The 57005-nt window shown below is 68.0% G+C and carries 50 protein-coding genes and 3 tRNA genes (1 of these 53 running past the window's edge); 19 read left to right on the top strand and 34 right to left on the bottom strand.

Features of this window, described 5'->3' with window-relative positions:
* Nucleotides 1-38: 38 nt before the first annotated feature.
* Complete coding sequence (locus tag H4281_RS08130; protein ID WP_182890285.1) at nt 39-1799, bottom strand: hypothetical protein; 1761 nt, start codon at nt 1797-1799, stop codon at nt 39-41.
* A gap of 58 nt (nt 1800-1857) precedes the next feature.
* Nucleotides 1858-3720 (bottom strand): selenium-binding family protein, encoded by a 1863-nt coding sequence (locus H4281_RS08135; RefSeq protein WP_237597952.1) that lies wholly within the window; start codon nt 3718-3720, stop codon nt 1858-1860.
* 620 nt (nt 3721-4340) lie between these two features.
* Here H4281_RS08135 and H4281_RS08140 point away from each other — a divergent pair.
* From H4281_RS08140 to H4281_RS08160, 5 genes are all read left to right on the top strand, one after another.
* Nucleotides 4341-5888: a hypothetical protein gene (locus H4281_RS08140; protein ID WP_182890286.1), complete on the top strand. Its 1548-nt coding sequence runs from the start codon at nt 4341-4343 to the stop codon at nt 5886-5888.
* Between the two features lie 80 nt (nt 5889-5968).
* The gene (locus tag H4281_RS08145) at nt 5969-6550 is read left to right on the top strand and encodes a YbaB/EbfC family nucleoid-associated protein (RefSeq protein ID WP_182890287.1); all 582 of its coding nucleotides are present in this window, start codon (nt 5969-5971) and stop codon (nt 6548-6550) included.
* Entirely contained in the window at nt 6547-6867 is a 321-nt protein-coding gene (locus tag H4281_RS08150) for a hypothetical protein (protein WP_182890288.1), read from the top strand. Before H4281_RS08145 ends, H4281_RS08150 begins: the two co-directional genes overlap by 4 nt.
* Before the next feature lie 16 nt (nt 6868-6883).
* Nucleotides 6884-8038, top strand: a complete 1155-nt coding sequence (locus H4281_RS08155) for a hypothetical protein (RefSeq protein WP_182890289.1) — start codon at nt 6884-6886, stop codon at nt 8036-8038.
* 9 nt (nt 8039-8047) lie between these two features.
* A complete protein-coding gene (locus H4281_RS08160; RefSeq protein ID WP_182890290.1) occupies nt 8048-9550 on the top strand; it encodes a hypothetical protein in 1503 nt (500 codons plus the stop codon).
* A gap of 2 nt (nt 9551-9552) precedes the next feature.
* On the opposite strand, the gene H4281_RS08165 is transcribed toward H4281_RS08160, so the two are convergent.
* The gene (locus tag H4281_RS08165; RefSeq protein WP_237597945.1) at nt 9553-10191 is read right to left on the bottom strand and encodes a zinc ribbon domain-containing protein; all 639 of its coding nucleotides are present in this window, start codon (nt 10189-10191) and stop codon (nt 9553-9555) included.
* Nucleotides 10192-10380: 189 nt separating this feature from the next.
* On the opposite strand from H4281_RS08165, the gene H4281_RS08170 reads away from it, so the two are divergent.
* Genes H4281_RS08170 through H4281_RS08185 form a run of 4 tightly spaced genes read left to right on the top strand, consistent with a single transcriptional unit; the run spans nt 10381 to nt 13180 of the window.
* Nucleotides 10381-10962: a YbaB/EbfC family nucleoid-associated protein gene (locus H4281_RS08170; RefSeq protein ID WP_182890291.1), complete on the top strand. Its 582-nt coding sequence runs from the start codon at nt 10381-10383 to the stop codon at nt 10960-10962.
* Nucleotides 10962-11297 carry a hypothetical protein gene (locus tag H4281_RS08175; protein ID WP_182890292.1) on the top strand — a complete coding sequence of 112 codons (336 nt, stop codon included), beginning with the start codon at nt 10962-10964 and terminating at the stop codon, nt 11295-11297. The genes H4281_RS08170 and H4281_RS08175 overlap by 1 nt, the downstream gene beginning before the upstream one ends.
* Nucleotides 11298-11305: 8 nt before the next feature.
* The gene (locus tag H4281_RS08180; RefSeq protein WP_182890293.1) at nt 11306-12367 is read left to right on the top strand and encodes a WXG100 family type VII secretion target; all 1062 of its coding nucleotides are present in this window, start codon (nt 11306-11308) and stop codon (nt 12365-12367) included.
* A 3-nt stretch (nt 12368-12370) separates the two neighbouring features.
* Nucleotides 12371-13180 carry a hypothetical protein gene (locus H4281_RS08185; protein ID WP_182890294.1) on the top strand — a complete coding sequence of 270 codons (810 nt, stop codon included), beginning with the start codon at nt 12371-12373 and terminating at the stop codon, nt 13178-13180.
* A 61-nt stretch (nt 13181-13241) separates the two neighbouring features.
* On the opposite strand, the gene H4281_RS08190 is transcribed toward H4281_RS08185, so the two are convergent.
* Nucleotides 13242-17153 (bottom strand): DNA-directed RNA polymerase subunit beta', encoded by a 3912-nt coding sequence (locus H4281_RS08190; RefSeq protein ID WP_182890295.1) that lies wholly within the window; start codon nt 17151-17153, stop codon nt 13242-13244.
* 90 nt (nt 17154-17243) lie between these two features.
* Nucleotides 17244-20747 carry a DNA-directed RNA polymerase subunit beta gene (rpoB, locus tag H4281_RS08195; protein WP_037816287.1) on the bottom strand — a complete coding sequence of 1168 codons (3504 nt, stop codon included), beginning with the start codon at nt 20745-20747 and terminating at the stop codon, nt 17244-17246.
* A gap of 721 nt (nt 20748-21468) precedes the next feature.
* On the opposite strand from rpoB, the gene aroQ reads away from it, so the two are divergent.
* Nucleotides 21469-21915 carry a gamma subclass chorismate mutase AroQ gene (aroQ, locus tag H4281_RS08200; RefSeq protein WP_182890296.1) on the top strand — a complete coding sequence of 149 codons (447 nt, stop codon included), beginning with the start codon at nt 21469-21471 and terminating at the stop codon, nt 21913-21915.
* Between the two features lie 113 nt (nt 21916-22028).
* Here the strand turns inward: aroQ and H4281_RS08205 are convergent, their stop codons facing one another.
* From H4281_RS08205 to rplJ, 13 genes are all read right to left on the bottom strand, one after another.
* Nucleotides 22029-23084, bottom strand: coding sequence for a hypothetical protein (locus H4281_RS08205; protein WP_312872081.1), 1056 nt, complete (start codon nt 23082-23084; stop codon nt 22029-22031).
* Between the two features lie 26 nt (nt 23085-23110).
* A complete protein-coding gene (locus H4281_RS08210; RefSeq protein ID WP_182890297.1) occupies nt 23111-23719 on the bottom strand; it encodes an Rv1363c family protein in 609 nt (202 codons plus the stop codon).
* Between the two features lie 36 nt (nt 23720-23755).
* The gene (locus H4281_RS08215) at nt 23756-25018 is read right to left on the bottom strand and encodes an MCE family protein (RefSeq protein ID WP_182890298.1); all 1263 of its coding nucleotides are present in this window, start codon (nt 25016-25018) and stop codon (nt 23756-23758) included.
* Nucleotides 25018-26250: an MCE family protein gene (locus H4281_RS08220; protein ID WP_182890299.1), complete on the bottom strand. Its 1233-nt coding sequence runs from the start codon at nt 26248-26250 to the stop codon at nt 25018-25020. The genes H4281_RS08215 and H4281_RS08220 overlap by 1 nt, the downstream gene beginning before the upstream one ends.
* 1 nt (nt 26251) lies before the next feature.
* Nucleotides 26252-27433, bottom strand: coding sequence for an MCE family protein (locus tag H4281_RS08225; RefSeq protein WP_182890300.1), 1182 nt, complete (start codon nt 27431-27433; stop codon nt 26252-26254).
* Nucleotides 27430-28416, bottom strand: a complete 987-nt coding sequence (locus H4281_RS08230; protein WP_182890301.1) for an MCE family protein — start codon at nt 28414-28416, stop codon at nt 27430-27432. Before H4281_RS08230 ends, H4281_RS08225 begins: the two co-directional genes overlap by 4 nt.
* Complete coding sequence (locus H4281_RS08235) at nt 28413-29441, bottom strand: MCE family protein (protein ID WP_182890302.1); 1029 nt, start codon at nt 29439-29441, stop codon at nt 28413-28415. Before H4281_RS08235 ends, H4281_RS08230 begins: the two co-directional genes overlap by 4 nt.
* Nucleotides 29438-30769, bottom strand: coding sequence for an MCE family protein (locus tag H4281_RS08240; RefSeq protein WP_182890303.1), 1332 nt, complete (start codon nt 30767-30769; stop codon nt 29438-29440). Before H4281_RS08240 ends, H4281_RS08235 begins: the two co-directional genes overlap by 4 nt.
* Complete coding sequence (locus tag H4281_RS08245; RefSeq protein ID WP_037360186.1) at nt 30766-31602, bottom strand: MlaE family ABC transporter permease; 837 nt, start codon at nt 31600-31602, stop codon at nt 30766-30768. The genes H4281_RS08240 and H4281_RS08245 overlap by 4 nt, the downstream gene beginning before the upstream one ends.
* A 2-nt stretch (nt 31603-31604) precedes the next feature.
* Complete coding sequence (locus H4281_RS08250) at nt 31605-32357, bottom strand: MlaE family ABC transporter permease (RefSeq protein ID WP_051165981.1); 753 nt, start codon at nt 32355-32357, stop codon at nt 31605-31607.
* Nucleotides 32358-32389: 32 nt separating this feature from the next.
* Entirely contained in the window at nt 32390-33568 is a 1179-nt protein-coding gene (locus tag H4281_RS08255) for an ABC transporter ATP-binding protein (protein WP_182890304.1), read from the bottom strand.
* Between the two features lie 458 nt (nt 33569-34026).
* Nucleotides 34027-34419 (bottom strand): 50S ribosomal protein L7/L12, encoded by a 393-nt coding sequence (gene rplL, locus H4281_RS08260; RefSeq protein WP_009072216.1) that lies wholly within the window; start codon nt 34417-34419, stop codon nt 34027-34029.
* Between the two features lie 49 nt (nt 34420-34468).
* Nucleotides 34469-35023, bottom strand: a complete 555-nt coding sequence (gene rplJ / locus H4281_RS08265) for a 50S ribosomal protein L10 (RefSeq protein ID WP_037816297.1) — start codon at nt 35021-35023, stop codon at nt 34469-34471.
* A 319-nt stretch (nt 35024-35342) separates the two neighbouring features.
* Here rplJ and H4281_RS08270 point away from each other — a divergent pair, with 319 nt between their 5' ends.
* A complete protein-coding gene (locus tag H4281_RS08270) occupies nt 35343-36347 on the top strand; it encodes a hypothetical protein (RefSeq protein ID WP_182890305.1) in 1005 nt (334 codons plus the stop codon).
* Between the two features lie 3 nt (nt 36348-36350).
* On the opposite strand, the gene H4281_RS08275 is transcribed toward H4281_RS08270, so the two are convergent.
* From H4281_RS08275 to H4281_RS08300, 6 genes are all read right to left on the bottom strand, one after another.
* Complete coding sequence (locus H4281_RS08275) at nt 36351-37160, bottom strand: alpha/beta fold hydrolase (protein WP_182890306.1); 810 nt, start codon at nt 37158-37160, stop codon at nt 36351-36353.
* Between the two features lie 69 nt (nt 37161-37229).
* Nucleotides 37230-37949 carry a 50S ribosomal protein L1 gene (gene rplA, locus H4281_RS08280; RefSeq protein WP_009072208.1) on the bottom strand — a complete coding sequence of 240 codons (720 nt, stop codon included), beginning with the start codon at nt 37947-37949 and terminating at the stop codon, nt 37230-37232.
* Between the two features lie 90 nt (nt 37950-38039).
* Complete coding sequence (gene rplK / locus H4281_RS08285) at nt 38040-38471, bottom strand: 50S ribosomal protein L11 (RefSeq protein ID WP_037360170.1); 432 nt, start codon at nt 38469-38471, stop codon at nt 38040-38042.
* Between the two features lie 82 nt (nt 38472-38553).
* Nucleotides 38554-39396: a transcription termination/antitermination protein NusG gene (nusG, locus tag H4281_RS08290; protein WP_182890307.1), complete on the bottom strand. Its 843-nt coding sequence runs from the start codon at nt 39394-39396 to the stop codon at nt 38554-38556.
* Nucleotides 39397-39472: 76 nt separating this feature from the next.
* Nucleotides 39473-39907: a preprotein translocase subunit SecE gene (gene secE / locus H4281_RS46545; protein ID WP_182890308.1), complete on the bottom strand. Its 435-nt coding sequence runs from the start codon at nt 39905-39907 to the stop codon at nt 39473-39475.
* Between the two features lie 32 nt (nt 39908-39939).
* Nucleotides 39940-40012, bottom strand: a tRNA-Trp gene (locus tag H4281_RS08300).
* A gap of 435 nt (nt 40013-40447) precedes the next feature.
* Between H4281_RS08300 and H4281_RS08305 the strand changes: the two genes are divergently transcribed.
* Both H4281_RS08305 and H4281_RS08310 read left to right on the top strand, forming a co-directional pair.
* On the top strand, nt 40448-41350 hold the full coding sequence (locus H4281_RS08305; RefSeq protein WP_182890309.1) for a TIGR03619 family F420-dependent LLM class oxidoreductase: 903 nt from the start codon (nt 40448-40450) through the stop codon (nt 41348-41350).
* Nucleotides 41351-41400: 50 nt separating this feature from the next.
* Nucleotides 41401-42309 (top strand): SGNH/GDSL hydrolase family protein, encoded by a 909-nt coding sequence (locus tag H4281_RS08310; RefSeq protein ID WP_182890310.1) that lies wholly within the window; start codon nt 41401-41403, stop codon nt 42307-42309.
* 167 nt (nt 42310-42476) lie between these two features.
* Here H4281_RS08310 and H4281_RS08315 read toward each other — a convergent pair whose 3' ends face one another.
* The 6 genes from H4281_RS08315 to H4281_RS08340 form a co-directional block, all read right to left on the bottom strand.
* Entirely contained in the window at nt 42477-42875 is a 399-nt protein-coding gene (locus H4281_RS08315) for a MaoC family dehydratase (protein ID WP_182890311.1), read from the bottom strand.
* On the bottom strand, nt 42872-43321 hold the full coding sequence (locus H4281_RS08320) for a MaoC family dehydratase N-terminal domain-containing protein (RefSeq protein WP_182890312.1): 450 nt from the start codon (nt 43319-43321) through the stop codon (nt 42872-42874). The genes H4281_RS08315 and H4281_RS08320 overlap by 4 nt, the downstream gene beginning before the upstream one ends.
* A 126-nt stretch (nt 43322-43447) precedes the next feature.
* The gene (rpmG, locus tag H4281_RS08325; RefSeq protein WP_005152047.1) at nt 43448-43612 is read right to left on the bottom strand and encodes a 50S ribosomal protein L33; all 165 of its coding nucleotides are present in this window, start codon (nt 43610-43612) and stop codon (nt 43448-43450) included.
* Between the two features lie 49 nt (nt 43613-43661).
* Nucleotides 43662-43734 (bottom strand) — tRNA-Met (locus H4281_RS08330).
* A gap of 168 nt (nt 43735-43902) precedes the next feature.
* Nucleotides 43903-43975, bottom strand: a tRNA-Thr gene (locus H4281_RS08335).
* 79 nt (nt 43976-44054) lie between these two features.
* Nucleotides 44055-46676 (bottom strand): putative bifunctional diguanylate cyclase/phosphodiesterase, encoded by a 2622-nt coding sequence (locus H4281_RS08340; RefSeq protein WP_182890313.1) that lies wholly within the window; start codon nt 46674-46676, stop codon nt 44055-44057.
* Nucleotides 46677-46925: 249 nt separating this feature from the next.
* On the opposite strand from H4281_RS08340, the gene H4281_RS08345 reads away from it, so the two are divergent.
* From H4281_RS08345 to lon, 4 genes are all read left to right on the top strand, one after another.
* On the top strand, nt 46926-47867 hold the full coding sequence (locus H4281_RS08345; protein WP_182890314.1) for a GNAT family N-acetyltransferase: 942 nt from the start codon (nt 46926-46928) through the stop codon (nt 47865-47867).
* Between the two features lie 35 nt (nt 47868-47902).
* The gene (locus H4281_RS08350; protein ID WP_182890315.1) at nt 47903-48751 is read left to right on the top strand and encodes an SAM-dependent methyltransferase; all 849 of its coding nucleotides are present in this window, start codon (nt 47903-47905) and stop codon (nt 48749-48751) included.
* Nucleotides 48748-49572, top strand: coding sequence for an SAM-dependent methyltransferase (locus tag H4281_RS08355; RefSeq protein ID WP_182890316.1), 825 nt, complete (start codon nt 48748-48750; stop codon nt 49570-49572). Before H4281_RS08350 ends, H4281_RS08355 begins: the two co-directional genes overlap by 4 nt.
* 86 nt (nt 49573-49658) lie before the next feature.
* Nucleotides 49659-52061: an endopeptidase La gene (lon, locus tag H4281_RS08360; protein ID WP_182890317.1), complete on the top strand. Its 2403-nt coding sequence runs from the start codon at nt 49659-49661 to the stop codon at nt 52059-52061.
* A gap of 63 nt (nt 52062-52124) precedes the next feature.
* On the opposite strand, the gene H4281_RS08365 is transcribed toward lon, so the two are convergent.
* From H4281_RS08365 to H4281_RS08375, 3 genes are all read right to left on the bottom strand, one after another.
* Nucleotides 52125-52760 carry a hypothetical protein gene (locus tag H4281_RS08365; protein WP_182890318.1) on the bottom strand — a complete coding sequence of 212 codons (636 nt, stop codon included), beginning with the start codon at nt 52758-52760 and terminating at the stop codon, nt 52125-52127.
* A 19-nt stretch (nt 52761-52779) separates the two neighbouring features.
* Entirely contained in the window at nt 52780-53661 is an 882-nt protein-coding gene (rfbA, locus tag H4281_RS08370) for a glucose-1-phosphate thymidylyltransferase RfbA (protein WP_182890319.1), read from the bottom strand.
* A gap of 74 nt (nt 53662-53735) precedes the next feature.
* Complete coding sequence (locus H4281_RS08375) at nt 53736-54884, bottom strand: exo-alpha-sialidase (protein ID WP_182890320.1); 1149 nt, start codon at nt 54882-54884, stop codon at nt 53736-53738.
* Nucleotides 54885-55082: 198 nt separating this feature from the next.
* Between H4281_RS08375 and H4281_RS08380 the strand changes: the two genes are divergently transcribed.
* Nucleotides 55083-55775: a hypothetical protein gene (locus tag H4281_RS08380; protein WP_182890321.1), complete on the top strand. Its 693-nt coding sequence runs from the start codon at nt 55083-55085 to the stop codon at nt 55773-55775.
* Nucleotides 55776-56018: 243 nt separating this feature from the next.
* Nucleotides 56019-56549, top strand: coding sequence for a hypothetical protein (locus H4281_RS08385; protein WP_182890322.1), 531 nt, complete (start codon nt 56019-56021; stop codon nt 56547-56549).
* Nucleotides 56550-56609: 60 nt separating this feature from the next.
* Here the strand turns inward: H4281_RS08385 and H4281_RS08390 are convergent, their stop codons facing one another.
* Nucleotides 56610-57005: the 3' portion of a YajQ family cyclic di-GMP-binding protein gene (locus H4281_RS08390; protein WP_009072171.1), read on the bottom strand. The gene runs 96 nt beyond the window's last position; only the last 396 of its 492 coding nucleotides appear in the window; its start codon lies off the right edge, out of view; its stop codon occupies nt 56610-56612.

Here is a 57005-nt window from a genome sequence, read left to right on the forward strand (position 1 = left end):
GGGTTTTCCTTTCTTCGGGGTTCTTCGGGAAACGGGGGTCAGCGGAGCGCGCCGCTGATCGGGACGATGGTTCCGTCGGGGATCCACTGCCCGGCGTAGTCGCGTGCGGCCTGCATGCCGGGCGCGTGCGGTTCGTTCGGGTACATCGGCATCGCGTTGACCTGCGCGGCCGCAAACAGCTGCACCTCGCCGTTCACCGCTGTCCACTGTGGACCGAGCCAGGTCCGGAAACCGCCGAGCGACGGGCTTTCGCCGCCGAAGCTGTTGCCGACCGCCACCGCGTAGCTGACCGCTAGCTGATCGCGCGGGTCGAAGCGCAGCGGCATGGCCGCGCTGGCCACGGTGTTGACGATGGGTCCGTTGAGCAGCCACGGCGCGAGGTACAGGCCGAACTGGTGGGTCGGCTTGAGCCGCTGCGATTCGGCGGCGCGGCTCATCGCGAGGTACCCGTCGCTCCAGCCGGAGACGACCACCAGCGCGGTGTCCGCGGCCGCGTCCGGACGCACCGGCAGCCCGACGCGCGCAGCGGTCTCGCGGACCAGTTGCGCGGCTTGCCCCCCACGCGGCGACTTGTCTTCGACCAACGTGATCGCCGACGGTTTTCGCGACGCGAGGAATTCGACCAGCTTCACCAGCGAACCGCGGTCCTCCGGCGACAACGCGTCCGAGGGACAACTGGTGAGCACGTCGCGTTTTTCCGCCACCAGACCGCCGAGCGCGGCTTCCGCGCATTCCGGCGCGTCGGCGTCCGACACCGCCGGGCCCGCCTCGGTGCCCGCGTCGACGTCGACCGTGGTGGTCGCGTCGCCCTTGTGCACCACGAGAGTGCTGCGCCCGGGCGGAAGTTCGACCTCGGCCCAGCTGCCTTCCGCACCGGCACGCGCCGCCGCGGTGGTCACGATCCCGCCCTCGACGCCAGCCGACAGGTCCGTGCCCGCGCTCGCCGGGAAGTGCACGAGGTTGCGCCCGGGCCGCTGCGGGCTGACCAGCACCGGCACGGTCGCGCCGCCGACGGTCGCGTCCGCCAGCAGCGGCACTCCGGGCACCGGCAAAGGCGCTGGCTGTGGCACCGCGGCGAGCGCACTCCACGCGACGAAACCGAGTGCGACGCCGGCGACGCCGTAGCGGTAACCACGAGTGGAAGCGTTGCGGGACAACAAGATTGCTGACACCACGGTGACCGCTGCGGGCAGCAGGACCACCACGATCAGCGAGATGCCGAACAGCGTTTCGTACAGTCGTCGGTCGAAGGCGACTCCGGAGACGCCGAGTTGCACGACGCCCGCGAGCGTCAACAGGCCGGCGAGGCTGACCGACAGCGGACCGACGCGCAACGGCGTCGACCGCCACTCCTCTACCGGCACCCACGCCGACAGCAGTGTCACGCCGAACCACAGTGCTGCCGAAGCGACGTACACAGTGTCGATGGCGAAGGAGATGCCCGTACCGTCGACAGAGGTCTCCAGCACCACGAGCACGACCAGCGCCAGCGAAGCCCAACGGCCTGCCGAGGGCCACCGAAGCAGCACCGGCACCGCGAGCGCGAGGACGATGTGCACGATCAGCGCGACGAGGTTGACGTCGACCGTCGCCGCCGATACCGCGGCCAGCACCGCCGAGCCGACCCCCAGTGCGCCAGTGGTGACCCACAGCTTGCGCGGCAGCGGACCGACGAGCGGACGCAGAATCCCGGTGCCGGCGAGGAACGCCGTTGCCAGCAGCAGTATCAGCCGCAGCACCAGCGCGGCACTGTCCACACCGGACGATCCGGTGGCGGCCGGAGTGACGTGGTGATCCATGGAGACCTTCCGGGGAGAATCCCGGCGCGCGGACGGGCGTCCGCGCGCCGGGAACGAGTTACTTCACGTTCTGGTCGGCGACCACGAACAGCTCGGAGTGCGGCTTGGCGTTGCCGAAGTCCCCGTGCGGCCACGACTTCCGGTTGAAGTTGATGCCCACCTGGCCGGTGAACTCGTCGCGGAAGTTCTGATCGACCGCGATCTTCCCGTCCGGAGCCAGGTTCAGCAGGTTGACCTTGTGGTCACCGTCCAAACCGGACCGGGCGACGAAGTAGTTCGACACCGCGATGTGCTGCGGCTGCTCGGTTTCGTGGTAGAGACCGTCCTGGCCGAGCGCGAGGTTGTCGTACGCGCCCCAGTGCGGGCCCGCCCCGGGAACGCCCGGGTTGATCGGCGCGGAGCCGACGACCGTCGGCAGGTCTCCCCCGCCGCCCTGCTGTGCCTTCTCCTTGGTGTCGACGCGGCCCTTGATGTCCTCGACCTTGTCGCCCGCCGCGACCAGCTTCTGGATGTCGAGCACGTACACGCCGCCGGTGGTGCCGGGGTCGTCCGGGCCGAGCGCGCCCTTCTGCCTGCCCTGCACCGCGTGGTACAGGAACCGGTCGTCCGGACTGGTCTGCAGCCAGCCGCCGTTGGAGCTGGCGCCGTTGGAGTCGTTCTGCGAGTAGATCGGCTTGCCCGCGGTGCCGTCGTCGAACACCTCGATCCAGTGCGGGTCCTTCGCCGTGATGTCCGGCGTGTAGAAGATCGCGCCGCCCTGCATCGTCTCGGCGAACGCGCCCTTGTGCCCGGGCTTGTTCGTCACCGTGGTCTCCATGACCGCGCGGCTTTCCGAGTGCAGCGGGTCCGCCGGATTCGCCCGGGGGCCGTCTTGCAGGTAGGACACCGCCTTCAGCTTCGGGTGATTGCGGTCGGAGATGTCCCAGGTGCGGATCGTCGGTCGGCGCAGATACGGCGACGGCTGCTTCACCGGGTCGAGAATGATGTTGCGCGGTTCGGCGTAGTCACTGGTGACGAGGGTGTTGAGATCCTCGCGCGCCTGGACGCCGTGCGGGTTCGCGCAGGACGGTTTGCCCAGCTGTGGCAGGTTGTCGCACAGCTTCGCGTTGTCGCCCTGCGGGGTCGCTGCCGGATTCTGCGACAGCACCTGCGCGTTCTGGTCGAAGTGCACGACCTCGCCCGGGCTGCCGGCGAAACCGTTGCCGATCTGCGTGGAGCCGTCCTGGTACGCGTACGGACCGGGCACGACCGGACCGCCCATGTACGTGCCGTACGCGGTGCCGTCCTTCAGCACCCAGTACGCGTCGGGCACGGAACCGCCGAGCGTCTGCGTCGGCAGGCTGATGCCCTTGAGCTTCAGCTGCGGCAAGGCACTGACGTCGAACGCGTACGTCGCCGCGGCGAACAACGCACCGGCGTAGATCGTGTCGCCCTTGTGCCACACGTACTGCATGTGGTGCGGCTCGTTCTCGACCAGCGGCCCGACGGTCGCAGTGTTCACCACCTTGCCGTACGTCGGCGAGCCCTGCGTCGCGTCGATCACCGCGAGGAAATCGGGACCGGGCAGGGCATTCTTGATTTTGCCGAGACCGCCGCCGAGCGAACCCGGCAGGTTCTTGACGTCCTTCACCGCGGTGTCGGCGATGTTCTCGTCGCCGGCCCAGACCAGCAGCCACTTCTTCGGCGTGCCGTCCGCGGAACGCGCTTGCGCCGCGAGGTCTTTGCTCACCAGGTGGTTCTGCACCCAGTACTGCTTGCCGTCGGACGCGGTTTTGGCGTCGGTGACCACCTGGACGTCGGCGTAGGCGCTGGTGCTGGACCCGGTGTAGGTCACCGCGCCGATCGCGAGCGCGACCGCGCCGGCGACGGTCAGCGCTTTCCGCCATCGGGGCGGGGCGCCCGAGGAGGAGCTGAATCGCATTGTGTCTCCCTGTTTGTGTTCCCGTGAAGCGCCCGCGAAGGCACTTCTTTCCCCGTTCTGCGGGCAGCACGGAACCCGCCCGGAACGCGGAAAGCGTTTATCCCCTCGGGCAGCCAAAACCCGTTGCGGGGCAAGAGAAATCAGCCAGCCGAACGCGGCCGGGAGAAAAGTCAGGAATTCCTACACAGCGCGCTGGCCTGCTGCCGCAGATCAACGTGCAGGCGCCACACCAGGGCAACCGGAAAGGACATGCGCGAAATACTCTGGCGAACCGCACGCACTGTCAATGCGGTGATCAATCGTGAGAACATCGACCGAAGGGGTGAATATCCCACGAACTGGGCCGACTTGCCCGCCTCTCGCGCCGCACCCGCCGCGAGCAGCGGCGCTGACCTGCGATGCTCCGTTCGGCCCACAGTATGTTCGGCGCTTCGGCGTCCGGGACGGGTCCGTTCGCCCGATATGTTCGTTAGCTTTTCGTGACCAAATCCCGGGAACTCTCGCTCCTTCGCCGCCGACCGGGCCGCGGCCCGAAGGCGCGAACCGACACGAAACGGCATAATCCGCTCCGGGGCCGAGGCCCCGAAGAAACCCGCGACAACCTCGACTTGGGCGAATAGATGGCGGAACCGCTTCCCTGGTACATCGTTCTCGGCTACCTGACCGCGTTCGTCCTGCTCTGGATCGCAGGCCGGGCCGAGGGCGGCGGCACGGCCACCTCGGCGATCAGCAACATCGCCTGCGGCCTCGTTTTCCTCGGCACGACGCTGACCTGGTTCACCGTGAGCATGGAAGTCCGCGCGCCGCTGGCGGTGTGGATCGCGCTGCCGGTGGCGTTCGTCGCCTTCGTGCTCTGGCAATCCTGGCGGCAACGAGATTCGCTCCGCCGCCTCGGCGCCACGAACGAAGCGACCTTCGGGGTGCTGCCGAAGCGCGGCCGCACCGTGCCGTTCGACCAGCAGGACAGCCTGTCGCTGCGGCGAGTCCTCGAACTCGAGCACCAGGGCCACCGGCTGCTCGGCGTCGAATACCCGCTCACCGAGCCGGATTCGGCCACCAGCCGGGTCACCGACCGCATCGGCGGCCTCTACTCGATGATCGAACTGCGGATCCCCGCCAGCCCGACGCTGCTGATCACGCCGAAGGTCGGCGCGTTCGAACCGGACTACACCACCCCGTTCGAGGACGCCCGGATCACCCGCATTCAGGTCGGCACCCCGAAACCGTCGTCGAAGCCGTCCGAGCAACCGCGGGAGTTCCTGGCCGAGGAGCTGCGCAAGGTCGCGGTGGACCCGGAATTCGACCGGCGTTTCGAGGTCGCTACCGAGGATCCGGAGTTCGCCGCCAAGGTGCTCACCCCGGAAGTGCGCGAGATGATCCTCAACGACCTGTGGTTCCGGGTCCACGAGGTCGTGTTCGACCACGACGCGCTCTGGACCGCGGAAGCCGACGGGCTGAACGAAGACCGGCTGCTCGGCAACGCCCGCCATCTCGCGATCTTCGCCGCGGCGGTGACGTCGAACCTCTGGCCCGGCACCGAGTTCTCCCGAGTGGCCGCCCGCGCCGAAACCGGCTACGACCTGTGGTTCGGCCAGCGCCGCGGATTCGTGCGGAACCGCGTGAACCGCTACCGCGAGTCGATGGACCGGCAACCGCTCTCGCCGACGACGGTGCTGACGCGCTCGCTGCTCGCCGCGGCCATGGTGGTGGGCGGTCTGCTGCCGATCGCCAATGGCGTTGCCGCGGCCGCCGGTCTCGCCGGCGAAGTCCAGCTCACCGTCGTCGATTCCACCGCGGGCGATCGCGGCCGCTCCTGCGGCGGGCTCAACCGCACCCAGATCTGCGACAGCCAGTCCCCCGCGGTTCGCGGCACCTACCAGGACGGCGGCCAGACCCACGAGGTCGTCACCACCTGGCATCTCGGCAGGTTGCCCGAACGCGGCGACGTCATCCCGGTGCGGATCGGGCCGATCTGGTGGAACACGGTCTTCCAGAACAACGACGCCGTCGCTTCGACCATTCTCTTCGCGTTGGTCCCGGTCGCAGCGGGTCTGCTGTTCTTCAAGATGATCTTCCGCCCGAGGGAGCCCCGGCGGGTGCGGATCCTGCGCGGGACCAGGGAATCCCAGCAGGGCGGTCTCGGCCAGCCCTCGGCTCGACCACACTGATCGGTCGGATTCACAGCATCAACCAGACCTAACCGGCATAATCCGCACATCAGGTGAAACGCAGGGAAGAGGTGACTGCCGTGTCGGCAGGGATGGAGCAGCTCCTCGCGGAGTTCGAGAAGTTCCAGACGAGGATCAAGCAAGCCGAAGCGCAGTTCGCGAAGGTCGGCGACATGCAGGAAGAGCTCGAGGCCCTCGAAGCCTCGGTGACGTCGGCGGACCGCTCAGTCACCGTTGTGGCGGGTCCGAGCGGTTCGGTCAAGGACCTCCGGCTCACCCCGGACGCGCTCCGGCAGCAGCCTGACGCGCTGGCCGCCTCGATCCTGACGACCCTGCACCAGGCCGTCGCCGAATCGGCGCGCAAGCAGGCGGGCATCGTGGACGAGCACGTGGGCACCTCCTTCGGCCTGAATGTGTCCGAACAGGTCCTCGAAGCCCAAGCGGCCGGTTTGGGAACCACCGTCGAGGAACTGGAGTCCAACCTGCCGGAGGAGCAGTCGCAGCAGGCAGCGCCAGTCAGGGACGACGAGGACTTCGCGAATAACGACCTGCTTCGCGACGAGCCCCGGGCGCCTCAGCCGCCTCAGCCGGCACCGCCGTCGGCGTCGGCGGGCGACCAGTTCCTCAAGAACTTGTTCAACGACGAGGAGGACCACCGGTGACCCACAGCGTCGTAACGACCGCGATCACGAAGTATTCGACCGGGCTCGATCACTACAAGAGCGAGGCAGGCAAGTTCGGCAACCTCGTGAGCCAGGCTGACGTGGGCGACAAGTCGTGGGGCCTGATCGGGTTGATCGCCAAGCAGACCTACACGGGCAAGCTCGACGAGTTGAAGCAGCTGCTCGAAGCCATGAAGAGCGGCGTCGAGGCGTTCCAGGGAAAGCTCGACAAAGCTGCGGAGATCTACGACGGACACGAGAAGGACGCCGTCATGACCTTCGGCAAGTTCGACGCGAAGATCGACGGACCGCTCTGAGCGGCAGGGGGAACTCATGGGACAGGACAGCGTCGCCGACAAGGTAAAGGTCGAGCACGAAGACGGGTTGGGTCACAACGTCGAAGAGGCGTTCAAAAAGACACCGTTCGTCGGCAAGGGCTACAGCACTATCTCGGGTGCCGCTAAGAACTTCGGCACAGCAGAGGACGTCGGCGACGTCGCCGCGGCCAGCGGACAGCTGTTGCAAGAGGGCGCGGGTTTCGTCGCCGGAGCGGCCGCGGACGCGGTGAGCTTCGCGCTCGACCCGGTCGGCTGGCTGGTCAGCAACGGGCTGAACATGCTGATCGAACTGATTCAGCCATTGCAGGATGCTCTGCACTTCGTGACCGGCGACGGCCCCGCGCTCAAGGAGGCCTCCGGCAACTTCAACGAGATCGGCAAGGGCTTCGTGACTTTGGCCGACGATTTCGTCAAGAATGGCGACGAAGCGCTCAAGGACTGGCAGGGCGAGGGCGGCGAGGCCGCGAAGAAGGCGCTTGCCCAGTTCTCCGAAGGCATCAAGGGCATCGGCTCCAGCGCCGGCGCGGTCGCCGAGACCTTGCAGATGTGGTCGATGGTGATGACCGTCATCGAAGAGGTCGTCAAGGCGATCATCTCCGAACTTGTCAGCTGGCTGATCTACCTGTGGCTGCCCGCGCTCGCCGCCTCCATCGTCAGCCTCGGCTCGTCGGTCGCGGCCGCGATGACCGCGTCCGTCGCCAAGGTCGCCAGCGTGATCGGCAAGGTCACCAAGCACCTCGGCAAGCTTGGCAAACTGCTCGACAAGTTCATCGCGTTCCTCGGCAAATGGACCGATGACATGATCAAGCAGGGCTCGAAGCTCAGCGCGGGCGGAACGATGATCAAGCCGGGCGAGCAGAAGGCGATCACGGGGATCCTCGGCAAGTCCGAGAGCCTCGGCACCAGGCTGAAGGCGACCGGCGAGGAGGCCCTCGGCGTGCTCAAGAACGCGCCGGGCGAGGCGTTCAAACAGACGTTCGGCGCGAACCCGGCCGACTTCAAAAAGGGCTCCGCTTACGTGGGCAAGGGCATCTACGACATCGCCGACAAGACAATCAGTAATTCCCGCGACTTCCACAAGTCAGGAGAAGCCCTCGGCAAAGCAGGACCGCACTCCGAGGACGACACTCGCGAAAATCTCGACATGTAAGGTCGCCGCATGGCGGTCGAGCTGATTGTCCCCGGGTATTTGTTCGGCGGCAGCGCGCTGGCCCTCGTTCTGCTCTGGATCGCCGCCTGGGCCGAGCGTCGCAGCGCGGTCCTCGCAGCGGTGTTCCATACCCTCTGCGGGATCACGGTTTCCTTCATGGCGCTGTATTGGTTCTCCGCCAGCGCAGCTGTGCCGGCGCTGGCTTGGTACGGCGTACCGGCGGTCGTCGCAGCGCTGTTTGCCTGGCGAGGCTGGCACCAGCAGCGCTGGGTCAAGCGCGTCGATTCGGCCAGTGAGCCCAGTTTCGGCTTCCTTGCCCGCCACGGACTTGCCGTCCCGCGGGATCATCCCGATCCCTGGCCGAGCCGGGCCACGGTCGAGTTCACCCACCACGGGCACCGGCTGCTCGGCATCGAGTATTCGACCGAATCCCCATACCGGGACGAGAACTTCCGCCGGAAGTCGAAGCTGGCCGAAGCGCTCAGTTCGATCTACTCAGTCGTGGAGCTGCGGATCCCGAACGTGCCCGCGCTGACCATCGCGCCGAAGACCAAAGCCTTCGCCCCGGACCACTTCACTCCGCTCGAAGACATGCGGATCACCCGCAACCAGTTCGGCTGGCTGCGTCCGGACACCACGCTGCACGAATTCGAAACCGACCCCGGATTCGACCGCCGGTTCTCCGTCTACACCTCGGATCCGGAGTTCGCCCGGGAGATGCTGACCGGCGAGGTCCGCGAGCTGCTCCTGAACGACCGGTTCTTCCGCGTGCACCAGGTCGCCTTCAGGGAGGACGCGATCTGGACCACCGACACCGGCGGGTTGACCGAAGACCGGATGTTCGACAACTCCCGCAAACTCGCGATGCTCGCCGCCGCCGTCCCCTCGGCGATCTGGGAGAAGTGGGCGAACGACCGGCAATTCCGTTCAGTCGCGACCAGCGCGGACACCGGGTACGACGCCTGGATCGGCAAGCGCGGCGGGTTCATCCGCACGCCGCTGAACCGCAGGCGCGACGCCCGCGACCGGCAGCCGGTCACCTCGATCTCGCTGACCGCGCGGACGCTCATCGCGCTCGCCATGATCACCATCGGCGTGGCACCGGCAGGCAACTCGCTGGCCGTGCTGACGAGGCTGGCTCCGCAAGTGCAAGCGACGGTCTCCCGGGTCAGCGAAGGCGGCACCCGGCATTGCGTGACCACCTCCGGCGGCATGTCGTGCACTGAGGACCGGGCCGAGATCGACGGAACCTACGAGCAAGACGGCAGCATCCACGAAATCACCGCCGACTGGACCAAGAATGAGCTTCCCGCACCGGGCACCGTCGTCGAGGTCGCGGTCGGTCCGTTCTGGGGCCATCCTGGCTACCAAATCGGCTCGGTGTTCGCGGCCGTCGATCTCCTCGGCGCGCTGATCTGGCTTTTTCCGGGTCTCCTGCTGCTCAAACGGACCTACTTACCCAGCGTCCCCCGCCGAGTGAAGAAGCGGCGCGAAGCCCTCGCCGAGGTCTGACCTCAGAGCCGGTGCCCGCAATCCGCGCAGAACACCGCGCCCGCCTTGGACTCCTTGCCGCATTCTCCACAGTGGACCGTCGGAGCCAGTGAACTTCCGCATCCGGTGCAGAACTTCCCGCCGTCCACCTTCAGGCCGCAGTCCGGGCAGGTGAGCTTTGCTCGGGTGCCCAGGTCCAGGTCCTTGGTCCAGTTCTTCTCGCGAGCCTTGTCCCAGATCTGGTCCCGCTGCGCCGCCGCCTGCGCGCGCGAGATCTCCTCCGCCACGATCGGCGAACAGCGCAGGCACTGGCCGATTTCCTCGTTCCAGCACTGATCCGCGCACATCCAGTCGCTGCAGCCGCGGCACTGGCGGAAGCGCGGGGTGATCTCCTCGACGGCTCCGGTCAGCGCGCGGTCCTTCGCTGACGAGTTCGTCGCGCGGTCGTACTTCCACTGGTCCGCGGAGCTGCTCAGCTGTTGCAACGTCCCGCCGAAGAACGAGCCCACCGCGCGCAACATGCTGCGTCCGGTCTCCATCGCGTCCCGCTGGAACGCCGAGCGGTACCCGTTTCCGCAGCGCTCGCAACGGAACTCGAACTGGTATCCCTGTGCGTTGGAGAGATCCGAGAAGTTGTCCGTGAACGGCACGACATCAGCCACGCGCGCGAAGGTATGCCAGCCGGAGATCGGCCCGCGACCGTACAAGTACCGTCTCCGAACCCGCTACGCACCGCGACCGAGGCCGCGCGACCGGCCTTTTTCGCGGTTTTGCCGTGTTTGGTCGGATACCGTCCGTAAAATGCCGGATTGGGCCATATCTGCAAGCAACCGAGCGCAGGGGGAGACGACATGTCCGATGAGTTCGACCGGCTGGTCGCGGAGTTCGACCGGTTCCAATCGAGGCTGCGGCGGGTGGACGACCAGTTCGCCGGCATCGCCCAGATGCAGGAGGAACTGAGCGCGCTCGAAGCGATCGCGACGTCGCCCGACCGGTCGGTCACCGTGGTCGCCGGTCCGGGCGGGTCGATCAAGGACATCCAGGTCACCGATGCCGCGCTGCGCCGCGGCGGGGCGGAGTTGTCCGGGATCCTGATGGCGACCCTGCACCAGGCGGTCGCCGAGTCCGCACGGCAGCAGGCCGTGCTGGTGGACCAGCACACAGGCAACTCGATGCAGCTCACCGAGCAGGTGCTGGAAACCCAGGCCGAATTGCTGGGCACCGACGTCGAGGAATTGCGTGCCGCGATGGAGCGGGGCGCGCCCGCGCCGCAGCGGAGCGTCGAGGAAGAACAGCACGAGGACTATTCCGAGCGCGAACTGCTGGCCGACCCCGCGGAGAAGACCCCTCCCCCGCCGCCACCGCCGTCCTCGGCCGGGTCCGCCGGGGACGACTTCCTGAAGAACCTGTTCGACGACGAGGACCACCGCTGATGGCCGGCTACCAGGTGCAGACGGCGAAGCTCTACGACTATTCCCGCCAGCTGGCGGGCAACAAGACCGCGGTCGCCGGGGTCAAGGGCAAGGTGTCCCAGGCCGACGTCGGCGACGAGTCCTGGGGCGTCGTCGGCATCTTCGTCAAGCACAAGTACACGAGCATGGTCGACGACCTGAAAGACCTGCTGACCGCGATGGAAACCGGCCTGCAGTCCGCCTCCGACAAGATCAACCGTGCCGGCCAGTTCTACGACCAGACCGAAGAGGATCACTGCCGCAGCTGGAAAGACGTCATGGGCAAGATCGACAACCTCGGCAGCGGACGGAAGTAGGGGGCGGGATGTCTGATCCGTTGGGCAAGATCGAGATCAAGCCGGAGGACGGCACCGGCAAGAAGATCGTCAACGCGCTGCCGGTGGTGGGCGGCGCGGTGAAGATCTACGACGCGGGCACCAGCGACGCGATCAAGGCAGGCGACACCGCGACCGGGCTGAGCGGGGTGGTTTCCGAGACGACCAACTTCGTCCAGTCGTGCGCGGAAACCGCGATGAGCATCAGCTCCGACCCGATCGGCTGGCTGGTCGGCCAGGGACTGAACTTCCTGCTGGCCGTCTGCGACCCGCTCCAGGACGCGATCCATTTCGTCAGCGGCGACGGCCCGGCACTGTCCAAGGCGGCCGAGAACTTCACGGCGATCGGGCGCGGGCTGGAGCAGTTCGCGCACCAGTTCAGCAAGCAGGCGAAGAGCTCGCTCTCGCAGTGGGAAGGCGGCGCGGCCGAAACCGCGGCGGAGAAGCTGGCCAAGTTCTCGACCGGGATCACCGGCACCGCCGACCAGGCCGGCGACATCGCGACGATGCTGCAGGTGTGCAGCATGGCGATGACCGTCATCGAGGACTTCATCAAGGCATTGCTGACGGAGCTGATCACCTGGCTGATCATGATCTGGATCCCGGCATTGGCCGCCGCGGTCCCGTCGTTCGGAGCATCCACCGCGGCGGCGGGCACGGCGACCGGGGTGCGCGCGGCGTCTACCGCGGGCAAGGCGACCAAGCAGGTCAGCAAGCTGCAGAAGCTGCTCGACATGATCAAGGACTTGATCGCCCGGTTCCAGACGTTCTTCAAGGCGGCCAAGGACGAGGTGGCCAAGATGGCCGAGGAAGGCGGCAAGACCACCGCCAAGCGGGCCAAGGACGGTTTCGGGAAAACCGTCGGCGGGAAGCTGCTGGACGAGGCACGGTCGCAGGTCGGGCTCCGAAGCCACGACAAGAACGAAACCGACCTTCCGGTCAAGCCAGGGAAACCGTTGGGACACCTGGAGAACGCGCGCAAGGCCGTCGAGTACGCGGCGACCGGGGACGGAACTTCGAAAGACGAGACCAAAAAAGACCTGGAGTTCTGAGCCGTGGCTCGCGCACTGGCCGACACTTGGGTGTGGCTCGGACCGATCGTCGGAATCCTGGTCATGGTCGTGCTCCCGAGTTATCTCGGCTTCCGCTGGCATCTGAAGAAGAAACGAGCGAAGCGAGCCTGGCTGGCCGCATTGCACGCGGTGCCCGAGGAACTGGGCGGATCCATGGTCGCCGATCTGAAATACGGGCGGCCCCGGTCCGCGCAGCGCCGGAAGCCTCTTGGCGAGCTGTACCGGCCGAAGACCATCTCGGAGGGCATGACCTTCCCCAGCAGTCCTCCGACCGTCGAGTTCGCGGCTGACCTGCCGCGGCGGGACCGGCAGTTCCGGGTCAGCGCGTACTGGTGCTCGCTCCGGGTCGGGGCCAACAGCAGCAGAAGGATCTACGAGTACACCATCGAAACCAAGGTCGGGCCGACGCCGAGCATGAAGATCGCCAAGGCGTACCCGACCGAACCGGTGCGGATGTTCGGGCGGACCATGGCGTATCTCAACTACCAGCAAAGGCTGTTCGAAGCGGAGGCGCGAACCTCGCCCTCGGCCGCCCGCTGGGAGCAATTCACGCCGTCCGAGAACGAGTTCACCGGATACGCCAGCGATCAGGACCTCTCGGCCCAGGTCATCGCCCCGGAGACGATGGACTGGCTGCGCGGCAACCATGAACTGCTTCCGGACCTCATCGGCCTCGAGCACGGGTGGTGCTACGCGGTGTACCGGGACGAGATCGACCCGGCGACCCTGGTCGCCAGAATCGACCTGATCGCCGACTTCCTCGACCGGATCAACGTGCCCGCCGCAGTCTGACCCCTCGTACAGCGAAACGCCCCCGGCCGAAGCCGGGGGCGTTTCGTTCAAGCGGAGCGGATCAGCGGAAGTCGCGACCGAAGTCGTAGTCGTCCAGCGGAACCGCGGCGCCGGTGCCCGAACCGAACACGTCCGGGGTGTAGTAACCGTCGTCGTAGGACGGGATCGCGTACGCCGCGACCCGCGCCTCCTCGGTCGGCTGCACCTGGATGTTCCGGTACTTGTTGATGCCCGTACCGGCCGGGATGAGCTTACCGATGATGACGTTCTCCTTGAGGCCCACGAGCTTGTCCGAACGGCCGTTGATCGCCGCGTCGGTCAGGACTCGCGTGGTCTCCTGGAACGAGGCCGCCGACAGCCACGAGTCCGTGGTCAGCGACGCCTTCGTGATGCCCATCAGCACCGGACGCCCCGAGGCCGGCTCGCCGCCCTCGGCGACCGCGGCCCGGTTCGTCGCCTCGAACTTCGTCCGCTCGGGCAGTTCGCCCGGCAGGAAGTCCGTGGCACCGGAGTCGATGATCGTCACGCGGCGCAGCATCTGCCGCACGATGACCTCGATGTGCTTGTCGTGGATCGACACACCCTGCGCCCGGTACACCTTCTGGACCTCGTCCGTGAGGTGCATCTGCGCTTCGCGCGGGCCCATGACGCGCAGGACCTCGTGCGGGTCCGGCGTGCCCTCGAGCAGCTGCTGCCCGACGTTGACGTGGTCGCCGTCGCCCAGCGGGCCGTTCGGGGTGTTCGCGAGCCGCTGCCGCTTGGACAGCTTGTCGAAGACGATCTCCTCCGACCCGTCGTCCGGGATCAGGGTGATCTTCCAGAACCGCTCGCTCTCCTCGATCCGCACGCGGCCGTCGACGTCCGCGATCGGAGCCTTGCCCTTCGGCACGCGAGCCTCGAAAAGCTCGGTGACCCGGGGCAGACCGGTCGTGATGTCGTCACCGGCGACACCACCCTGGTGGAACGTACGCATCGTCAGCTGCGTGCCCGGCTCACCGATCGACTGGGCGGCGACGATGCCGACCGCCTCGCCGACGTCGACGAGCTGGCCCGTCGCCATCGAACGGCCGTAGCAGGTCGCGCAGACACCGACCGCCGACTCGCAGGTCAGCACCGAGCGGACCTTGACCTTCGAGATGCCGCTGGAGAGCAGCTTCTCGATGGCCGGGTCGCCGATGTCGTCGCCCGCGTTCAGCACGACGTTGCCCTTGGCGTCCACCGCGTCCGTCGCGAGGTTCCGCGCGTACACGGAGGTCTCGACGTGCTGGTCGCGCACGACCTTGCCGTCGCCGAGGTCCTCGCCGATCGGCATCATGATGCCGCGCGTGGTGCCGCAGTCGATCTCGCGGACGATGACGTCCTGCGAAACGTCCACCAGACGACGGGTCAGGTAACCCGAGTCCGCGGTACGAAGCGCCGTGTCCGCCAGACCCTTCCGGGCACCGTGCGTGGCGATGAAGTACTCCGCCACCGACAGGCCTTCGCGGAAGTTCGCCTTGATCGGACGCGGGATGTACTCACCCTTCGGGTTCGACACCAGACCACGCATACCGGCCAGCGAACGGACCTGCGTCATGTTGCCGGCGGCGCCCGACTTCACGATCATGGCGATCGGGTTGTCGTCCGGCAGCGCCGTCTCCATGATCTTGTGGACCTCTTCGGTCGCCTGCGTCCACACCTTGACGAGCTCGTTGTTGCGCTCGGCGTGGGACAGCTGACCGCGCTGGTACCGCTTCTCGACCTGGTCGGCCTTGCCCTCGTACTCGTCGAGAATGGCCTTCTTGCCGACCGGGGTCAGCACGTCCGAGATCGCGACCGTGACGCCCGAGCGGGTCGCCCAGTAGAAACCGGCGTCCTTGAGCTTGTCCAGCGTCTGCGCGACCTGCGTCATCGAGTACCGCTCGGCGAGGTCGTTCACGATGGCCGCCTGCCGCTTCTTCGGCATCGGCTCGTTGATGAACGGGTAGTCCGCCGGCAGCAGGTCGTTGAACAGCACGCGGCCAAGGGTCGTCTCGGCCAGCCACGGCTTGCCCGGCTCCCAGCCGGCCTCGGCCAGCCGCGCCTCGTCGGCCTTCGCCGGCTGACGGTCGGTGACGCGGATCTTGACCGGGGCGTGCAGGCTCAGCGCCTTGCGGTCGAACGCCATGATCGCCTCGGCGGGCGAGGAGTACGCGTTGCCCGCGCCCTCGGCGTTCTCGTTCAGCCGGGTCAGGTGGAACAGACCGGTGACCATGTCCAGACGCGGCATGGCGAGCGGACGGCCCGACGCCGGCGACAGGATGTTGTTCGCCGACAGCATCAGGATCCGGGCCTCGGCCTGCGCCTCGGCCGACAGCGGCAGGTGCACCGCCATCTGGTCACCGTCGAAGTCCGCGTTGAACGCTTCGCAGACCAGCGGGTGCAGCTGGATGGCCTTGCCCTCGACCAGTTGCGGCTCGAAGGCCTGGATGCCCAGCCGGTGCAGGGTCGGCGCACGGTTCAGCATCACCGGGTGGCCGGTGATGACCTCTTCGAGCACGTCCCACACCTGCGGCCGCGACCGCTCCACCATCCGCTTGGCGGACTTGATGTTCTGCGCGTGGTTCAGGTCGACCAGCCGCTTCATGACGAACGGCTTGAACAGCTCGAGCGCCATGTCCTTCGGCAGACCGCACTGGTGCAGCTTCAGCTGCGGACCGACGATGATGACCGAACGGCCCGAGTAGTCGACGCGCTTGCCCAGCAGGTTCTGGCGGAACCGGCCCTGCTTGCCCTTCAGCAGGTCGGACAGCGACTTCAGCGGCCGGTTGCCCGGTCCGGTGACCGGACGCCCGCGGCGGCCGTTGTCGAACAGCGCGTCGACGGCCTCCTGCAGCATCCGCTTCTCGTTGTTGACGATGATCTCGGGCGCGCCGAGGTCGATCAGCCGCTTGAGCCGGTTGTTCCGGTTGATCACGCGGCGGTACAGGTCGTTCAGGTCCGACGTGGCGAAGCGGCCACCGTCGAGCTGCACCATCGGGCGCAGGTCCGGCGGGATGACCGGGACGGCGTCGAGCACCATGCCGCGCGGGTCGTTGCCGGTCGCCTGGAACGCGGCGACGACCTTGAGCCGCTTCAGCGCGCGGAGCTTCTTCTGCCCCTTGCCGTTGCGGATGGTGTCGCGCAGGCTGTCCGCCTCCGCGGCGACGTCGAACTCGGTCGCCAGCTTCTGGATCGCCTCCGCGCCCATGCCGCCGGTGAAGTACTCGCCGTACCGGTCGATCAGCTCGCGGTAGAGCAGCTCGTCGGCGATCAGCTGACGCGGCTCGAGCTTCGTGAAGGTCGTCCAGACCTCCTCGAGACGGTCCAGCTCGCGGCCGGCGCGGTCGCGCAGCTGGCGCATCTCGCGCTCGCCGCCCTCCTTGACCTTGCGGCGCACGTCGGACTTCGCGCCCTCCGCCTCCAGCTCGGCCAGGTCGGCTTCCAGCTTCTGCGCCCGGGCCTCGATGTCGGCGTCGCGCTTCGTCTCGAGGTTCTTGCGCTCGACGCCGATCTCGTTCTCCAGCGTCGGCAGGTCGTTGTGCCGCAGCTCGGTGTTCACGCCGGTGATGACGTAAGCCGCGAAGTAGATGATCTTCTCGAGGTCCTTGGGCGCCAGGTCCAGCAGGTAGCCCAAGCGCGACGGAACGCCCTTGAAGTACCAGATGTGGGTGACCGGCGCGGCCAGCTCGATGTGGCCCATCCGCTCACGGCGCACCTTGGCGCGAGTGACCTCGACGCCGCAGCGCTCGCAGATGATGCCCTTGAACCGGACGCGCTTGTACTTGCCGCAGTAGCACTCCCAGTCCCGGGTCGGACCGAAGATCTTCTCGCAGAAGAGCCCGTCCTTCTCCGGCTTGAGGGTCCGGTAGTTGATGGTCTCCGGCTTCTTGACCTCGCCGAAGGACCACTGACGGATGTCGTCGGCGGTGGCGAGGCCAATCCGGAGCTCATCGAAGAAGTTGACGTCCAGCACGTCTAGATCCCCTTGGGGTTGTTTCGGCTAGAGGAGGGGTCGGCGGTGGAGCGGGAACCCGCGGGAGGCAGGTTCCCGCTCGACACCGGATCAGTGCACGACGTCGTCCACCGAGGGCGACTCGTTGCGGGACAGGTTGATGCCGAGGTTCGCCGCTGCGCGCTCGAGGTCCTCGTCGTCGGAGTCGCGCATCTCGATCGCCGCGCCGTCGCTGGAGAGCACCTCGACGTTGAGGCACAGCGACTGGAGCTCCTTGAGGAGCACCTTGAACGACTCCGGGATGCCCGGCTCGGGGATGTTCTCCCCCTTCACGATCGCCTCGTACACCTTGACGCGGCCGACCACGTCGTCCGACTTGATCGTGAGCAGTTCCTGCAGCGTGTAAGCCGCGCCGTAGGCCTGCATCGCCCAGCACTCCATCTCGCCGAAGCGCTGGCCGCCGAACTGCGCCTTACCGCCCAGCGGCTGCTGGGTGATCATCGAGTACGGGCCGGTGGAGCGGGCGTGGATCTTGTCGTCGACCAGGTGGTGCAGCTTCAGGATGTACATGTAGCCGACCGACACCGGGTACGGGTACGGCTCGCCGGAGCGGCCGTCGAACAGCGTGGCCTTGCCGTTCTCCTTGACCATCCGCTCGCCGTCGCGGTTCGGCTTGGTCGCCCCGAGCAGCCCGGTGAGCTCCTCCTCCTTCGCGCCGTCGAACACCGGGGTCGCGGTGTTCGTGTTCGGCGCGACGTCGTAGAGCTCCTCGGACAGGTTCTTCGCCCAGTCCGGGTTGCCCTCGATCGTCCAGCCTTGGGAGGCCAGCCAGCCGAGGTGCAGTTCGAGGATCTGGCCGATGTTCATCCGTCGCGGAACACCGTGGGTGTTCAGGATGATGTCGACCGGGGTGCCGTCCTCCATGAACGGCATGTCCTCGACCGGCAGGATCTTGCCGATGACACCCTTGTTGCCGTGCCGGCCGGCGAGCTTGTCGCCCGGCTGGATCTTGCGCTTCTGGGCCACGTAGACGCGGACCAGCTCGTTGACGCCCGGGGGCAGCTCGTCGTCGTCCTCGCGGGAGAACACCCGGATGCCGATGACCTTGCCGGTCTCGCCGTGCGGCACCTTCAGCGAGGTGTCGCGGACCTCGCGCGCCTTCTCGCCGAAGATCGCGCGGAGCAGGCGCTCCTCCGGGGTCAGCTCGGTCTCGCCCTTCGGCGTGACCTTGCCGACCAGGATGTCGCCGTCGCGGACCTCGGCGCCGATGCGGATGATGCCGCGCTCGTCGAGGTCGGCCAGGACCTCCTCGGAGACGTTCGGGATGTCCCGGGTGATCTCCTCGGCGCCCAGCTTGGTGTCGCGGGCGTCGATCTCGTGCTCCTCGATGTGGATCGACGTCAGCACGTCGTCCTGCACCAGGCGCTCGGAGAGGATGATCGCGTCCTCGTAGTTGTGGCCCTCCCACGGCATGACCGCGACGAGGAGGTTCTTGCCGAGCGCCATCTCACCGTTCTCGGTGGACGGGCCGTCGGCGATGACCTGGCCCTGCTCGACCCGGTCGCCCTCGTTGACGATCGGCCGGTGGTTGAAGCACGTGCCGTGGTTGGAGCGGCGGAACTTGTACAGTCCGTAGCTCTTCCGCGTGCCGTCGTCGTGCATGATCGTGATGATGTCCGCGGACAGCTCCTCGACCACGCCCGCCTGCTCGGCGACCAGGACGTCCCCGGCGTCGACCGCGGCGCGCAGCTCCACGCCGGTGCCCACGTACGGAGCCTGGTTGCGCAGCAGCGGAACGGCCTGACGCTGCATGTTCGCGCCCATCAGCGCGCGGTTCGCGTCGTCGTGCTCCAGGAACGGGATCATCGCGGTGGCGACGGAGACCATCTGCCGCGGCGACACGTCCATGTAGTCGATCTCGAGCGGGTCGATCAGCTCGACCTCGCCGCCCTTGCGGCGGCCGAGGACCTTGGACTCGACGAAGTGCCCGTCGTCGGTCAGCGGCGCGTTGGCCTGCGCCTTGACGTAACGGTCTTCCTCGTCCGCGGTCAGGTAGTCGACCTGGTCGGTGACCTGGCCCTCGACGACCTTGCGGTACGGCGTCTCGATGAAGCCGAACGGGTTGACCCGCGCGTACGAGCACAGCGAGCCGATCAGGCCGATGTTCGGGCCTTCCGGCGTCTCGATCGGGCACATCCGGCCGTAGTGCGACGGGTGGACGTCGCGGACCTCCATGCCGGCGCGCTCACGGGACAGACCACCCGGGCCGAGGGCCGAAAGACGACGCTTGTGCGTCAGGCCCGACAGCGGGTTGTTCTGGTCCATGAACTGCGACAGCTGCGAGGTGCCGAAGAACTCCTTGATCGCCGCGCCGATCGGGCGGATGTTGATCAGGGTCTGCGGCGTGATCGCCTCGACGTCCTGGGTGGTCATGCGCTCGCGCACGACGCGCTCGGTGCGGGAGAGGCCGACCCGGATCTGGTTCTGGATCAGCTCGCCGACGGTGCGCAGGCGACGGTTGCCGAAGTGGTCGATGTCGTCGGTCTCGACCGGCACCTCGACGCCGGCGGAGCTGGTCATCTTGTCCTCGCCGGCGTGCAGCCGGACCAGGTACTCGATGGCCGAGACGATGTCCTCTTCGGTCAGCGTGCCGGTCTCGTACGGGGTGTCGAGGCCCAGCTTCTTGTTGACCTTGTAGCGGCCGACCTTGGCCAGGTCGTAGCGCTTCGGCTTGAAGAACAGGTTCTCCAGCAGCGTCTGCGCGCTCTCCTTCGTGGGCGGCTCGCCCGGGCGCAGCTTGCGGTAGATGTCGAGCAGCGCCTCGTCGGTGCCGGCGGTGTGGTCCTTCTCGAGGGTGGCCAGCAGCGTCTCGGAGAACGAGAAGCGCTCGCGGATCGCCTCGGTGGACCAGCCCAGCGCCTTCAGCAGCACGGTGACCGGCTGGCGGCGCTTGCGGTCGATGCGGACGCCGACGGTGTCGCGCTTGTCCACGTCGAACTCGAGCCACGCGCCGCGGCTCGGGATCACGCGCACGCTGAAGACGTCCTTGTCGGTCGTCTTGTCGACACTGCTGTCGAAGTACACACCCGGAGAACGCACCAGCTGGGACACGACGACCCGCTCGGTCCCGTTGATGATGAAGGTGCCCTTGTCGGTCATCACCGGGAAGTCGCCCAGGAAGACCGTCTGGCTCTTGATCTCGCCAGTGTTGTTGTTGACGAACTCGGCGGTGACGAACAGCGGGGCCGCGTACGTCATGTCCTTGTCCTTGCACTCCTCGATCGAGGCCTTGACCTCGTCGAAGCGCGGAGCGGAGAAGGACAGGGACATCGAGCCCGAGAAGTCCTCGATCGGAGAGATCTCGTTGAGGACCTCTTCCAGACCGCCGACCGGGTTCTCTTCGCCTTCGTTGACGCGGCGCTCGAACCACGCCTCGTTGCCGGTGAACCACTGGAACGACTGGATCTGGACGTCAAGCAGGTTCGGGGTGGAGAGTGGCTCGCGGATCTTCGCGAAGGAGACCCGCTTGGGCGCTCCGGGGATTCCCGTGGCCTGCGCGCGGGATTCAGCCGAGGTGGTCGCAGCAGTGGCCTGGTTCGCGGGAGAGACTGCCAAGATGCGTCCTTCCGGGGACAATGAGCGGTGAGCAGCCGCGATGGCAACAGCTGTCGCGGACTGTCAGGGGTGCCGTGTGCCCACTATCCTAACTACCGGCTCCGGGCAGCCTGAAAGAGGGCAGCGCAAAGAGGCAGTCTAGCCCGGATGACGCGGTCTGTCCAGGGGGCACTCCCGACGGGGCCCAGCCTGCATCGCGTCACCTTCGGGCAGTGCGTCTCCCTGAGCCTCACTGCGTCCTCTGGCTCCCGGTTTCGCACCGGGTTTTCGCGCCCCTCCCGCAAGGTTCGCGTTCCCCGGCCGTGACCGTTGGCAGTAAGCGTGAACCCACGCGGCTTTGGAGTCAAGATGCCGCGCGGCTCTCCCGCCGGTTGGCGCAGCGTCGAAGCGGGACAGCGCAGGGTGACCGATCCGGCTCACGTTCTGGTTACCGCCGGGTACCCGGGGATCGCCGCGCAGGTCGGCCCGGCCGCGGTGCAGGTGGGCGGCCTGGACGCGGGTCCGGCGGCGGTTTCCGCGTCGGCGCGGCGCGCGCGGGATGGATCACATTCCGCGAGCGGCCGGGCACGGGGCGCGGTAGCCGGAACAGGGGAACTTCGGGCAGCTCGAACCCGGATTCCGGGTCCCCCGGACAGGGGTTGCGCGCGCTGGGACCGGCGGTTGGCAACGGGTGCGTCCCGGTGATCAACTGGGCGGGGCCGAACTCCCGGAGGTGCGCACGATGGCGGAACCCGACGCCTCGCTTCCCGAACTGGTCCTGCGCAGGCTGGCGATCAGCGAGCAGGTCGCCGCGGCGAAGTTCGGGGCCGGACGGCCCGTCGACGATCCAGTCCGCGAGCAGCGGGAGCTCGCCCGTGTCCGGACACTGGCCCGTGAGGTCGGCCTCGATCCGGACCTCGCCGCTGGGTTCCTCGCCGACCAGATCGCGGCGAGCAAGCAGGTCCAGCGCCGTCTCTTCGCGCACTGGACCGAGCATCCCGGCGACCGGCCCGCGGGCGGGCCCGACCTGTCCGTGCTGCGCGCCGAGCTGGACGGCCTCACAGTCGCTCTGCTGGACCGGCTGGCCGAGACTGGCCCCGAACCCCTAGTGCCGCCGGAAACGCCGGACGCGCTGAACCAGGACCCGCTCCGGACGGCTTACCGGACGCTGGGCCAGCGTCGCTCGTGAGTGTCTATGCCGGTTCTAACCGGCACCGGCACTCACGAGCTCCGCTCCCCTGGCACGACGACGGCCCGCCCCCGGAGCTTCCGGGAACGGGCCGCGACGTCTGCTGAGGACGCTTACTTCGACGGCGGAGCCGAGGCGGGCGCGGACGGCGCGGGCGCACCCGCGGCCGGTGCTGCGGCCTTGTACGTGTCCATGTCGGTGATCTTCCACGTGTTGCCCTGCAGCTGGGCGTCCACGTGCATCTGCGCCGTGCCCGCGGCGGTCTGCTTCGTGTCCGCGCGCGTCGACGTCTGGTCGATGAACAGCATCACCCTGGCGAGGTCGCCGTTCAGCCGGATCACCGCGCTGCGGGTGACCTTGCAGGTCACGACCACCTTCTGCTCCGGCGCGAGCTTCTTGACCTGGCCCATCAGCGCGTTGTAGCTCGTCTTGACCTGGTCGGTCGCGAGCAGCTGGTTGGCCGCGTCCTCGGTCTTCTTGATGTTGTTGAAGTCGTAGGAGAACAGCGTCTCGATCGCCTTCGAGACCTGGTCCTTGACCTGCGCGGTCTTCGCCACGTCGAGCACCGCGCGGTTGCTCGTCGAATCGGCCGCGTCCGAACCCTTGACCTGGAAGATCACCGCCGCGGCGACCAGCGCGAGCCCGACCACCAGCAGCAGTGCGACCCGCACGGTGTTGCGGCTGACCACGGACCGCTGAGCCGGTACCGCGGCTTCCTCGTCCGCCCGGGCCTTGGTCTCGGCCTCCTCGACGTCCGAGGGCTTCTCCGAGCCGGTGTCCCGCTTCTTGCGCCGCGGGCTCGGCCTGGCCGGTTTCTCGTCCTCGACGGCCTCGCCGGTGAGCGCGTCGACCTCTTCGGCCGGGGCTTCCTTGGTTACCCCGGAGACCTCGGCCTCGGGTTCGGCGGCGGTGTCTTCCTCGACCGCGGTCTCGGCAGGCTTGGTCTCGGCAGGCTCAGGGTCAGCCGGACGCACCAGGCCGCCGCGGGGGATCCGCAGCTCCTGGGTCACCTCGGCCGGGTCCGCGTCGGGGAGCGGCCGCGGCCGGGGGCGCGGCTTGGGCGAGGCCGCCTGCACCGCCGGGTCCGACGGCTTGCGCAGCCCGGCGACCTTCGGCTTGCGGGCCGGTGGCGTGCTGCTGCGCGGTGGCTGGCGACGGGAGGGGGGCACTGCGGAACTCCGATCTGCGGGTGAAGCTACTTGCCGGCGGCGACGAGCGGCACTTGGTCGATCCCGGACAGCTTCCACGTGCCGTCAACCCGGGTCATCTGGACCTCGAGCCGCAGCGCCTTGGTGGCGTTCTTCCCGCCCGCCGAGGTGTCCGTGCTGATCGCGGCCAGGAAGCTGGCCTTGCCGTCGTGGTCGTTGAGCTCCTCGACCGCGATGTCCTGGATCGTGGTGGTGACCTTGACCTTCTGGTCGGTCAGCGCCTTCGAGTAGTTCGGCTGGGCCTGCTGGATCTGCTTGGCCATGTCGTCGCTGGAGACGTCCTTCTGCTTCTGGAAGTACGCGTCCAGGTTCTGGTAGTCGACCTGGGTGTAGGCCAGCACCGCGGCGGTGCCGTCCTTGAGCACGTCGTCGCGCGCCGAAGCCAGATCCCGGTCGCCGTCCATCTCCGCGACCAGCCACATGATCCCGAACACGATCGCCACCACCAGCGCGGCGAGAGCGAACGCCCCGGACCCGAACAGCCAGACGCGCGGCGATCCGGGAAGCGTCCACTTGTCCTTCGCCGCCACCGCCGTTGCCGGTTCGGGCGTGTCGGCGGTCGCCTCGTCCTCGGCGACCGCGTGCTCGGCACTCATAACACTCCAGAGTAGGTAACAGTCATCAAATCCCTGTCAGCCGAGTCCCAGCAGCGAGCCCATGCTGTTCAGGGACACCCCGGGGCTGCCGACGACGCCCGGCACCTGAGCGTCGCGCATCTCCTGCAGCTCCTGCGCGGGCCGGTTCTGGTTGGCCGCGATGTCCTGCTGCGACGGCTGCACCGGCACGCCGTTGTAGGGCGCGTTCTGGGAACCCCGGACGTTGATCGGGCTGCCCTTCGGCTCGGCGCAGTAGACCTTGTCGTCCGCAGGCCGGACCGAGGTGTCCGAACCAGGACGGTACTGGCTGTAGGGCAGATAGCCCTTCGTGCACGACGGCGGGTTGAACAGGTTCAGCACCAAGCCGAGGTGCGCGGTCCCGTCGCCGGGGGCCACCGACGGCGCGGCGGCCGCCAGCGCCGGATAGGTGACCAGGCCCTGTTCGAGGCCGTCCAGCCGGGTCACGGTCAGATTGGCCGTCGTCAGCAGGTTCGCGGTCAGCGCGCCGAGGCCGGGCCCGGTCTCCTTGAGCACCTGGCTGATCTGGGTCGCCACCTGTGGGGTGACGCCGATCAGCTTGCGCAGGTCGCCATCGGAGTTCTTGAGCGTCCCGCTGAGCTGGTTGAGGCTCTTGGAGAAGGACGCGAAGTTCGACGCCTCGTCGTTCTGCGTGTCCAGCACCTTGCCGCCGGCCTGCAGCAGCTGCACGGTCTGCGGCAGGTACTGCTGCGCGGTGGTGGTGAAGCTGCGCGCGGTGTCGAGCAGCTTCTGCAGGTCGCCGCCGGTGCCGCGGAACGCGTCGTAGGACTCGTCGACGACCTTCCGCAGCGCGTCGGTCGGCACCGAGGCCGACAGCGAGTCGAGGTCGCCGAGCAGCCGGTCGGTGCTGACCGGCGTGGTCGTGCGCGCGGCCGGGATCACCGAACCGCCCGCGAGGTACGGGCCCTGGTCGTTCTTCGGCCGCAGGTCCACGTACTGCTCGCCGACCGCGGACCGGTTGGCGATGACCGCGTCCAGATCGGAGGGCACGCGCGGGGCCGACGGGTCGATGTTCAGGTCGGCCTCGAGCCCGGTCTGGGTCAGCCGCAGCTGCCCGACGCGGCCGACGTTGAAGCCGCGGTAGGTGACCTCGGCGTTGGTGAAGATTCCGCCGGATTCGTTGAGCTGCAGCTTCACCGTGTACCCGCTGCTGCCGAACACCGTGCCGAGGCCGGCGAACCGGATCAGCGCGTACACGATCGCCACGACCGAGATGATCGCGAAGACCACCAGCTGGATTTTCGTCCTGCGCAGCAACATCAGCCAGCACCTCCGGAAAGCACCCCGAACAGGCCGGACAACCCGCCCTGCGACGGCTGCCCGCCGCCCTGGCCGCCGGTCGCGGACGGAGCCTGCTGCTGTTGCTGCGCGGGCTGGCTGCCCGGGAACGACAGCGGCGGCGGCTGGTTCGACGGCGTGCCCTCGACGCCGCCGGTCAACCCGGGCGCGGGGATGAGCCCGTTCAGCCCGTTCTGCCTGCTGCGGCCGAGGTTGTCGATGACGTCCTTGAGGTTCAGGTCGACCTTGGCGAACAGGTTGAAGTAGTCGCCCTTGACGTCGTTGTAGGCCTGGTCGGTGAACGGATAGGTCAGCAGGATCTCCAGCGCCTTCGGCAGGTCGCTGCCCGCCTCGCCGAGCTTCTGCAGCGTCGGCGTGAGCGCCTTGAGGTCGGCGACCAGGTCCGCCTTGCTCTTGTTGACCGTGTCGGTCGCGACGCCGGAGAGGTTGTTGAGCGCGTTCAGCATGGTGACCAGCTGACCGCGCTGCTGCTCCAGCACCCCGAGGCCGGGCCCGAGGTTGTCGACCGCGCCGACCAGCTTGTCCTTCTGGTCCCGCAGCGTCATGGACAGCCGGTTGAGGCCGTCGAGCGCGCGGGTGATGTTGGCCGACTGGTTGTCGAGGTTGGTGACCAGCTCGTTCGCGTTGTTCAGCAGCGCCTTGATGTCCGGCTCACGGCCGGCGGTGGCGTTGTTGAGTTCCTTGGTGATCGTGTTGAGCTGCTCCACGCCGCCGCCGTTGAGCAGCAGGGACAGCGCGCCGAGCACCTCCTCGACCTGGACGTCGCGGCCGGTGCGCGCGAGCGGGATGGTCGCCCCGTTCGCCAGCTCCCCGGTCGCTTCGGTGCCGCCCGGCGAGGCCAGTTCGACGTACTTCTCGCCGAGCAGGCTCGACTGCTTCACGTTGGCCATCGCGTTGGCCGGCAGCTTGACGTCGCCGTTGACCTCGACGGTCACCTCGGCGTGCCAGCCGTCCGGCGTCAGCCCGATCGACTTGACCTGCCCGACCGGCACCTCGTTGACCTTCACCCCGGACTGCGGGACGAGGTCGAGCACGTCCTTGAACTGGATCTTCAGCGTGTACGGATGGCTGCCGAGGTCGGCCCCGCCGGGAAGCGGGACGTCGTAGACGCCGTTGAACGCGCAGCCGCTCAGCACGAGCGCGGTCACCGTGGTGAGCGCCCCGCCCGCGGCGAACTTCGTCAGTCGCTTCACGTCAGCTCCCCTGCGTCCCGTAGACCTGGCCCTGCAGCGGGAGCGGCAGCGGCGGCAGCTGGCCGTTCTGCATGGCCTGGATGACCTGCGCGGTGGACGGGAGCGGGATCGCGCCGTCGACCACCTTGGCGATGCCGTCGCAGGCGTTGCCGAGCAGCTGCTTGGTCACCGAGGTCTGCTTGAGCAGGCTGCAGACCATCACCAGCGGCGGGGCGGTCAGCTCGTTGAGATTCGGCCGCGCGTCGAGCGTGCCGGACGAGCCGTTGTAGACACCGACGATGTTGGACAGCGCGACCGGCGCGACGTCGAGGATCTCGGCGAGCGAGCTGCGCTGGTCAACCAGCACCTTGGTCACACTGGCCAGTTTGTCCACATTGGACTTCAACCGGCCGCGGTTGCGTTCGATGAAGCCCTGCACCGACTGCAGCGTGGTGCCGAGCTGCTGCACGGTCTGGGCGAGATTGTCCTTCTCCCCCGCGAGGAATCCGCTCACGTCGGCGAGCTGGCTCTCGAACTGGCGCACCTGGCCGTCGCTGTTGGCGAGCGACTGGGAGAACTTGCCGAGGTTCTGCACCGTCTGGAAGAGGTCGTCCTTGTTGCCCGCCAGCGTTCCGGACGCCTGCCCGAGCTTGGTGATCGTGTCGTGCAGCGCCTTGCCGTTGCCGTCGAGGTTGTTCGCGGCGGTGTTCAGCAGGTCCGAGAGCGAGCCGTTCTTGTTGGCCCCGTTCGGCCCGAGCGTCTCGCTGACCTTGGCGAGGCTGGCGGCGAGCTGGTCGACCTCCAACGGCACCTCGGTGCGGTCGAGGCCGATCGTCGCGCCGTCGGAGATCCGCGGGCCGCCGGTATAGGCCGGGGCGAGCTGGATGTAGCGGTCGCTGACCAGCGACGGGGCCACGATCAGCGCCTTCGCGTCGGCGGGCACCGCGACCGAGCGGTCGTACTCGAGGTCGACCCGGACCTGGTTGCCCATCGGCTGGATCTTGGTCACCGTGCCCATGTCCACGCCGAGCATCCGGACGCTGTTGCCCTCGTAAAGGCCGACGGCGCCGGAGAAGTACGCGGTCAGGTGGTTGCGGCCGGCGTCCTTGAGGGTCCACCACAGCGCGCCCGCGACCACGAGCGCGAGCACGATCGCGATCGTGAAGCCGCGGGTGAGCGACTGGCCGAAGCGGGTGTCGGTCATTTGGAGTTGCACCCCTCCGGATTGAGCGGGCCGACCGAGGGAAGCACCAGGCCGCAGATGTAGTTGTCGAACCAGTGCCCGGTGCCGATCGTGTTGTTGAAGACCCGGATGAACGGCGCGAACTTCTGGATCCCCTGTGCCAGCGAATCCTGGTTGCGCTGCAGCATCGAGGTGAGCTGGTCGAGCTGGGTGAGCACCGGGTTCAGCTGGCCGTCGTTGTCGTCGATCAGGCCCTGCAACTGCGCCGACAGCTGTTTGGAACCGTCGAGCAGCGTCTTGATCGCCTGCTCGCGCTTGCCGATCTCGTCCAGCAGCTGGTTGCCGTCGGTGATCAGCTTCTGCACCTCGGCGTCGCGGTCGACCAGGGTCTGCGACACCTGGCGCGTGTTGGCCAGCAGGTTCGCCAGCTGCGAATCGCGCTTGGCGATGGTGTCCGACAGCTTCGAAAGCCCGGACAGCGCGCCCTTCACGTCCTGCGGGGTGTTCGAGAACGTCTGGGTGATCGCCTCGAAGCTCTTCGACAGCTGGTTCGTGTCGATCGCGTCGACCGTCTGCGAAAGGCCGCGGAACGCGTCGAGCACGTCGTAGGGCGACATCGTGCGATCGCGCGGGATCGGCGATCCGGGGTCGAGATTGCCGTTGCCCTGCGGGTCGAGCGCGAGGTACTTCTGGCCCAGCAGCGTCTTGATCTTGATCGCCGCCGTGGTCTTGTCGCCCATCCAGGCGTCCTTGACCTTGAACGACACCTTGACGTTCGGCCCGTCGAGCTTGATGTCGGACACCTTGCCGACCTTCACGCCCGCGATCCGCACGTCGTTGTCCTTCTGCAGCCCGGCCGCTTCGGAGAAGTCCGCGCTGTAGGTGGTGCCGCCGCCGATCACCGGCAGGTCCTCGGAGTTCATCGCGGCGACGAGGCCGAGCGCCATGACCGCGATGCCGACCAGCGCGATCGGGATCGGGTTGCGTTTCTGGAAGGACTTCATCCCTTGCACCTGTCCCGATTCGTCGGCAAGAGCGTGAAGTTCGTGTTCGGCAGCAGTGGCGGCGCGCCGACCGTCCCCGTCATCTCGCACGCGTAGAAGTTGAACCACGAGCCGTAGTCGGCCGTGCGGGTGAGCGCGCTGACCTTCTTCGGCATGAACTGGATGAAGTGCTCGACGAGCGGCTCGTTCTGGTTCAGGTTCGTGGTGAGCTTGCCAAGAGCGGCGATGTCGTCCTTCAGCGGAGCCCGCGCGTCGGTGAGCAGGCCCGCGGTCGTGTTCGCCAGATTGCCCAGCCCCTCGATCGCGTCGCCGATCGGCTTGCGGTCCGCGGCGAGCCCGGACACCAGCTGCTGCAGCTTCACGATCAGGTCGTTGAGCTGCGGGGTGTGCTGGTTGACCGTGTCGAGGACCGAGTTGAGGTTGTCGATGACCTCGCCGATCACCTGGTCCTTGTTGGCGATCGTGGTGGCCAGCGAGGCGGTGTGCGACAGCAGGCTTTCCACCGTGCCGCCCTCGCCCTGCAGAACCTGGATGACCTCGTACGACAGCTTGTTCACGTCGCTCGGGTTCAGCGCGGTGAACAGCGGCTTGAAGCCGTTGAACAGCTCGGTCAGGTCCAGCGCGGGCGTGGTGCGCTCGAGCGGGATGGTGTCGCCCGGCTTGAGCGTCGCGCCGCTGGTGTCGTCGCCCTCGCCGAGCGAGACGTAGCGCTGGCCGACCAGGTTGCGGAACTTGATCTGCGCGGTGACGCCTGCCGGGAGCTTCCGTCCGGAGTCGACCTCGAAGTCCACCTGCGCCTGGCGCTTGTCGACGATCTTGACGTCCTTGACCTGGCCGACGCGGACGCCCGCGATGCGCACGTCGTCGTTCGGCAGCAGGAGCGTCGCGTCGGTGAACCGCGCGGAGTAGGCGCTGGTGCTGGTGGTGTTGATGTTCGCGATGCTGATGCCCAGCACGGTCGTGAACAGCACCGTGACGACCACGAAGATCGTCAGTTTGATCAGCGGTGCGGCGAGTCCCCTCACTTGACCGTCACCTCCGTGCCCCGGTAGAGCGGGCCGACGAGCAGCGAGCCCCAGCCCGGGAACTGGCTTTGCGAAATCCCCATCTCCGGGCTGACCAGCGCGGCGAGGAAGTTGTTCTCGGCCGCGGTGTTGACCGGGTTGCCGCCCGAGGCCCCGCCGCCGTTCAGCCCGGCCGCGTCGCCCTTGAAGTTGGCGGGATTAAGGCCTTCGCCCACGGTCTTCGGAGCCGCGCCCTGCTTGGTGCCGTCCTTGAACGGGCCGTCCGGCGGCTGCTGCGGGAACGGGTCCGGCGCGGGGTTGAGGTCATAGCAGCGCGGACCGCGTTTGTCCTCGAACCGCGGTTCCTCTCCCGGCTTGTACGGCCCGCGGTTCACGACGACCTCGATGGTCGCGTTCAGGCCGGGTTTGCCGTTGTACTTGCCGAGCGCCGCGTCCGCGACCGGCACGACCTTCGCCATCTGCTTCAGCACGCACGGGTATTCCGGCGAGTACTTGGCGAGCAGCTCGGCGGTCGGGCGCGCGGTGCTGGCCAGGCTGATCAGGTTCTGTGAGTTCGCTTCGAGGAACGATTGCAGGTCCTGCGACGCGGTGGTGAGGTTGCCGTAGAGGCTCGACAGGTTCGCCTGCTCGGCCACCACGGTGCGCGTGGTCGTGCTCAGGTTGTCCAGGCTCTGCACCAGATCCGGCGTCGCGTTGCTGAGGTGGCCGGAGAACTCCGCGAGCGCCTGGAGGTTGTGCTGCAGTTCCGGCTCGTGCGGGTTCAGGTCGCCGATGTACTGGCCGAGCTGGGAAAGCGTCTCGCCGAGCGGTTTGCCGCGGCCCTGCAGCGCGGTCGAGATCGCGGTGAGCGTGCTGGACAGCTTCTGCGGCTGGACCGCCTGCAGCACCGGCATGAGGTGCTCCAGCGCCTGCTCCAGCTCCACCGCGCTCGACGTGCGGTCCTGGGTGATCACGTCGCCCTGGGAAAGCGTCTTGGCCGACGGGTCCTTCGGAATCTCCAGCGACACATAGCGTTCGCCGAACAACGTCTTCGGCAGGAATCGCGCCGACACGTTCTGCGGAATCAGCTTCACCGACTCCGGGTCCATCGCCAGCGTCAGTTCCGCGCCGTTCTCGGTGGCCTTGATGTCCTCCACCGAACCGACGATCAACCCGCGGACCTTCACGTCCGACTGCTTGAGCAATTGGTTGCCGATGCTGCCCGCGTCGAGCTTCACGGTGACGAACTTGCTGAACGCCTTGTCGTACATCGCGATGCTGAGCGCGATCCCGCCGACGAGCACCGCCACCAGCAGCAGGCCGAGCAACCTGCGCCGTAGTGTGGTCATCCCGCAATCCTCACCGTGACGTCGGTTCCCCAAATCGCGAAACCGATGAAGAAGTTCACGACCGAAACCGTGACGATGGAAAGCCGCACCGCGCGGCCGACGGCCACGCCCACCCCGGCGGGCCCGCCGCTGGCCCGGTACCCGAAGTAACAGTGCGAAAGAATGATCAAAACGCTGAAGATCAGCACCTTGATGAACGAATAGAGCACGTCTTGCGGTGGTAGGAACAGGTCGAAGTAATGGTCGTAGGTACCCGCTGATTGTCCGTAGATATAGATAACGACCAGCCGCGAGGCGAGGTACGAGCTCAGCAGGCCGATCACGTACAGCGGGATCACCGCGACGAACCCGGCGATGATCCGGGTGGTCACCAAGTACGGAAGGCTCGGCACGCCCATCACCTCGAGCGCGTCGATCTCCTCGGAGATCCGCATCGCGCCCAGTTGCGCGGTGAAGCCCGCGCCGACCGTCGCCGACAGCGCCAGCCCGGCGACCAGCGGCGCGATCTCGCGGGTGTTGAAGAACGCGGTGAGGAAGCCGGTGAAGGCCGAGGTGCCGATCGAGTTCAGCGCCGAGTAGCCCTGGAGGCCGACGAGGACACCGGTGAACAGCGTCAGGCCGACCATCACGCCGACCGTGCCGCCGATGACCGCGAGCGAGCCGGAGCCGAAGCTCACCTCGGCCAGCAGCCGCAGCACTTCCTTGGTGTAACGGCGCAGCGTGCGCGGCGTCCACAGCAGAGCCCTGCCGTAGAACGACATCTGGTCGCCGAGCGTGTCCAGGGTTTCCAGCGGACGGTTGGCGATCCGCTTCGCCCCCGAGAGGAACGTCATGGTCAGTCCAGCTTTCCGGGCACGAGCTGCAGGTAGATCAGCGTGATCACGAAGTTCACGACGAAGAGCAGCAGGAACGTGATGACCACCGACTGGTTCACCGCGTCGCCGACGCCCTTCGGGCCGCCGCTCGGGTGCAGGCCGCGATAAGCCGCCACGACCGCGGCGATGAAGCCGAAGATCAGCGCCTTGATCTCGCCGACCCAGAGGTCGGGCAACTGCGCGAGCGCGGAGAAGCTGGACAGGTACGCGCCCGGGGTGCCGCCCTGGAGCACGACGTTGAAGAAGTAGCCGCCAAGCACGCCGATGACGCTGACCATGCCGTTGAGCAGGAGCGCGACGAGCATCATGGCGAGCGTGCGGGGCACGATCAGACGCTGGACCGCGGAGACGCCCAGCACCTCCATCGCGTCGATCTCCTCGCGGATGGTCCGCGCGCCGATGTCAGCGCAGACCGCGCTGCCGCCCGCGCCGGCCACCAGCAGCGCGGTGACCAGCGGACTGGCCTGCTGCACGGTCGCCAGCACCGAACCGGCACCGGTGTAGGACTGCGCGCCGAGCTGGCGAGCGAGCGCGCCGAACTGCAGCGAGATGACCGCGCCGAACGGGATCGCGACGAGCGCGGTCGGCAGGATCGTCACGCTCGCGACGAACCAGGCCTGCTGGATGAACTCGCGGAACTGGAACGGGCGCTGGAAGATGCCGCGGATGATGTCGAGGCCGAGCGCGAACAGGTTCCCGGTCTCCCGCAGCATTCCGTAGCCGGGGATCTTGGCCGTGCTGGTGGTCACGCGCCACCCTGCCCGTGCCGGGGCGACCGGCGGTCCGCGCCCGGAATGCGCGCGACCTGGTCGGCGGGAAGCTGTCCCTGGTGCTGGTTGGGCACCGGACCCGGCGAGCTCACCGGCGGCAGCTGCTGCGTGTCCTCGGGACCCGGCTGGTGGTGGAAGGCCGCGGGGTTGGGCCGCACGTTGTAGTGCCGCTGCTGCTCGGGCGTCAGGGATTCGATGATCCCCTCCTGCGCGCTCGGCGGGAGCGTGTGCAGGATCCGCATGACGCGGTCCATCCGCCGCTTCGCCCCGGCCCGCTCCGGAACACCGGGGCTGACCTGCATCTGCGGCACGACGCCGCGGACGTCCTCGTTGAGCACGTCGCCGTGGCCCGCCTCGGCCTCCGCCTGCTCGCGGGCCATCTGAGCGCTGTCCTTCTCCTCGGACATGCCGATCGGGCCGAGCTTGCGGCCGTTGAGGAACTGCTCGACCACCGGCTCGTCGCTGGTCAGCAGCACCTCGCGCGGGCCGAACATGACGAGTTCCTTGCGGAACAGCATGCCGAGGTTGTCCGGCACCGTGCGGGCGAGGTTGATGTTGTGCGACACGATGAGGAACGTCGCGTCGATCTGGGCGTTGACGTCGAGGAAGAGCTGCGAGATGTAGGTCGTGCGGACCGGGTCGAGACCGGAGTCCGGCTCGTCGACCAGGATGATCTCCGGGTCCAGCACGAGGGCGCGGGCGAGCCCGGCGCGCTTGCGCATACCGCCGGAGATCTCGCCGGGGAGCTTCTTGTCCGCGCCGGCGAGACCGGTGATCTCGAGCTTCTCCAGCACGATCCGGCGGATCTCGGTCTCGGACTTCTTCGTGTGCTCCCGCAGCGGGAAGGCCACGTTGTCGAAGAGGTTCATCGAGCCGAACAGCGCGCCGTCCTGGAACAGGACGCCGAAGAGCTTCCGGATCTCGTACAGCTTGTGCTCGGAGCAGGTGACGATGTCGACGCCGTTGATGACGCACCGTCCGCGGTCCGGCTTGAGCAGGCCGATCATCGACTTCAGGAACACGGACTTGCCGGTTCCGGACGGGCCGAGCATCGCCGAGACCTCGCCGGGAGGCAGGGTCAGCGTCACGTCCCGCCAGATGGTCTGCTTTCCGAAGGACTTCGTCAGACCTTCGATGACCACCTCGGCACCCATCGCACCTCCAGGAGCTGTTCCGCGTCGTCGCGCACCGCCGCCCCGTCACCGCTGGCAGCGGCGGAGCTCGCGCGGCGAACTCCGCTTCAACCAGGTGCAACGAGCTGAGCGCGAACAGGTTACTCACCAGTTTTGTTCTCTGGCCAGCCCCCGTGCACGCCTCACGTGCCGGGGATCCAGTACGGCGACTGCTGGCAGCACGGTAGTGCACGTCACGTTCGGGCGCAGATCCAGATGGCCGACCGCCGCTCACCCTGACGGGTTAACCGGCGGAAACGCGGCAAACAGGGGGTGACCCGGGGCCGTCGGGTGAACGGTTTGTTCGCCTGAACGAGGGCTCTGCGGACCCAACTCGGCGACTGTGCGTCTTTTTTTGTCCGGAGAGCAAAAGGGGCGGGCACCCGTGTCGGGTGTCCGCCCCTTTCGAGGTGGTGCAGCAGGCGCTTGCGCGCCCGGGATCACTTGATGGTGATCTTGGCGCCGGCGGCCTCGAGCTTCTCCTTGGCGGCGTCGGCGGCCTCCTTGTCGACCTTCTCCAGGAGCGCCTTCGGAGCGGCCTCGACCAGCTCCTTGGCCTCCTTCAGGCCCAGACCGGAGACGACCTCGCGGACGACCTTGATGACCTGGATCTTCTTGTCGCCGGCCGAGTCGAGGATGACGTCGAACTCGTCCTGCTCGGCAGCGGCCTCGGCGCCACCGGCGGCGGCACCCGGGGCGGCGGCCACGACGGCGGCCGGGGCGGCGGCGGTGACGTCGAAGACCTCTTCGAATTCCTTCACGAACTCGGACAGCTCAAGAAGGGTCAGCTCCTTGAAGGCGTCGATCAGCTCGGCGGTGCTCAGCTTCGCCATGATGGCTTCCTCTCAGAAAAACGAACGAGACGTTCGGGGGTGGGGTGGTTCAGCTCTCGGCGGGTGCTTCGGCTGCTTCGGTACCGGTGGCGTTGCGCTGCTTCTCCTCCAGCGCGGCAGCCAGGCGGGCAACCTGGGACGCCGGCGCCTGGAACAGCGCCGCGGCCTGGGAAAGCTTCGCCTTGAACGCGCCCGCCGCCTTGGAGAGCAGCACCTCGCGGCTGTCGAGATCGGCGATCTTGGTGATCTCGTCCACGGACAGCGACTTGCCGTCCATGTAGCCGCCCTTGATGACAAGCGCGTTGTTTTCCTTCGCGAAGTCGCGAAGCGCCTTCGCGGCGTCGACTGCCTCGCCGTGCACAAAAGCGATCGCGGTCGGGCCGACGAACAGGTCCTCGATCCCCTCGAGGCCGGCGTCCTCAGCGGCACGCTTGACGAGGGTGTTCTTCGCGACCCGGTACTTGGCACTGGTGCCGAGAGCGCGGCGCAGCTGGGACAGCTGAGTCACGGAGAGGCCGGTGTACTCGGTAACGACGGTGGCCGAGCTGCTGCGGAAACTCTCCGCGATCTCGGCGACGGCCGCCACCTTGTCGGGCTTCGCCATGGTCGCCTCCTCTCTTGGCTAGTGTCACCACTGGCTTCGGCGGAGGAGCCCCCGAACGACAAAAACGCCCACGCGCAGTCAGACGCGGGGCGTTGCCCAGCCTTGCGACCGGGGTGAAAGCCTCGTTCCTCCTGCGCGGGCCGTCGCCGTAACGGGCGAACCTTCGCTCCCCGGGAATCCGGAGAGAACCAGCGGTCTTTGGTAGAACCGTCGACCAGCATACGGGAGCCCTTCGCGGCGTTCGCAGGCACCCCCTCGCTGAGCTGCGAGAACCGGGGCAGTCTCGGGAAATCGCGGCGGAGCGGGCATCATTGGTGACGTGGCGGAACAGCGTGATCACGGAAAGCCGGAAGAAACCCCCTCTCCCGGTTCGGGCGGGTCCTCGGCTCAACCGCCCGCATCTCCGCCTGCGCTGCCGCAGTCCGGTGGGGCCGAGGTCGCGCCGCGACCTCCCGCCCAGCCGTCGGCGAACCCGCCCCAACCGGCCGCGCCGAATCTCCCGCAGCCGAGCGGATCGGCTGAGCCGCAACTGGATCCGGAGCAGCTGCGCCAGTTCCAGGAATTCCAGCGGTTCCAGGAGTACCTGCGGTTCACCCAGTCCCAGCAGGGCGCCGAACCGGCTCCGGCACCCGACGCGGGCCTGGTCCCGGCCGGAAACCGCCAGCCGCAACCGCTCGCCGGCGGGCAGCCGCCAGCGCCGCCGAACCAGCCGGGTGCGCTGACCAACTACGAGGAACCGCCGAAGAACCGCCGCCCGGTGCCGCGCTGGGTGAAGCGGCTCGGCGGGAAGATCCTTGGCTGGGTGATCGCCCTGGTCATCCTCGGCATCCTGGTCAACTGGGGGTACCACCAGATCTTTCCCAGCGACGACGGCAAAACCTCGGCCCAGATCGCCGCCGAGGGCGGCGGGACCTACCACACGAACCACATCTTCTCGACCAATCCGAACGAGGCGGTGCGGTTCGTCTACCACAACATCGCCCAGGGCCGGGTCGCCGACGCCTGCGGTCGTTTCCGCGAGGACATCCAGGACAAGTTCGCCAAGGACACCACCGGTCAGCCGGACTGCAAGGTCGCGGTCGAGAAGCTCCACGCGCAAGTGAAGAACGTGAACGACTACGCCGAATCGCTCCCGTCCTACGTCTCCGGACCGACTCCGCCGCCGGTGGTGAAGATCGATTCCTGCTCGTTCAGCGTGAGCGGCGGCCCGGCGCTAGGCGTGTTCGAGGTGACCAAAGTGGACAAAGGCCAGTGGCTGATCACCGGTCACTCGTCCGGCCCCGAGAAATGCCCGCCGCCCACGGCGACCTCTACCCCGGGCTGACCGTCAAACAGGCGAACTGATCGGCAACCGGGTCTCCCCCGTGTCCGAGTACGCGAAGAAGTCCACCAGCGCCGCCGCGAAAGCCGGGTGGGCCACCGCTTCCATGTGGTTCCCCGGGACCCGCACCAGTCGCGCCCCCGCGATCCCCGCGGCGAGGCGTTCCGGCTGGGTCGCCAGTTCGTCCGACTCCCCGGCCAGGATGAGCGTCGCCGCCGAAAGGTTCGTGAGCCGCATCGGGCCGTGCGGGGTCGCGTGCATGACCGCGGCCAATGCTTCGACGTCCGCGCCCGCGCGGCGGGCCAGGCGGCGGAACGGGCGTGCCGCCGGGGGCACCTCCGACCGGTCTTCGGCCAGCAGTCCGTCCGCGATCTGGCTGCGGTTGATCACCCTGGCGTCGACCCCGCCGAAGTCCACGATTCCCGCGCCGACGCCGCCGACCGCGAGGCAGCGGACTCGGCGGTCACTCGTAGCCACCAGCAGTGAGACGATCGCGCCCATCGAGTAGCCCGCCAGGCACACCTCGTCCAGGCCCAGTTCGTCGAACAACGCGGTCAGGTCCGCGGCCATGATGTCCTCGCCGTAGGCCGCCGGGTCGTGCGGTTTCTCTGACGCGCCGTGTCCGCGCGCGTCCAGGGCGATGACCGTGAACCCGGCCTTGACCAGTGCGTCCACGACGCCGGGGTTGACCCAGTTCACCTGGGAATCGGCGGCGAAACCGTGGTGCAGCACGACGGGACGCCGGTGCCGTCCGTCGCCCTCCCAGACCGTGTAGCTCAGCTGGAGCCCGTCGGGGGCGAGGAACGTCGTTGGCATATGTCCATGAGACACGAAAAAAGGGTGGTCACGCACGAAGCGTGACCACCCTTTCGCGTGATGTGCGACTCAGACCGCCGCTTCCTCGGAGAGGAGGTTGCGGGTCCGCGCCGGGTCGACCGGGATGCCCGGGCCCATCGTCGTGGTGAAGGTGACCTTCTTGACGTAGCGGCCCTTCGCCGACGACGGCTTGGCGCGCAGGATCTCGTCCAGCGCGGCCGCGTAGTTCTCCACCAGCTTCTCGGTGTCGAACGACGCCTTGCCGATCACCAGGTGCAGGTTCGCCTGCTTGTCGACGCGGAAGTTGATCTTGCCGCCCTTGATGTCCTTCACGGCCTTCTCGACCGCGGGGGTCACCGTGCCGGTCTTCGGGTTCGGCATGAGGCCGCGCGGGCCGAGGATGCGGGCGATGCGGCCCACCTTGGCCATCTGGTCCGGCGTCGCGATCGCGGCGTCGAAGTCGAGCCAGCCACCCTGGATGCGCTCGATCAGTTCGTCGGTGCCGACCGCGTCCGCGCCGGCGGCTTCGGCCTCAGCGGCCTTGTCGCCAACGGCGAAAACGATGACGCGGGCGGTCTTACCGGTGCCGTGCGGCAGGTTCACGGTGCCGCGGACCATCTGGTCGGCCTTGCGCGGGTCGACCCCGAGACGCATCGCGACCTCGACGGTCGCGTCCATCTTCGTCTTGGAGGTCTCCTTCGCCAGCTTCACGGCCTCGAGCGGCGCGTACAGGCGCGCCTTGTCGATCAGCTCCGCGGCCTGGCGGTAGGCCTTGCTGTGCTTGGTCATGCTTCTGTCCTTAGTAAGTCAGTGGATCAGTGTGGTGACGAGCCAGCACCTGGCTCTCCCACTGGTCTTGCTTCAGCGGGGCCGAAGCAATTACTCGACCGTGATGCCCATCGAGCGGGCGGTGCCGGCGATGATCTTCGCGGCCTGGTCGATGTCGTGCGCGTTGAGGTCGGTCTCCTTGGTCTTCGCGATCTCGCGGACCTGGTCCCAGGTGACCTTGGCGACCTTGGTCTTGTGCGGCTCGCCGGAGCCCTTCTCCACGCCCGCGGCCTTGAGCAGCAGCTTGGCGGCCGGCGGCGTCTTCAGCTTGAAGTCGAACGACCGGTCTTCGTACACGGAGATCTCGACCGGGACGACGTCCCCGCGCTGCGACTCGGTCGCGGCGTTGTAGGCCTTGCAGAACTCCATGATGTTGACGCCGTGCTGACCCAGCGCCGGGCCGACCGGCGGCGCGGGGTTGGCCGCACCCGCCTTGATCTGCAGCTTGATGATCGCCGCAAGCTTCTTCTTCTTGGGTGGCATTACCTTGTGTCCTTCTTAACTGACGTGAGTCCCCCGCACACCTGCCAGTACGCGGGGACTGCCGACCGGGATGGCCCGGCCGTCAGATCTTGGAGACCTGGCTGAACGAGAGCTCGACCGGGGTCTCCCGGCCGAAGATCGACACCAGGACCTTCAGCTTCTGCCCGTCGACGTTGACCTCGGAGATCGTGGCGGGCAGCGTGGCGAACGGGCCGTCCATGACGGTGACCGACTCGCCGACCTCGAAGTCGACCTCGACGGCGGGCGCACCGGACGGCGCGGCCGCGGCGGATTCGCCGCCCTTGGCCGCCTTGGCCGGGGCTTCCTTCTCGACCTGCGGGGCGAGGAACTTCAGCACCTCGTCCACGGTCAGCGGCGACGGCCGCGAGGTGGCACCCACGAACCCGGTGACGCCGGGGGTGTTGCGGACCGCGCTCCACGACTGGTCGTTGAGGTCCATCCGGACCAGGATGTAGCCGGGCAGCACCTTGCGCTGCACCTGCTTGCGCTGGCCGTTCTTGATCTCGGTGACCTCTTCGGTCGGAACCTCGATCTGGAAGATGTAGTCCTCGACGTCCAGGGTCTGGGTACGCGTCTCGAGGTTGGTCTTGACCTTGTTCTCGTAACCGGCGTACGAGTGCACGACGTACCACTCGCCCGGCGCGGCCTTGAGCTCGGCGCGCAGCGCGGCGACCGGGTCGTCCGCCTCGGGGGCGGGCTCGGTCACGTCGGCTTCGGCGTCGTCGGCACCGTCGGCGCCGTCCGCGTCGTCGTCGGCGGAGGCTTCTTCGGCGGCGACCTCGTCCTCGGCGACGGGCACCTCGACGGCGTCGGCGGACTCCTCGTCGCCGGGTGCCGTCTGCACCTGCTCGTCGGAAAGCTCGGTCAGGTCGCGACCGGCTTCGGTGCCGTTGTCGGAGGTCACGTTCCGTCCTCTCAGTTGATCGCTTGCCGGGCCGGACCGGGGCCCGGCCAGCGCGGTGGCGCGCCCGTTGCGGGCGTCAGCCGAAGACCAGCCCGACCAGCTCCTTGAAGCCGAGATCGAGGCCGCTCACGAGGGCCACCATGAACACCACGAACACCAGCACGACCGCGGTGTAGGTGACCATCTGCTTGCGGTTGGGCCAGATGACCTTGCGGAGTTCGGCCCAGACCTCGCGGATAAACCGCGTGAACCGGGCGAACACCGAGGCCTTCTTGGCCTTCCGGTCCCGTTTGGGGGTGGGCGCGCCCTTGGCGTCGGCGGGCTTCGCGACCTTGTCGCCCGCCTTGCCGGACGGACGGGTCGAGCCCGGCCGTGCCTCGGACTTGCCTGCCGGCCGAGCGGAAGCGCGGCGTTCGCGCCGAGCCGCGGCGGACACCGGGCGGGATTCGACTCCGGGCCGCTTGCCCGAATCGTCCTGCTCGTGCTCGCCGCTGGCGTCGCTGTCGCTCACGACCACTCCTCCGCTCCACCAGTTCCCGTACGCAGGGGTGACAGGACTTGAACCTGCAACCTGCGGTTTTGGAGACCGCTGCTCTGCCAATTGAGCTACACCCCTGTGGAGCCCGGTCACCCTGGCTCCGGAGGACGCATTCCATCGTCCCCACCATCCGGCGGGGATGACCGTAGTGCGTTCCGAGTTCCGAAGTCTACGGCAAGCCCGATGTTGCCTTGCAACCCAGCCCCCTCGACCGCGCCGAGGCGGTCTCGCGGCACCCCGGAGACGGCCGTTCCGGACCCTTCGGACAGCACCCCGGAATCCTCGGCGAAGATCACCTGATCGTGCGAATATGAGCCCGTGACCCGCAATCCGATTAATCGCAAAGCCGTCGGCGACCACCGTCCCGTCCGGCTTGGCGACCGTCCCGGATCGCTGGCACGACAAGCGAAATCTCTTCCGCACCCGCGGATTTCCCCGCCGGGAAGCCAAGACTGGCCCGAGGGAAGATGATCTTCGTTGACTCGCAAGCGAAACTCTGATCAAGGAGCATCGGTGACCTCATTCCGGCTTGGGCTCGCTTTGCCGCAGTACGGCAAGCTCGCCGACCCCTCCGCCATCGCCGGCTTCGCCACCGAAGCCGAGCGCATGGGCTTCGCTTCGCTGTGGGTCGGCGACCGGGTGCTGACCCCGGTCGCCCCGAAGACCTATTACCCGTCCGGTACACCCGAACAGCCGTACCCGCCGGAGTTCGTCCGCTTCGTCGATCCGCTGCTGGCGCTCACCATCGCGGCGAATTCGACCGAGACCGCGCGGCTGGGGTCGAGCACCCTCAACGGCCCGCTCTACTCCCCGGTGCTGCTGGCGCGTTCCCTCACTTCGCTGGACCTGCTGTCCGGCGGCAGGCTCGACGTCGGACTCGGGCTCAGCTGGCTGCGCGACGAGTACACCGCGGCCGGCGTGCCGTGGGAGCACCGCGGCGCGCGGCTGGCCGAACTGGTCAAGGTGCTGCGGACGCTCTGGACCGCGGACCCGGCCGGGCACCACAGCGAGCGCTGGGACATCCCGGACTCCCTGATCGGCCTTCGTCCGCTGCAGCAGCCCGGCCCGCCGGTTCTGCTGGGCGGGGCCTCGGACGCGGCGCTGCGGCGCGTCGGCCGGATCGCCGACGGCTGGCTGCCCGCGGGGCTCCCGATCCCGATGCTGCGGCAGAAGTGGGCAGTGGTCGTCGAATCCGCGGAGAAGGCGGGCCGGGATCCGGAGTCGCTGCGCCGGGTGCTGCGGATCAACCCGGCGCCGGGTTCGAAGACGGCGTCCGTCGAGGACGTCGCGGCTCAGCTGAAGGCCGCCGAAGCGGACGGCATCACCGAGGCGCTGGTCGATCTGCACTATGTGGCCGAAACCGTCCCGCACGCACTGGAACTGGCGGGCGAACTGCACGCCGCTGTCTTTGCGTGATCACCCGTAAGCGGGTCGTCGGCGAGGGGCCGGACCGGTAAAACGGTCGGGTGGGGGCAAACAAAAGCGGTGGCTGCGGGTTGCTCGTCCTCGTCGTGGTGGGGGCGCTGCTCGGCGTCGGCTACTACAAGTCGAAGCACGATTCGTCGGCCGCACCGCCGTCCGGCGCGGACACCGGCGGCGGCAGCGGCCGGTACGTCGCGCTCGGCGACTCGTACACGTCGGCACCGCGCACCGGGAAGCAGGCGGGCTCGCCGGCCGGATGCGCACGGTCGGACAACAACTATCCGCACCTGGTGTCGGCGAAGCTGAAGCCGGCGAAGTTTGTGGACGTCAGCTGCGGCGGTGCGACGACCGAGGACCTGACCGACGCGCAGTCGACCCGCAACGGCTCGAACCCGCCGCAGTTCGACTCGGTCACCGCGGACACGACGCTCGTCACCCTGGGCATCGGCGGCAACGATGTGGGATTCATCTCACTGGCCCAGACCTGCGTGACCTCCCACCAGAGCGCCTCGCCGTGCAAGGACCGGCTCACCGCGGGCGGCAAGGACGAACTGGCCGACCGGATCAGCGAGACCGCGAAGAAGGTCGGCACCGCGCTCGACCAGATCCACAAGAAGGCCCCGAAGGCGCGAGTGGTGGTCGTCGGCTATCCGACGGTCCTCCCGGACGGCGACGGCTGCTGGCCGGTGCTGCCGCTGGGCTCCGGCGACGTGGCGTACCTGCGAGACGCGCTCGGCAAGCTCAACGACGCCCTGTCCGAACAGGCCAAATCGCACGACGCCGGGTTCGCGGACACCGCCGAGCCGAGCAAGGGCCACGACGTCTGCGCGAATTCGGACGTCAAGTGGGTCGAGGGCCTGGTCCCGACGTCCTCGGCCGCGGCGCTGCACCCGAACGCGCGCGGCGAGGCGGGGATGGCTGGCGTGGTGGAGTCGGTGCTCGGGGTGCACTGAGCCGACGGCTCCACGAGGTTTTTCTCGGTTGCGCGGCGGGTTCGCGGCTCCACCAGCAGAGGCGAAACCCCGCGCACTGGCACCCCGTCCGGTCCGGGTGAACGTGCGTGAGGGCTTCCCTCAGGGCGGCCCTCACGCACGTCAGCGGGACCACGTGGCCCGGTCGCTCAGGGGCGGACGAGAGCCTGCGGTTTGCCCAGCACCGTCTTGCCCTCGAACTTCACCGTCAGGTCGATCCGGGCCAGGCCCTCGTCGGTCAGCGCGCCGACCTTGCCGGTCATCTCGACCAGTGCACCCTCGTCGTTGTCCGGCACCACGACCGGGCGGGTGAAGCGCGTGCTGAAGTCCACGAGGCGGGCCGGGTCGCCGAGCCAGTCGGTGACGATGCGGCCGGACAGCGCCATCGTGAGCATGCCGTGTGCGATCACGTCCGGGAGGCCGACCTTGGTCGCGAAGTTCTCGTTCCAGTGGATCGGGTTGAAATCGAGCGAGGCCCCCGCGTAGCGGACCAGCTGCGCGCGGGTGATGCGGACCTCCAGCGGAGGCAGTTCGTCGCCGACGTTCACGCTTCCGCCCCCCGAACCACGAGCTGCGCCCGCGTCGTGCACACGAGTTTGCCGTCCGCGTCGGTGATTTCCGCGCGGAGATTGATGAAGTCGTTGCCTGCCCGCGCCATGATCGCCTCGATCTTGGCCGAGATCTCCAGCTCGTCGCCCGCGTGCACCGGGCGCTCGTAGCGGAAGCCCTGGTCGCCGTGGACCATCCGGGAGTAGTCGAGGCCGAGCGCGGGGTCGGACACGATGCCGTTGATCTTCGGCAGGTTCAGGATGGTCAGGAAGGTGGGCGGCGCGAGCACGTCCGGGTGGCCGGCCGCGCGGGCCGCCTCCGGGTCCCGGTACACCGGGTTCGGGTCGTCGATCGCGTCGGCGAACTCGCGGATCTTCTCCCGGCTCACGTAGTACTTGCTGTCCGACGGGTACTCCCGCCCGGTGAACGACTGGTCCAAAGGCACGCGAAGAAGGCTAACTGAACCCGGCGGCCGTCCCCCGCGGGTGCCTAAACCGGCCAGTAGACAGCGAAAAGCCGCCCCGGCGCGTGGCCGGGGCGGCTTTTCGAAGCTGGTAAAAGACCGCCTGCGTCAGCGGGTCTCTTTGTGAGTCCGGTGCGTACCGCAGTTCGGGCAGAACTTCTTCATCTCCAGGCGATCCGGGTTGTTGCGCCGGTTCTTCTTGGTGATGTAGTTGCGGTGCTTGCACTCCTCGCACGCCAGCGTGATCTTGGGTCGCACGTCGGTGGCAGCCACAGCGTTTCCTTCTCTCTCAGATCCGGGGGCCAGCCCCGTCGTTACCGCGTAGCGGTGGCCGGACTTGAACCGGCGACACAGCGATTATGAGCCGCTTGCTCTGCCAACTGAGCTACACCGCCCCACTCAGACACCCACCCCGCGCAACCCACCAAGCCGAACTTAACCCCGGCCGGGGGTCCAGGGGGGCGAAGCCCCTCCTGGCGGGGGTCTGGGGGTTCGACCCCCAGATGGACGCCGCGAAGCGAGCCACATCTGCGTTTTCCGCAGACATAGCTCGCCTACTCGCGAGCCCCTTTACGGAATCGAACCGTAGACCTTCTCCTTACCATGGAGACGCTCTGCCGACTGAGCTAAAGGGGCCTGCCTCTCGCGAGGACTTGGAAAGATTAGCAACCCCCTTCACCCGCACGTGCAACCGGGGTCGGTTAACCGCAAAACCTCAGGTCAGCAGGGTCAGCACGGTCTCCGAGTGGCGTCCCGGCGAGCGCGCCGTGCGGGCCTGCAGCCACGCCTCCAGGCGGTCCTCCGGCAGCGGCCGCGAGATCAGATAACCCTGGGCGACGTCACATCCCATCGCCTCGAGCTGATCGCGCGCCACGTCCTCCTCGACGCCTTCCGCCACGACCGTCAGGCCGAGCGAGTGCCCGAGTTCGACGATCGACCGCACCACCGCGAGGTCGCCGAGATCGGTTCCCATGCCGAGCACGAAGCTCTTGTCGATCTTGACCTGGTCCACCGGCAGCTGGCGCAGATACGCGAGCGACGAGTAGCCGGTGCCGAAGTCGTCCACCGCCAGCACGATGCCCAGCGAATGCAGCTCGCGCAGGATCGGCAGCGCCTTCTGCGGGTCGGACATCACGCCGGACTCGGTCAGCTCGAACGTCAGCAGTTCGGGCGGCACGTCGAAGCGTTCCAGTTCGCGCTGGACCTTCGCCGGGAAGTCGTCGTCGGACAGATTCCGCACCGACAGGTTGACCGCCGCGGAGATCCGCAGGCCCTCGTCGAGCCATTTGCGCACGCGCTTCAGCGATTGCTCCAGCACGAACGACGTCAGCACGCCGATCAGGCCTGCCGCCTCGATCGCGGGCACGAACTCGTCGGGACCGAGCCTGCCGAACTCCGGGTGCACCCAGCGCACGAGCGCCTCGACGCCTTGCACCTGCCGGTTCGGCAGCGTCACCTTCGGCTGGTAGTGCACGGAGACGTGGCCGTCTTCGAGCGACTGCCGGAACTGCGTGACCATCTGGAACCGGCGCAGGAAGATCTGTCCCATGCTCGGCACGTACCCGCGCACTTCCTCGCCGCCGCGGGTGGCGCGGACGGCGACGTCGGCGCGCTGCAGCAGGCCGTCGACGTCGACCTCGCCGTTGTCGTCCACGGAGCTGGCGTAGCCGATCATCGCGTTGGCCTCAACGGAAAGCCGGTCCACCGGATACGGCTCGGACAGCTGGACTCGCAGCCGTTCGGCGGCGCGGTGGGCGTCGTCGACGGTGCAGTCCACGAGCAGCGCGGCGAAGGACGCGCCTTCGAGGCGGGCGAGCGGGACGTCCGGGCCGAGCGCGCCGCGGATGCGGGTGCCCGCGGCGACGACCATCCGGTCCGCCCACGAGTAGCCGAGCGCGTCGCTGACCGTGGAGAAGACGTCGAGGTCGATCCGCAGCACCACGACCTCCGCCGATTCGCGCAGCGGATCCCGCGAGACCTGCTGGAATCCCGGCCGATTCAGGTGCCCGGTGAGCGGGTCATGGTAGGCGTCGTGGCGAAGCGTGGCGAGCAGCCGGCGGTTGTCGAGCGACGTCGCGAGGTGGCTGGCCATCGTGCCGAGCAACTGGACGTCGTACTTGCCGAAACCGCGCCAGCGCGAGAGCCGGTCGTGCGCTTCGACGACGCCGAGCAGCTTGTTCGCACTGCGCAGCGGCACCACGAGCGCTTCCTGCGCACTGCGTTCCAGCAGCGCTGCACGGACGTCCGGGTTGGCCTCGGTGATCCGGAAATGCCGGACGTGCGCGCCGGGCAGGCGCAGCAGCGGGTCGTCGTTGGCCGGGTCCGAGGCCGGGAGTTCGTTGCCCGCGACCACGACGCGCATCGGGTCGTCGGCCTCGAGCCGCAGCCGGAGCACGACGCGTCCGGCGGCCAGCTGGTCCTTGATCCGCTCGGCGATCGTGGCCCATTCGCGCACGTCGACCCCGCCCACCAGTTCCTCGCCGCGGCTCGCCGGACGGGCGGCGGCCTGCTGACCGGACCGCGCGACCATCAGGCTGACGTCGGACAACGCTTCCATGTCCCGTTGCTCGCGGAGCAGATCGGAGTAAGCCCAGTACAGCGCGGTCAGTCCGAGGAACACCGCCAGCACCAGCGGCCAGGCCTGCGGGGTGCTCGCGATGACGAGGTAGCCGGTGAGGCCGACCGAAGCGTTGACGAAGCCGACCACGAGGATGCGGCCGGTCAGCCGGATCGCGGTGCTCACACGCATCCGGCGGCGCAGCACGCGCACGGCGGCCAGCGCGAGCAGCGTGCTGACCAGCGGCGCGGTGAGCGTTCCGGCGAGCGCGGCGACCCACGGCATGGTCGGCCCGCCGCCCATGGCCAGGTGCACGAGCCCGGCGACGGCGAACGCGCCGGTGATTTCGAGCAGGAACGCGCCCGCGTTGTAGAGGACGCGGCCGGCGACCTTGCGGGCAAGCAGCGTGCCGATGCCCGCCACGAGATGCGCGGCGAGCACCACTTCGAACGGAGCGACGAAGAAACCGATTACCAGCGGGATCTCGGTGAATGAGATGGTCCACGAAATGCCGCTGCGGACGTCGACGTTGATGCCGAGCTGTTCGGCGAGCAGGAACGCGACCGCGAGCACCGGGCCGATCCACCAGAGCTTGGCCGAACCGTGGAACGGCAGCCAGGCGCCGACGGCGAAGGCGGCGAGCAGGCCGAGGCCCAGCACGAAGAAGGTGTAAACGCGGAAGCGGCTTTCGTCCGTGCGGCCTTCGGCCGGTGCGGAGCCAGCACCTCCCGAGCCCATCGCCTCCGGCGCGGTACCGGGATGGGCGTTGCTGTCCGGCATCCGACCTTCCTTCCCGGCTGCCCGGTCGCGCTCGTCCGTGACGTCAGGTGTGGGCGAGGGCGCCACCTTACCCCGTAGGGCGTACCGGCGTCCCTTTCGAGACAGTAGGAGATCACCCCAGGGTTAACAATGGGCGTTCTTCTCTGACCTGCGTGGACCAAGGAGTGAAACTCCCGGTTCGCCCCGGAACCCCCGGGCCGGGGAGTGTTCTGGGGGTCTTTTCCGCACCCGTCGGCGGACAATGGCGGCATGCACAACGACGTGACAGCCACCGGCCATGCGGCGCGCATCGCCACGGTGGACGCGCTGCTTCCCGCGCCGCTCCCCTTCGAGGTCGGAGGGGATTCCGTCCTGCTTTCCGCCGAGGTCGGCGATACCACCGCGGCCGGTCTGACGACCTGCACCGGGCTTGGCCCGGACAGCCCGCGCTCGATGTGGCGGGCGCTCGTCGAGCACCGGCTGGAGGTCCAGCTCGCCGGTCCCGATCCGGCCGCCGGACTCGACGCCTTGCTCACTCGATGGGATGAACACCTGCGGTCCCTCGCCCGAGTGGGGGATACGGAGTGCGCCGCGGTGCTCTCCCGGCCCAGCCGCGACACCGCCGGGGCCACCGAACTCCTCCGGCACGGCTTCGCCCCGGTCGGCGTGCTCGCGGTCCGCCCGGCACAGCGGATGGCCGCCGGACCCGACGCGACACCCGGCGTCTGCATCCGGCACGCGACGCCGGACGACCTCTCCACCGCGGTCGCGCTGCAGCTCGAATTGCAGCGTTACGACGCGCAGTTCGGCCGGATCACGCTCCGCTCCGGCGTCGAGGAGCTGATCACCAAGGAACTGCTGCACCACCTCGAACGGCCTGAGCCGCAGGTGTGGATCGCGGAACTGTACGGCCAGCCGCTCGGCATGGTCGTGCTGCAGATGCCCGACGAGACCGGCTGGATCCGGCACCGGGTGTCGGCTTCCCGCGTGGGCTACCTGTCGTCGCTGGCGGTTTCCGAGGCCGCCCGCTCGTCCGGTGTCGGCACCGCGCTGGCCGCGCACGCGCACCAGGTCTTCGACGAGGCGGGCGCGGACGTCGTGCTGCTGCACCACGCCGTGGCGAATCCCCGGTCGACGCCGTTCTGGTACGCGCAGGGCTACCGGCCGTTGTGGACTGGCTGGCAGCGCAGGCCCGCGGTGCGTTCTCGCTAGTCTGGCGGTTGCCAGACCGTCCGAGGGGAGTCCCAGTGACCGAAAAGCCCGACGCTGCACCGAAAGCGCCGGAAGGCGTCGATGTCGAGAAACCTTCGGCCGCGCGGGTCTACGACTGGTATCTGGGCGGCAAGCAGAACTGGGCGGTGGACCGGGAATTCGGCCGCAAGGTCGAGAAGATGTGGTCGCTCGCCCGGCCTGGCGCGAAGCAGAACCGCGAGTTCATGAACCGCGTGGTGCGCGCCGCGCTGGACGCGGGCATCCGGCAGTTCCTCGACCTCGGCTCCGGCGTGCCGACCGCGGGCAACGTGCACGAGGTGGTCGAGGCCGAACTGGGCGAGGACGACGAGGCCACCGTGGTGTACGTCGACTACGAGCCGGTGGCCGTGGCGCACGCGACGCTGATCCTCGAGGACGAGGCGGCCACCGACTGGGCCGGGATCGTGCAGGCGGACATGCGCGATCCCCGGGCCGTGCTGAATCACCCGCGCACCCGCGAGCTGATCGATTTCGACAAGCCGGTGTGCGTGATGCTGATGGCGGTGCTGCACTTCGTCGGCCCGGACGACGATCCGGACGCCGTCGTGCGCGCGTACCGGGACAAGCTCGTGTCCGGCAGCTGGCTGGCGATCTCGCAGATGAGCGAGGGCGACGGCAGCGGTCCGGCGCTGGAGGGGCTGCGCTGGTTCGTCGAGCAGTACCGCAAGACGAGCAATCCGATGTGGCTGCGCGACCGCGAGGAGATCGAGCCGTTCTTCGGCGGCTGGCCGCTGCTGGAGCCGGGGATCACGCATCTGCCGGACTGGCGGCCGGAACGCGAGCTGAACGCGGTCGAGGCGGAAGCCCGGCCGTTCGCCTGGTGCGCGGTGGCGCGCAAGCCATGACCGCGCCGGACGCGCCGCGGGGCGTCGACGTCGACAAGCCGTCTGCCGCCCGGATCTACGACTGGTATCTCGGCGGCACCCAGAACTGGGCGGTGGACCGGGAATTCGGCCGCCGTGTCGAGAAGGTGTGGCCGCTGATCCGGCCGATGTCGCGGGAGAACCGGGCGTTCATGAACCGGGTCGTCCGGGCCGCGCTCGACGCGGGGATCCGGCAGTTCGTCGACCTCGGGTCGGGCGTGCCGACGGCGGGCAACGTGCACGAGATCGTGCGCGAGCAGCTGCCGGCGCGGGTCGTCTACGTCGACTACGAACCGGTGGCGGCAGCGCATTCGCGAGTGATCCTCGAAGGCGAGGACGCGACCGAGTGGGCCGGGATCGTCGAACGCGACATCCGCGATCCGGAAGCGATCTTCGCCGACGAGGTCACCCAGGAGCTGATCGACTGGTCGCAGCCGGTGTGCCTGCTGATGATCACCGTGCTGCATTTTCTCGGTCCCGGCGACCACCCGGAAGAGCTGGTCGCCGCTTACCGCGACCAGCTCGCACCCGGGTCGTGGCTGGCCGTCACGCACGGCACCTGCCGGGACGACGCGCCGCCGGAACGGGCCGCCGAGGTCCGCGCGTTCGTCGACGCGTACCGGGACACGTCGAACCCGGCGTACCTGCGCTCGGACGAGGAGATCCTGCCGTTCTTCGGCGGCTGGCCGCTGCTGGAGCCGGGGATGAGCGCGCTGCCGGACTGGCGGCCGGACGAGCCGGTGTCGGAGTTCGCCGCGGAGGTCCGGCCGTTCGCCTGGGGTGCCGTCGCGGTCAAGCCCTGACTTCTCTCCCAGCGAACACTCCCTGGGAAACAAACCCGCCCCTCGGAGAGTTGAGCACCTACGACTCAACTATTCGAGGAGTGCACATGTCCGACCCCCGCCTCCTGCCCGTCCTCCCGCTCGATGACGACGTCGTGCTGCCGGGCATGGTGGTCCCGCTCGACCTCGGCGACGCAGAGACCCGGGCCGCAGTGGAGTCCGCCCAAGCCAAGACCCCCGCGACCGCGTCGTTCCCCGGGATCCGCTCGGGCGCGGCGAGCAAGGCCGAAGTCCTGATCGTCCCGCGCGTCCACGGCGAGTACGCCGAGCTGGGCACCGTCGCGACCGTCGAACGGATCGGCCGCGTCCCCGGCGGCAAGTCCGCCGTGCTGCTGCGCGGCACCGCACGCGCCGTCGTCGGCCGGATCGCCGACGGCCCCGGCGCGGCCCGCTGGGTGCACGCCGACGCCGCGGACGAGACCTCCGACGACCGCACCGCGCAACTCGCCGCGGAGTACAAGGCCGTGGTCATCTCGGTGCTGCAGCAACGCGGCGGCTGGCAGATGATCGACGCCGTCCAGCAGGTCGAGGAGCCGTCCGCGATCGCCGACCTGGCCGGCAACGCGCCGTACCTGTCCACCGACCAGAAGCTGGAGCTGCTGAGCGCGCTCGACGTCAGCGTCCGGCTGGAGAAGGCCCTCGAGTGGAGCCGGGAGTACCTGGCCGAACTGGAGGTCACCGAGACCATCCGCAAGGACGTCGCGGACGGGATGGAGAAGCAGCAGAAGGAATTCCTGCTGCGCCGCCAGCTCGAAGCGATCCGCAAGGAACTGGGCGAACTCGACGGCACCGCGGCCGACGACGACTACCGCGCCCGGGTGGAAGCCGCTGACCTGCCGGACGAGGTGCGCAAGGCCGCGCTGGCCGAGGTCGACAAGCTGGAGCGGACGTCCGAGCAGTCGCCGGAGGGCGGCTGGATCCGTACCTGGCTCGACACGGTGCTGGAGCTGCCGTGGAATGAGCGGACCGAGGATGTCTACGACATCGCCGCCGCGCGGGCCGTGCTCGACGCGGACCACGCTGGTCTGGACGACGTCAAGGAACGGATCATCGAGTACCTGGCCGTGCGCAAGCGCCGCGCGGAATCGGGTCTCGGCCCGGTCGGCGGACGGCGGTCTGGCGCGGTGCTGGCGCTCGCCGGTCCTCCCGGGGTCGGCAAGACGTCACTGGGCGAATCGGTCGCGAAGGCGATGGGCCGCAAGTTCGTGCGCGTCGCGTTGGGCGGCATCCGGGACGAGGCCGAGATCCGCGGCCACCGGCGCACGTACGTCGGCGCTTTGCCCGGCCGGATCGTGCGGGCCATCAAGGAAGCCGGCTCGATGAACCCGGTCGTGCTGCTCGACGAGATCGACAAGGTCGGAGCCGACTACCGCGGCGACCCGACGGCCGCGCTGCTCGAAGTGCTGGACCCGGAACAGAACCACACGTTCCGCGACCACTACCTCGAGGTGGAGCTGGACCTGTCCGACGTGGTCTTCCTCGCGACGGCCAACGCACTGGAGACCATCCCCGGCCCGCTGCTGGACCGGATGGAACTGGTGACGCTGGACGGGTACACCGAGCACGAGAAGGTCACCATCGCGCGGGATCACCTGCTCCCCCGCGAACTCGAACGAGCCGGTCTGGCCTCCGGCGACGTGGTGCTGACCGACGACGCGTTCAGCCGGATCGCCGCGGAGTACACCCGCGAAGCCGGCGTGCGCGACGCGAACCGGACGATCGCGAAGGTGCTGCGGAAGATCGCTACGAAGGTGGCTTTGGGTTCGGTCTCGCTGCCGCTGTCGGTTTCGGCGGCAGACCTGGAGACCTACCTCGGCCGTCCTCGGCACGTACCGGAATCGTCGCTGCCGACGGCGACCCAGCGGACGTCTTTGCCAGGCGTGGCAACGGGTTTGGCTGTTACTGGCGCGGGCGGGGACGTGCTGTACATCGAGGCGTCGCTGGCCGATCCGGAGAGCGGGGCTTCGGGCCTTCAGCTGACCGGGCAGCTGGGTGACGTGATGAAGGAGTCGGTGCAGATCGCGCTGTCGTACCTGCGCTCGCACGGTGCGGAGCTGGAACTGCCGGTGGGAGACCTGCGAGAGCGGGGAATCCACGTCCACGTCCCAGCGGGCGCGGTGCCGAAGGACGGTCCTTCCGCTGGCATCACGATGACGACCGCGCTGGCGTCGCTCCTGTCGGGCCGGGTGGTCCGGGCCGATGTGGCGATGACCGGGGAGGTTTCGCTGACCGGGCGGGTGCTGCCGATCGGCGGGGTCAAGCAGAAACTGCTGGCCGCGCACCGGGCGGGGATGAAGACGGTGATCATCCCGCAGCGGAACGAGCCGGATTTGGACGATGTGCCCGCGGAGGTGTTGTCGCAGCTGGAGGTGCACGCGGTGGCTAACGTGCGGGAGGTGCTGGAGTTGGCTTTGACGCCGGCTTCTTCGGAGATTCCGCAGGCTGCTTGATCGTGGGTCCGTGAAGGGGCCCTTGAGGGAATCTGATTCCCTCAAGGGCCCCTTCACAGCAGGTCAGGAGAAGTCGACCTTCTCCCACTCGAAGCCTTCCACCCACGACGAGTCGCCCTCGGCGAAGCCGGTGAACGCCGTCACCACCTCCGCCAGGCTCCCGGCCTCCGTGCGGTAATGCCGATCCGGCGACCCGTCCCGGCGCTCCAGCGCGTACTTCCCCCGCGGAGCCGCAGCGAACTTTCCCTGTCCTATTTGGACGTAATGGTCGCCGCGTTCCAAGACGGCGTACCAGTTCTTCGCCGACAACCGGCCCAGTGCCGCCTCGATCACAGACGCGTCCGGGTTTTCCACGCGGGAACCGTCGCACATGGTCAGGTCCAGCACGTTCGGCCGGTGCACCTCGCCGGTCTGCGGATTGAACACCGTCAAGCCGTGTTTTCGGGCCAGGTCAAGGACAACGCGCGTCACCGCGACCGCACGCGAGTGCTGGATCGCCAGTACCGCACCATCGCCGGAGCGCTCGATCGCCGCGTTCCACGGGGATGTTTCGGGGTCCTCGTGCAGTTCCGGGAATTGCGCGGTCAGGTCGCGGTAGAACGCGTCCAAGGACGAGTCCGCCGGGCCCTCGCCGATACTGGCGTAGCGGGCTTGGGGATCGTCGGCGTCGCCAGCCCAGACCCCCAGGTCGTAACTCAAGATTCCCCTCCGGACCGGATCAGGCCTGCGCTCCCGCGAGCAAGGCCACGTTCATCACGTATTCGCCGTACCCGGACTTGGCCAGCTTGGTGCCCAGCGCGTGGCATTCGTCCGCGCTGATGAAGCCCATCTTCAGCGCGACCTCTTCCAGGCACGCGATCCGCACCCCGGTCCGGTGTTCCAGCACCTGCACGAACTGGCCCGCTTCCAGCAGCGAATCGTGCGTGCCGGTGTCGAGCCAGGCGAAACCGCGGCTCAGTTCGATCAGCTTGGCGCGGTCGCGGTGCAGGTAGGAGAGGTTGACGTCGGTGATCTCCAGTTCGCCGCGCGCGGAGGGCTTCAGGTTGCGGGAGATGTCGACGACCTCGTTGTCGTAGAAGTACAGCCCGGTGATCGCGTTGTTCGACCGCGGTTTCTCCGGCTTTTCCTCAATGGACAGCAGGGTGCCGTTCTCGTCGACCTCGCCGACGCCGTAGCGCTCGGGGTCTTTCACCTGGTAGCCGAACAGGACGCAGCCGTCGAGGTCGGTCGCGGCGGTGCGCAGGGTGGTGGAGAAACCTTGGCCGTAGAAGATGTTGTCGCCGAGCACCAGCGCGACCGAATCGTCGCCGACGAAGTCCGCGCCGATCACGAACGCCTCGGCGAGACCGTTCGGGCTCGGCTGTTCCGCGAAGGAGAAGGACAGCCCGAACTGGCTGCCGTCGCCGAGCAGGCGGCGGAAGTTCGGCAGGTCGGCGGGGGTCGAGATGATCAGGATCTCCCGGATCCCGGCCAGCATCAGGACCGAGATCGGGTAGTAGATCATCGGTTTGTCGTAGACCGGCAGCAGCTGCTTCGACACGGCCTGCGTGATCGGATGCAGACGGGTTCCGCTGCCCCCGGCGAGCACGATGCCCTTCACAGCCCCTCCTCACGTGCGGTGGTGGTGTTCACCGTACCGAGTGAGCATGGAGGCCGTCTGGGACTTCGCTCAACTCAGAACGCCGGGCCCTTCCCGAAGAACGCCTGGCAGCCGTTCGCGTACTCGGTGGCGATCTCCAGCACGTTCTTCCCGCCGTCGACCGGCAGCACGGTGGACGAATAGTTGGGGCAGTAGTTGTTGTAGATGCCGCTGATGTGGACCGGCGCGGGGAGTTCGTACCAGTTCCCGGCGCCGAAGTTGTCGTTGGCCAGCAGGGTCTGCCCGTTTCCGGCCACCGGGGCGCCGTCGGCGGTCGTGTAGATCTGGCCGACCATCACGAGCCGCACGCCGTTCGGGCCGCCGGGGAACAGGGTGGTGGTCTGGGCGTGCTGGAAGTAGTTGCCGTTCGCGGTGTTCACCCTGGTGCCGGGGTCGGAGGGGTCGCCCCAGTTCGCGCCGTCGGCGGAGATTTTGTAATACGGATCGCAGTAGCGGTCGCGGTAGTTGCAGATCTCGTAGCCGAACCAGTACCGGCCGTCGGGCAGCCTGCGGATGATCGGCATGCCCGGCCGCACCCGGGACGGCCCGATGGCCATCGTGAGCTGCTTGGTTCCCCAGTTGACGCCGTCGGTCGAGGCGACGCGGTTGAGCACCTGGCCGTACTTCGGCGCCTGCGTCTCGTCGGCGTAGTGCAGCCAGAGCGTGCCGCCGGCGTCCACCGTGAACTCCGGTTCCCAGACGCCGTCGTGGTTGTGCGAGAGCGCGGCCTCGGACAGATACCGCCAGTCGCGGCCGCCGTCGCGGCTGGCCCACACCTTGATCCCCATCCGCCGCTGCGGTCCCGCGTCCTGCCGGTAGGTCGCCGCCCAGAGCAGCGTGCCCGCCCGCATGCGGCCGACCCGCTGCGGCAGTTCGTAGAGGGTTCCGCAGCATTGGCCGGACCTGGCGTCGGGGTCGCGGATCTCGCCGATCTGGTGGAAGCTCGCGCCCTCGTCGGTGCTCTCGAGGATCGGCGCGAACCGGCCGTTGCCGTCCTCGCTGGTCAGCGACGCGATGATGTTCCCGCGACCGAACGGCGAGTGCTCCAGCCGGATCAGCCGCGGGTACGAGCCGAAGCCGGGTACGAGCAGCTTCCGGTCGGCGGCCTCCGCGACGGGCGCGAGCGCGGTCACGAGGACCGCCAGCGAGGTGAGGAAAGCCAGCACGGGAGTCCAGCGGCGCATCCAGAAACTCCTCTCACAACCAGACGGGCGATTACACCACGTGGTCACCTCGACACGATCGATTTCGCCTGGTCACCCGCGTGATTCCACCCCTTCGAGGAGATCGCTGGGCTGTTCAGGGCACTCACCGCGTAACGACCGGGCGGAGCGTGACGAAAGATCATCCGGAGGCCCCGTCGGGGCAAGCTAGGGGGAATCATGCGCCGCACTCGCCTGGCCGCCTTATGCGCGGCGGTGGCGCTCACCGCGTCGTGCTCACTGCAGCCGACCGGCATCGGGGCGATCGTGTACCCGGAAGACGAACCCGGCCACGCCCCCGCGCCGGTTCTGCCTCCGCCGCCGCGGCCGGAGAAGCCGCGCCTCGCCGAGAACCCGACGGAAACCCACCAGGGCAAGAACAATGCGACCGTGCCGTTGACCTGGCCGTCCGGGGTCTCGGGATTCCTCACCTTCGACTGCCCGAAGTGCACCGGCCACATCGCCGTGACGACGGACGGCACGGAAAGCCTGCTGGTCAACGACGGTGACGCCTACCACGGGACAGCCTGGTTCAACGTCTCCCCCGGCGGCAAGTCGGTGCACACGCTGACAGTCGAGGCGAAGGGCGCGTGGACCGCGACGATCACCGACTACCGCGGAGTGCCGGTCGTCGAACCGGGCAAGCCCTACAACGGCCACGGGGACGCGGTGCTGGCGGTGCCCGAGGGGATGGTCATGGGGAAGTTCTTCACGGGGTCGAAGGGCTCGAACGGAGTCTGGGTGCTGGCCGACGGCTACCCGCATCTGGCGGTGAACCACATCGGGCAGACCACCGCGGAGTTCCCGCTCGCCGGGCGCACGTACGTGGCGGTGGAGACTTTTGAGGCGGATTGGACCTTTACCGCCTGGTAAGCCGGGTTTACGTCCGTTGGCGGTCGTTCGCTGGTGCCGGCCGTACCGGCTTCGTACCCTGATGAGGCAGGGGCGCGGCGCGCCCTGGACCGAGCCTGGCGGGGGAATGGGCTGTTGTTGTCGATTATTATTTCATCTTCTTCTGTCCTTGTCGCACTCCTTTCCGCGTTTTTCTCCTATCGATCCGGCAGGACCGCGCGGCGCGGCTTGGTCGCGAGCAGCCTGATAGCAAGCATCGGGGACATGATCGCCGCCCTGCACGTCTTGGAGAGCGCTGCTCTGAGATTGGATTCGATTGATGAGGTTGAGCGAAGCAGGGAAGCCCTTCGCGACCACTTCAATGCATTTGAAATCGCTGACAGCAAGGTTGATCTGCTGATAGCCAGCGTAGGCGGCCCTGATGGCGACTGGGTGCGAACGGTAGCGCACACCATGGCCGTCGACCTGCTCCAAGCGGACGAGTTCTCGCAGATCGGCCTGGACTGCTCCGATTCGGAACTTGGGGCCGGCAGGACCGAAGAGGAGCTCGCGATCTTGCGAGCTTCAAGCTCCTATCAGAGCGTCGTCGGCCATGACCTGGGTTTTGGTTCGATCGATGGCTCAGTCTCTTTGCGGGACTGGTGGGCGCCTAAGGTCCTATCCGGCCAGCAACATTGGTCGGCCTACAGTGTCGGCGCGTCGTACCTGATTCAGCGCGCACGTCTTCTGTCGGAATTCCTTTCCGAATTCCTGAAACCTTGGGCGCAGGAGGTAGTCCGGAGTCGCCTCAAATAGCGATGCGAGTTGCGCCTGCGGGTACCCGCTCCCGGATACCCGCAGGTCAACCACGCGAAATCACCGATAATTGGTGAACTGCAGAGCGATCTCGAAGTCCTTGCCCTTCAGCAACGAGATCACCTCCTGCAGCTGGTCCTTCTTCTTGCCCGACACCCGCAGCTGGTCGCCCTGGATCTGGGCCTGTACGCCCTTCGGGCCCTCGTCCCGGATGAACTTCGCGATCTGCTTCGCCTTGTCCGACGCGATGCCCTGAAGGATCTTGCCGCTGATCTTGTAAATCTTGCCGGAGATCGCGGGCTCGCCTGCCTCGAAGGCCTTCAGCGAGATGTTCCGCTTGATCAGCTTCTCCTTGAAGACCTCCACCGCCGCGAGGGCGCGCTCTTCGGTCTCCGACTCGATCGCGATGGCTTCCTCGCCGGACCAGCTGATGCCGGTTCCGGTGCCGCGGAAGTC

The sequence above is a fragment of the Amycolatopsis dendrobii genome, assembly GCF_014145675.1.
Lineage (GTDB): Bacteria > Actinomycetota > Actinomycetes > Mycobacteriales > Pseudonocardiaceae > Amycolatopsis > Amycolatopsis dendrobii.

Excerpts from the sequence above, each read along its gene's own strand:
- H4281_RS08130 (WP_182890285.1), bottom strand. The coding sequence starts at position 1,799 with ATGGATCACCACGTCACTCCGGCCGCCACCGGATCGTCCGGTGTGGAC.
- H4281_RS08135 (WP_237597952.1), bottom strand. The coding sequence starts at position 3,720 with ATGCGATTCAGCTCCTCCTCGGGCGCCCCGCCCCGATGGCGGAAAGCG.
- H4281_RS08140 (WP_182890286.1), top strand. The coding sequence starts at position 4,341 with ATGGCGGAACCGCTTCCCTGGTACATCGTTCTCGGCTACCTGACCGCG.
- H4281_RS08155 (WP_182890289.1), top strand. The coding sequence starts at position 6,884 with ATGGGACAGGACAGCGTCGCCGACAAGGTAAAGGTCGAGCACGAAGAC.
- H4281_RS08160 (WP_182890290.1), top strand. The coding sequence starts at position 8,048 with ATGGCGGTCGAGCTGATTGTCCCCGGGTATTTGTTCGGCGGCAGCGCG.
- H4281_RS08170 (WP_182890291.1), top strand. The coding sequence starts at position 10,381 with ATGTCCGATGAGTTCGACCGGCTGGTCGCGGAGTTCGACCGGTTCCAA.
- H4281_RS08175 (WP_182890292.1), top strand. The coding sequence starts at position 10,962 with ATGGCCGGCTACCAGGTGCAGACGGCGAAGCTCTACGACTATTCCCGC.
- H4281_RS08180 (WP_182890293.1), top strand. The coding sequence starts at position 11,306 with ATGTCTGATCCGTTGGGCAAGATCGAGATCAAGCCGGAGGACGGCACC.
- aroQ (WP_182890296.1), top strand. The coding sequence starts at position 21,469 with ATGGCGGAACCCGACGCCTCGCTTCCCGAACTGGTCCTGCGCAGGCTG.
- H4281_RS08210 (WP_182890297.1), bottom strand. The coding sequence starts at position 23,719 with ATGAGTGCCGAGCACGCGGTCGCCGAGGACGAGGCGACCGCCGACACG.
- H4281_RS08215 (WP_182890298.1), bottom strand. The coding sequence starts at position 25,018 with ATGTTGCTGCGCAGGACGAAAATCCAGCTGGTGGTCTTCGCGATCATC.
- H4281_RS08225 (WP_182890300.1), bottom strand. The coding sequence starts at position 27,433 with ATGACCGACACCCGCTTCGGCCAGTCGCTCACCCGCGGCTTCACGATC.
- H4281_RS08230 (WP_182890301.1), bottom strand. The coding sequence starts at position 28,416 with ATGAAGTCCTTCCAGAAACGCAACCCGATCCCGATCGCGCTGGTCGGC.
- H4281_RS08240 (WP_182890303.1), bottom strand. The coding sequence starts at position 30,769 with ATGACCACACTACGGCGCAGGTTGCTCGGCCTGCTGCTGGTGGCGGTG.
- H4281_RS08245 (WP_037360186.1), bottom strand. The coding sequence starts at position 31,602 with ATGACGTTCCTCTCGGGGGCGAAGCGGATCGCCAACCGTCCGCTGGAA.
- H4281_RS08250 (WP_051165981.1), bottom strand. The coding sequence starts at position 32,357 with ATGCTGCGGGAGACCGGGAACCTGTTCGCGCTCGGCCTCGACATCATC.
- H4281_RS08255 (WP_182890304.1), bottom strand. The coding sequence starts at position 33,568 with ATGGGTGCCGAGGTGGTCATCGAAGGTCTGACGAAGTCCTTCGGAAAG.
- rplL (WP_009072216.1), bottom strand. The coding sequence starts at position 34,419 with ATGGCGAAGCTGAGCACCGCCGAGCTGATCGACGCCTTCAAGGAGCTG.
- rplJ (WP_037816297.1), bottom strand. The coding sequence starts at position 35,023 with ATGGCGAAGCCCGACAAGGTGGCGGCCGTCGCCGAGATCGCGGAGAGT.
- H4281_RS08275 (WP_182890306.1), bottom strand. The coding sequence starts at position 37,160 with ATGCCAACGACGTTCCTCGCCCCCGACGGGCTCCAGCTGAGCTACACG.
- rplA (WP_009072208.1), bottom strand. The coding sequence starts at position 37,949 with ATGACCAAGCACAGCAAGGCCTACCGCCAGGCCGCGGAGCTGATCGAC.
- rplK (WP_037360170.1), bottom strand. The coding sequence starts at position 38,471 with ATGCCACCCAAGAAGAAGAAGCTTGCGGCGATCATCAAGCTGCAGATC.
- H4281_RS08340 (WP_182890313.1), bottom strand. The coding sequence starts at position 46,676 with ATGCCGGACAGCAACGCCCATCCCGGTACCGCGCCGGAGGCGATGGGC.
- H4281_RS08345 (WP_182890314.1), top strand. The coding sequence starts at position 46,926 with ATGCACAACGACGTGACAGCCACCGGCCATGCGGCGCGCATCGCCACG.
- H4281_RS08355 (WP_182890316.1), top strand. The coding sequence starts at position 48,748 with ATGACCGCGCCGGACGCGCCGCGGGGCGTCGACGTCGACAAGCCGTCT.
- lon (WP_182890317.1), top strand. The coding sequence starts at position 49,659 with ATGTCCGACCCCCGCCTCCTGCCCGTCCTCCCGCTCGATGACGACGTC.
- H4281_RS08375 (WP_182890320.1), bottom strand. The coding sequence starts at position 54,884 with ATGCGCCGCTGGACTCCCGTGCTGGCTTTCCTCACCTCGCTGGCGGTC.
- H4281_RS08380 (WP_182890321.1), top strand. The coding sequence starts at position 55,083 with ATGCGCCGCACTCGCCTGGCCGCCTTATGCGCGGCGGTGGCGCTCACC.
- H4281_RS08385 (WP_182890322.1), top strand. The coding sequence starts at position 56,019 with ATGATCGCCGCCCTGCACGTCTTGGAGAGCGCTGCTCTGAGATTGGAT.